This is a genomic window from Variovorax sp. GW460-12-1-14-LB1 (genome assembly GCF_059423605.1).
Map to the genome: position 1 here is coordinate 1 of NZ_JBWKYF010000049.1, position 49527 is coordinate 49527.

51 protein-coding genes and 2 pseudogenes are annotated in these 49527 nt (G+C 69.8%); 23 read left to right on the top strand and 30 right to left on the bottom strand.

Features of this window, described 5'->3' with window-relative positions; all coding sequences use genetic code 11:
- From AC07Y4_RS22280 to AC07Y4_RS22295, 4 genes are all read left to right on the top strand, one after another.
- Nucleotides 1-1266: Na/Pi cotransporter family protein (locus AC07Y4_RS22280; protein WP_495275127.1), on the top strand; the 1266-nt coding region annotated here is incomplete at its 5' end.
- Nucleotides 1267-1612: 346 nt separating this feature from the next.
- Nucleotides 1613-2269: a nuclease-related domain-containing protein gene (locus AC07Y4_RS22285; RefSeq protein ID WP_495275128.1), complete on the top strand. Its 657-nt coding sequence runs from the start codon at nt 1613-1615 to the stop codon at nt 2267-2269.
- A 126-nt stretch (nt 2270-2395) separates the two neighbouring features.
- The gene (gene bamA / locus AC07Y4_RS22290) at nt 2396-4750 is read left to right on the top strand and encodes an outer membrane protein assembly factor BamA (protein WP_495275145.1); all 2355 of its coding nucleotides are present in this window, start codon (nt 2396-2398) and stop codon (nt 4748-4750) included.
- Nucleotides 4751-4767: 17 nt separating this feature from the next.
- Nucleotides 4768-5451 (top strand): response regulator, encoded by a 684-nt coding sequence (locus AC07Y4_RS22295; RefSeq protein WP_159273096.1) that lies wholly within the window; start codon nt 4768-4770, stop codon nt 5449-5451.
- On the opposite strand, the gene AC07Y4_RS22300 is transcribed toward AC07Y4_RS22295, so the two are convergent.
- The 3 genes from AC07Y4_RS22300 to AC07Y4_RS22310 are packed head-to-tail and all read right to left on the bottom strand — an operon-like array spanning nt 5426 to nt 6776.
- On the bottom strand, nt 5426-5677 hold the full coding sequence (locus AC07Y4_RS22300; protein WP_495275129.1) for a hypothetical protein: 252 nt from the start codon (nt 5675-5677) through the stop codon (nt 5426-5428). The genes AC07Y4_RS22295 and AC07Y4_RS22300 overlap by 26 nt on opposite strands.
- A gap of 48 nt (nt 5678-5725) precedes the next feature.
- Entirely contained in the window at nt 5726-6526 is an 801-nt protein-coding gene (locus AC07Y4_RS22305) for a dioxygenase family protein (RefSeq protein WP_495275130.1), read from the bottom strand.
- Nucleotides 6516-6776: a hypothetical protein gene (locus AC07Y4_RS22310; protein WP_495275131.1), complete on the bottom strand. Its 261-nt coding sequence runs from the start codon at nt 6774-6776 to the stop codon at nt 6516-6518. The genes AC07Y4_RS22305 and AC07Y4_RS22310 overlap by 11 nt, the downstream gene beginning before the upstream one ends.
- A gap of 166 nt (nt 6777-6942) precedes the next feature.
- On the opposite strand from AC07Y4_RS22310, the gene AC07Y4_RS22315 reads away from it, so the two are divergent.
- The gene (locus AC07Y4_RS22315) at nt 6943-8526 is read left to right on the top strand and encodes an ATP-binding protein (protein WP_495275132.1); all 1584 of its coding nucleotides are present in this window, start codon (nt 6943-6945) and stop codon (nt 8524-8526) included.
- Complete coding sequence (locus AC07Y4_RS22320) at nt 8523-9215, top strand: response regulator (RefSeq protein WP_495275133.1); 693 nt, start codon at nt 8523-8525, stop codon at nt 9213-9215. Before AC07Y4_RS22315 ends, AC07Y4_RS22320 begins: the two co-directional genes overlap by 4 nt.
- 9 nt (nt 9216-9224) lie before the next feature.
- On the opposite strand, the gene AC07Y4_RS22325 is transcribed toward AC07Y4_RS22320, so the two are convergent.
- Nucleotides 9225-10055, bottom strand: coding sequence for a helix-turn-helix domain-containing protein (locus AC07Y4_RS22325; RefSeq protein ID WP_495275134.1), 831 nt, complete (start codon nt 10053-10055; stop codon nt 9225-9227).
- Between the two features lie 102 nt (nt 10056-10157).
- Between AC07Y4_RS22325 and AC07Y4_RS22330 the strand changes: the two genes are divergently transcribed.
- A complete protein-coding gene (locus AC07Y4_RS22330; protein WP_159273090.1) occupies nt 10158-11144 on the top strand; it encodes a Bug family tripartite tricarboxylate transporter substrate binding protein in 987 nt (328 codons plus the stop codon).
- A gap of 2 nt (nt 11145-11146) precedes the next feature.
- Nucleotides 11147-12472: a PhzF family phenazine biosynthesis isomerase gene (locus AC07Y4_RS22335; protein WP_495275135.1), complete on the top strand. Its 1326-nt coding sequence runs from the start codon at nt 11147-11149 to the stop codon at nt 12470-12472.
- Here AC07Y4_RS22335 and AC07Y4_RS22340 read toward each other — a convergent pair.
- Entirely contained in the window at nt 12469-13206 is a 738-nt protein-coding gene (locus AC07Y4_RS22340; RefSeq protein ID WP_139702566.1) for a TetR family transcriptional regulator C-terminal domain-containing protein, read from the bottom strand. The genes AC07Y4_RS22335 and AC07Y4_RS22340 overlap by 4 nt on opposite strands.
- On the bottom strand, nt 13203-14654 hold the full coding sequence (locus tag AC07Y4_RS22345; RefSeq protein WP_495275136.1) for an aminotransferase-like domain-containing protein: 1452 nt from the start codon (nt 14652-14654) through the stop codon (nt 13203-13205). Before AC07Y4_RS22345 ends, AC07Y4_RS22340 begins: the two co-directional genes overlap by 4 nt.
- A gap of 253 nt (nt 14655-14907) precedes the next feature.
- Here AC07Y4_RS22345 and AC07Y4_RS22350 point away from each other — a divergent pair, with 253 nt between their 5' ends.
- The 5 genes from AC07Y4_RS22350 (at nt 14908) to AC07Y4_RS22370 (ending at nt 22033) form a co-directional block, all read left to right on the top strand.
- A complete protein-coding gene (locus AC07Y4_RS22350; RefSeq protein ID WP_495275137.1) occupies nt 14908-16278 on the top strand; it encodes an NAD(P)-dependent oxidoreductase in 1371 nt (456 codons plus the stop codon).
- A gap of 69 nt (nt 16279-16347) precedes the next feature.
- Complete coding sequence (gene preA / locus AC07Y4_RS22355) at nt 16348-17658, top strand: NAD-dependent dihydropyrimidine dehydrogenase subunit PreA (protein WP_495275138.1); 1311 nt, start codon at nt 16348-16350, stop codon at nt 17656-17658.
- Nucleotides 17659-17786: 128 nt separating this feature from the next.
- Entirely contained in the window at nt 17787-19292 is a 1506-nt protein-coding gene (locus AC07Y4_RS22360; protein WP_070062110.1) for an NCS1 family nucleobase:cation symporter-1, read from the top strand.
- A gap of 26 nt (nt 19293-19318) precedes the next feature.
- Nucleotides 19319-20758 carry a dihydropyrimidinase gene (hydA, locus tag AC07Y4_RS22365; protein ID WP_495275139.1) on the top strand — a complete coding sequence of 480 codons (1440 nt, stop codon included), beginning with the start codon at nt 19319-19321 and terminating at the stop codon, nt 20756-20758.
- A gap of 18 nt (nt 20759-20776) precedes the next feature.
- Nucleotides 20777-22033, top strand: coding sequence for a Zn-dependent hydrolase (locus AC07Y4_RS22370; protein WP_495275140.1), 1257 nt, complete (start codon nt 20777-20779; stop codon nt 22031-22033).
- A 28-nt stretch (nt 22034-22061) separates the two neighbouring features.
- Here the strand turns inward: AC07Y4_RS22370 and AC07Y4_RS22375 are convergent, their stop codons facing one another.
- The 4 genes from AC07Y4_RS22375 to ycaC form a co-directional block, all read right to left on the bottom strand.
- On the bottom strand, nt 22062-23279 hold the full coding sequence (locus AC07Y4_RS22375; protein ID WP_495275141.1) for an acyl-CoA dehydrogenase family protein: 1218 nt from the start codon (nt 23277-23279) through the stop codon (nt 22062-22064).
- Between the two features lie 98 nt (nt 23280-23377).
- Complete coding sequence (locus tag AC07Y4_RS22380; RefSeq protein ID WP_095746578.1) at nt 23378-23974, bottom strand: NADPH-dependent FMN reductase; 597 nt, start codon at nt 23972-23974, stop codon at nt 23378-23380.
- A gap of 93 nt (nt 23975-24067) precedes the next feature.
- Nucleotides 24068-24757 (bottom strand): isochorismatase family protein, encoded by a 690-nt coding sequence (locus AC07Y4_RS22385; RefSeq protein ID WP_062479955.1) that lies wholly within the window; start codon nt 24755-24757, stop codon nt 24068-24070.
- Nucleotides 24758-24764: 7 nt separating this feature from the next.
- Complete coding sequence (gene ycaC, locus AC07Y4_RS22390) at nt 24765-25391, bottom strand: isochorismate family cysteine hydrolase YcaC (protein WP_062479957.1); 627 nt, start codon at nt 25389-25391, stop codon at nt 24765-24767.
- A 244-nt stretch (nt 25392-25635) separates the two neighbouring features.
- Between ycaC and AC07Y4_RS22395 the strand changes: the two genes are divergently transcribed.
- From AC07Y4_RS22395 to AC07Y4_RS22410, 4 genes are all read left to right on the top strand, one after another.
- Nucleotides 25636-25971 (top strand): hypothetical protein, encoded by a 336-nt coding sequence (locus AC07Y4_RS22395; protein ID WP_062479977.1) that lies wholly within the window; start codon nt 25636-25638, stop codon nt 25969-25971.
- Between the two features lie 179 nt (nt 25972-26150).
- Nucleotides 26151-26849 carry a Bax inhibitor-1/YccA family protein gene (locus tag AC07Y4_RS22400; protein WP_341890989.1) on the top strand — a complete coding sequence of 233 codons (699 nt, stop codon included), beginning with the start codon at nt 26151-26153 and terminating at the stop codon, nt 26847-26849.
- Nucleotides 26850-26884: 35 nt separating this feature from the next.
- Nucleotides 26885-27430: an Rrf2 family transcriptional regulator gene (locus AC07Y4_RS22405; RefSeq protein WP_062479961.1), complete on the top strand. Its 546-nt coding sequence runs from the start codon at nt 26885-26887 to the stop codon at nt 27428-27430.
- A 103-nt stretch (nt 27431-27533) separates the two neighbouring features.
- Nucleotides 27534-27980, top strand: coding sequence for a universal stress protein (locus AC07Y4_RS22410; RefSeq protein ID WP_062479963.1), 447 nt, complete (start codon nt 27534-27536; stop codon nt 27978-27980).
- A 39-nt stretch (nt 27981-28019) separates the two neighbouring features.
- On the opposite strand, the gene AC07Y4_RS22415 is transcribed toward AC07Y4_RS22410, so the two are convergent.
- The 4 genes and pseudogenes from AC07Y4_RS22415 to AC07Y4_RS22430 all read right to left on the bottom strand — a co-directional run bounded on the left by AC07Y4_RS22415 (nt 28020) and on the right by AC07Y4_RS22430 (nt 30228).
- Nucleotides 28020-28448 (bottom strand): hypothetical protein, encoded by a 429-nt coding sequence (locus AC07Y4_RS22415; RefSeq protein ID WP_062479965.1) that lies wholly within the window; start codon nt 28446-28448, stop codon nt 28020-28022.
- A 42-nt stretch (nt 28449-28490) separates the two neighbouring features.
- Nucleotides 28491-28988 (bottom strand): GNAT family N-acetyltransferase, encoded by a 498-nt coding sequence (locus tag AC07Y4_RS22420; protein WP_487849146.1) that lies wholly within the window; start codon nt 28986-28988, stop codon nt 28491-28493.
- 24 nt (nt 28989-29012) lie between these two features.
- Nucleotides 29013-29576, bottom strand: a pseudogene (locus tag AC07Y4_RS22425) (HD domain-containing protein); the annotation flags it as partial.
- Nucleotides 29577-29640: 64 nt separating this feature from the next.
- The gene (locus AC07Y4_RS22430) at nt 29641-30228 is read right to left on the bottom strand and encodes a hemerythrin domain-containing protein (RefSeq protein WP_487849093.1); all 588 of its coding nucleotides are present in this window, start codon (nt 30226-30228) and stop codon (nt 29641-29643) included.
- Nucleotides 30229-30378: 150 nt separating this feature from the next.
- Here AC07Y4_RS22430 and AC07Y4_RS22435 point away from each other — a divergent pair, with 150 nt between their 5' ends.
- Nucleotides 30379-30891, top strand: a complete 513-nt coding sequence (locus AC07Y4_RS22435; RefSeq protein ID WP_487849094.1) for a universal stress protein — start codon at nt 30379-30381, stop codon at nt 30889-30891.
- Nucleotides 30892-31010: 119 nt separating this feature from the next.
- Nucleotides 31011-31535 (top strand): OsmC family protein, encoded by a 525-nt coding sequence (locus AC07Y4_RS22440; RefSeq protein ID WP_157755171.1) that lies wholly within the window; start codon nt 31011-31013, stop codon nt 31533-31535.
- Nucleotides 31536-31556: 21 nt separating this feature from the next.
- Here AC07Y4_RS22440 and AC07Y4_RS22445 read toward each other — a convergent pair whose 3' ends face one another.
- Nucleotides 31557-32741 carry a DesA family fatty acid desaturase gene (locus AC07Y4_RS22445; protein ID WP_487849095.1) on the bottom strand — a complete coding sequence of 395 codons (1185 nt, stop codon included), beginning with the start codon at nt 32739-32741 and terminating at the stop codon, nt 31557-31559.
- Nucleotides 32742-32922: 181 nt separating this feature from the next.
- Between AC07Y4_RS22445 and AC07Y4_RS22450 the strand changes: the two genes are divergently transcribed.
- Complete coding sequence (locus AC07Y4_RS22450; protein WP_487849096.1) at nt 32923-33648, top strand: winged helix-turn-helix domain-containing protein; 726 nt, start codon at nt 32923-32925, stop codon at nt 33646-33648.
- The gene (locus AC07Y4_RS22455; protein ID WP_487849097.1) at nt 33641-35752 is read left to right on the top strand and encodes a PAS domain S-box protein; all 2112 of its coding nucleotides are present in this window, start codon (nt 33641-33643) and stop codon (nt 35750-35752) included. The genes AC07Y4_RS22450 and AC07Y4_RS22455 overlap by 8 nt, the downstream gene beginning before the upstream one ends.
- A gap of 13 nt (nt 35753-35765) precedes the next feature.
- Here AC07Y4_RS22455 and AC07Y4_RS22460 read toward each other — a convergent pair whose 3' ends face one another.
- Complete coding sequence (locus AC07Y4_RS22460) at nt 35766-36527, bottom strand: Crp/Fnr family transcriptional regulator (RefSeq protein WP_369645975.1); 762 nt, start codon at nt 36525-36527, stop codon at nt 35766-35768.
- Between the two features lie 226 nt (nt 36528-36753).
- Here AC07Y4_RS22460 and AC07Y4_RS22465 point away from each other — a divergent pair, with 226 nt between their 5' ends.
- Entirely contained in the window at nt 36754-37236 is a 483-nt protein-coding gene (locus AC07Y4_RS22465; protein ID WP_495270032.1) for a Rossmann-fold NAD(P)-binding domain-containing protein, read from the top strand.
- A gap of 12 nt (nt 37237-37248) precedes the next feature.
- Here AC07Y4_RS22465 and AC07Y4_RS22470 read toward each other — a convergent pair whose 3' ends face one another.
- From AC07Y4_RS22470 to AC07Y4_RS22530, 13 genes are all read right to left on the bottom strand, one after another.
- Nucleotides 37249-37950 carry a sulfite exporter TauE/SafE family protein gene (locus AC07Y4_RS22470; protein ID WP_487849099.1) on the bottom strand — a complete coding sequence of 234 codons (702 nt, stop codon included), beginning with the start codon at nt 37948-37950 and terminating at the stop codon, nt 37249-37251.
- A gap of 4 nt (nt 37951-37954) precedes the next feature.
- Nucleotides 37955-39361 carry an oxygen-independent coproporphyrinogen III oxidase gene (hemN, locus tag AC07Y4_RS22475; RefSeq protein ID WP_487849100.1) on the bottom strand — a complete coding sequence of 469 codons (1407 nt, stop codon included), beginning with the start codon at nt 39359-39361 and terminating at the stop codon, nt 37955-37957.
- Complete coding sequence (locus AC07Y4_RS22480; RefSeq protein WP_062481687.1) at nt 39358-39600, bottom strand: hypothetical protein; 243 nt, start codon at nt 39598-39600, stop codon at nt 39358-39360. The genes hemN and AC07Y4_RS22480 overlap by 4 nt, the downstream gene beginning before the upstream one ends.
- Nucleotides 39597-39887, bottom strand: coding sequence for a FixH family protein (locus AC07Y4_RS22485; protein WP_159273073.1), 291 nt, complete (start codon nt 39885-39887; stop codon nt 39597-39599). Before AC07Y4_RS22485 ends, AC07Y4_RS22480 begins: the two co-directional genes overlap by 4 nt.
- 11 nt (nt 39888-39898) lie before the next feature.
- Complete coding sequence (gene ccoG / locus AC07Y4_RS22490) at nt 39899-41326, bottom strand: cytochrome c oxidase accessory protein CcoG (protein ID WP_487849101.1); 1428 nt, start codon at nt 41324-41326, stop codon at nt 39899-39901.
- Nucleotides 41323-42237, bottom strand: coding sequence for a cytochrome-c oxidase, cbb3-type subunit III (gene ccoP, locus AC07Y4_RS22495; RefSeq protein WP_487849102.1), 915 nt, complete (start codon nt 42235-42237; stop codon nt 41323-41325). The genes ccoG and ccoP overlap by 4 nt, the downstream gene beginning before the upstream one ends.
- A 13-nt stretch (nt 42238-42250) precedes the next feature.
- Nucleotides 42251-42391: a cbb3-type cytochrome oxidase subunit 3 gene (locus tag AC07Y4_RS22500; protein ID WP_062481697.1), complete on the bottom strand. Its 141-nt coding sequence runs from the start codon at nt 42389-42391 to the stop codon at nt 42251-42253.
- 23 nt (nt 42392-42414) lie between these two features.
- Complete coding sequence (ccoO, locus tag AC07Y4_RS22505) at nt 42415-43059, bottom strand: cytochrome-c oxidase, cbb3-type subunit II (RefSeq protein ID WP_159275499.1); 645 nt, start codon at nt 43057-43059, stop codon at nt 42415-42417.
- Nucleotides 43060-43085: 26 nt separating this feature from the next.
- Nucleotides 43086-44528: a cytochrome-c oxidase, cbb3-type subunit I gene (ccoN, locus tag AC07Y4_RS22510; RefSeq protein ID WP_095746592.1), complete on the bottom strand. Its 1443-nt coding sequence runs from the start codon at nt 44526-44528 to the stop codon at nt 43086-43088.
- Nucleotides 44529-44615: 87 nt separating this feature from the next.
- Nucleotides 44616-44753, bottom strand: coding sequence for a cbb3-type cytochrome oxidase assembly protein CcoS (gene ccoS, locus AC07Y4_RS22515; protein ID WP_062481719.1), 138 nt, complete (start codon nt 44751-44753; stop codon nt 44616-44618).
- 1 nt (nt 44754) lies between these two features.
- Nucleotides 44755-47085: a heavy metal translocating P-type ATPase gene (locus AC07Y4_RS22520; protein WP_495275142.1), complete on the bottom strand. Its 2331-nt coding sequence runs from the start codon at nt 47083-47085 to the stop codon at nt 44755-44757.
- 82 nt (nt 47086-47167) lie between these two features.
- Entirely contained in the window at nt 47168-47389 is a 222-nt protein-coding gene (locus tag AC07Y4_RS22525) for a DUF1059 domain-containing protein (protein WP_495275143.1), read from the bottom strand.
- A gap of 16 nt (nt 47390-47405) precedes the next feature.
- The gene (locus tag AC07Y4_RS22530) at nt 47406-48467 is read right to left on the bottom strand and encodes a class I SAM-dependent methyltransferase (RefSeq protein WP_095746594.1); all 1062 of its coding nucleotides are present in this window, start codon (nt 48465-48467) and stop codon (nt 47406-47408) included.
- A 144-nt stretch (nt 48468-48611) separates the two neighbouring features.
- Between AC07Y4_RS22530 and AC07Y4_RS22535 the strand changes: the two genes are divergently transcribed.
- Entirely contained in the window at nt 48612-49079 is a 468-nt protein-coding gene (locus AC07Y4_RS22535) for a helix-turn-helix transcriptional regulator (protein ID WP_495275144.1), read from the top strand.
- Nucleotides 49080-49103: 24 nt separating this feature from the next.
- Here AC07Y4_RS22535 and AC07Y4_RS22540 read toward each other — a convergent pair.
- Nucleotides 49104-49527 (bottom strand): annotated as a pseudogene (locus AC07Y4_RS22540) (energy transducer TonB); the annotation flags it as partial.

Genomic DNA, 49527 nt, shown 5'->3' on the forward strand with positions numbered 1-49527 from the left:
GTGCTGATCGGGCTGGGGCTGATGCTGCTGGCGCTGCAGCTGGTGGTGGCGGCCACCGAGCCGCTGTTCTCGTCGCCGGCCGTGCGGGCGCTGCTGGCGTCCATCACCAGCGACGTGCTGCTGGAGATCACGCTGGGCGCCGCGCTCGCCATCGTGGCCTATTCAAGCCTGGCGGTGGTGCTGCTGGTGGCGGCCATGGCGAGCTCGAACGTGGTGCCACTCGACGTGGCGCTGGGCCTGGTGCTCGGTGCCAACCTCGGCAGCGGCCTGCTGGCGGTGCTGACCACGGCGCGCTCGGCCGTGTCGGTGCGGCAGGTGACGGTGGGCAACCTGCTGTTCAAGGCGCTGGGCGTGGCGCTGGTCACGCCGTTCGTGGGGCTGTGGGTGCGCTACGTGCAGCCCCAGCTGCCGAACCAGACGCATGGCGTGGTGCTGTTCCACCTGGCGTTCAACATCGTGATCAGCGTCGGCTTCATCGGCCTCACGCAGTGGGTCGCCAAGCTGGTGACGCGCATGCTGCCCGTGCCGCCGCAGCCGGTGGGCACGAGCCGGCCGCACCACCTCGATCCCTCGGCGCTGTCGACGCCTTCGCTCGCCATTTCGAACGCGGCGCGCGAGGCGCTGCACCAGGCGGACATCGTGGAGACCATGCTCATCGGCACGCTCGACGTGATCCGCAACAACGACCTGCGGCTGGCGCAGGAGCTGCGGCAACTCGACGACACGGTGGACGAGCTGTACTCGGCGATCAAGTACTACATGACGCGCATCTCGCGCGAGGCGCTGGGCGAGGAGGAAAGCCGGCGGTGGACGGACATCATCAGCTTCACGATCAACATGGAGCAGATCGGGGACATCATCGAGCGGGTGATCATCGATATCGAGGACAAGAAGATCAAGCCGCAGCGCAACTTCTCGGAAGCGGGGATGGCGGAGATCGTCGAGTTGCACCAGCGGCTGGTTGCCAATCTTCGGTTGAGCATGAGTGTGTTCTTGAACGGCAACGTGCGCGACGCACAGAAGCTGCTGGAAGAGAAGGCACGGTTCCGCGATCTGGAGCGGGCCTATGCAACAACCCATCTGGATCGGTTGTCGGATCGGACTACTTTGAGCATCGAGACGAGTTCTCTGCACATCGATCTGATCAGCGATTTGAAGCGGATCAATTCGCATATCTGTTCGATTGCTTATCCGATTCTTGAATCGGCTGGGGCTTTGGCGCCTAGCCGGCTGCGGGAGTCTCGGTTGGGGAAGATCGAGGGTTAGTCGTTTGGGGGGCTGAGGCCGGGTCTCGCCCCGGCGGGCGACTCACTTTCTTTGCTTCGCCAAAGAAAGTAAGCAAAGAAAGGCGACCCTGCTGTCTGCGTCCCTCCGCTTCGCTGCGGGCAACCTGCGGTGCTCACGTTTCGCGGGGTCTCGCCCAAACTCGCTTCGCTCAAACAAGGGCGAGCCCTGATCCGCGAAACGCTGCGCTCCTCGGCGCATACAGAAGGGCTTTGGATACCGGGCGGGCCATCGCTTCGCTCGGCCCGTGAAGGCAGACGGGCTCTGCCTCGTTTACCAGAAGTCTCCTAAAAGCCCGGCAATGCTCGGGGCTCCGAAGGAGTTCGACATGACCATTGTTCTGCAGCAAAGCGCGGTCGCCGCGTCGCTCGGGGTGCAGCAGCTCGCCACGGCGTTCAGTCCGGCGTTTTCGCATCTGCGCATTCTTCGCAACCTCATCATCCCGATGCCCTCCGGTTGCGCGGTGCCCACGGCGCGCATCGATGCGGTGATCGTGTGCGAGACGGGGGTGTACCTGTTCGAGATCAAGGCCTGGCGCAACGCGTTCGTCTATCGCAAGAAGTCCGACGAGGCGCCGCCGCGCTGGTTCCTGCGGCTGCATGGCTGCACGCGGGCGCGCGAGGTGAAAGACCCGGCCTGGCAGGGCGGGCGCAAGACGACGCAGTTGCGCAGCCTGCTGCCCGACGACCTGCGGCTGCAGTACTTCGTGCTGCTGCCGTGCGAAGGCGTGGAGCTCGAAGGCGTGATGCCGGCTGCAGTGATCACGCAGCAGGACCTGCCGTACATCGCGCGCCTGGTGCGCAACAACGGGCGCACGGCGCGCACGTACCCGCTGCTCGACGCGCAGGCGGTCGATCGCACGGTGCAGCGGCTGCTGGAGATCCAGGGCGACCTGTCGCTGGAGACGCATGCGCAGAACTGCCGCGAACGGATGGAACGGTCTGCGGTGGCGTGGCCGGCGGTGAACGCGATGGGGTTGCAGTAACGACTGCTCACCAACCGGCCCTGCGCGCGGGAGGGCGTCCCACATTCCTCCGACATTGGTGAAGACCATGCGGTGATGATGATTCCTCCCAAGTCCCTCGCGGCCCTTGCCGCGCTGTGCCTCGCGATGGTGGCCTGCCCGGCACAGGCCGCCGACCCGTTCACCGTGCAGGACATCCGCCTCGAAGGCCTGCAGCGCGTCGAAGCGGGCACGGTGTTCGCGACCCTCGGCCTGAAGGCCGGCGACACGTACAGCGACGACCGCGGCAGCGCAGCCATTCGCGCGCTGTTCGACCTGGGGCTCTTCAAGGACGTGCGCATCGACGTGAACGGCCAGGTGCTCGTGGTCATCGTCGAAGAACGCCCCACCGTGGCCGATGTCGACTTCGCGGACACCAAGGAGTTCGACAAGGCGGCGCTGCAGAAGGCGCTGCGCGACATCGGGCTGGCCGAAGGCCGGCCGTACGACAAGGCGCTGGCCGACCGCGCGGAGCAGGAGCTCAAGCGCCAGTACATCGGCCGCAGCCTCTACAACGCGCAGGTGGTCACCACGGTCACGCCGCTGGAGCGCAACCGCGTCAACCTCACGTTCAGCGTGACCGAGGGCGAGCCGGCGCGCATCACGCGGGTGCGCGTGGTGGGCCAGCAGGCTTTCGACGAACGCACGCTGCTCGACCTGTTCGACCAGGACAGCGGTGGCTGGCTGGCCTGGTACACGAAGTCGAACCAGTACGCGCGCAGCAAGTTCGACGCCGACCTGGAAACGCTGCGCTCGTTCTACCTGACGCGCGGGTACCTCGAGTTCCGCATCGAGTCGACGCAGGTCGCGATCTCGGCGGACCGGCAGACGCTGGAGCTCACGGTGAACATCAGCGAGGGCGAGAAGTTCGCGGTGGCCGGCGTGAAGCTGGCGGGCAACTACCTGGGGCGCGAGGACGAGTTCAAGTCGCTCGTCACCGTGCGCCCCGGCGCGCCCTACAACGGCGAGGACGTGGCGGCCACCACCAAAGCCTTTGCCGACCACTTCGGCACCTTCGGCTACGCCTTCGCGCGCGTGAAGGCCGAGCCCGAGATCGACCGCACCCGGCGCCGCGTCGTGATGGTGCTGAACGCCGAGCCCGGGCGGCGTGCCTATGTGCGGCGGCTGAACATCGGCGGCAATGCGCGCACGCGCGACGAGGTGATCCGGCGCGAGTTCCGCCAGTACGGAGGCGCCTGGTACGACGGCACGAAGATCAGGCTGTCGCGCGACCGCGTCGACCGGCTGGGCTTCTTCACCGAGGTGAACGTCGAGACCGCCGAAGTGCCGGGCAGCAACGACCAGGTCGACCTGAACGTCACCGTGGCCGAGAAGCCCACGGGCTCGCTGCAGCTGGGCGCGGGCTACTCGTCGACCGACAAGATCTCGCTGAGCTTCGGCATCACGCAGGAGAACGTGTTCGGCTCGGGCAACTACCTGGGGCTGCAGGTCAACACCAGCTCGTACAACCGCTCGGTGTCGCTCACGGCCACCGACCCGTACTTCACGAAGGACGGCATCTCGCGCACCTTCAACCTGTTCCACACCACCACGCGGCCCTACTACGAGGCCGACGGCAACTACAAGCTCGCGAGCGACGGCGGCTCGGTGCGCTTCGGGCTGCCGGTGAACGAGCTGGACACGGTGTACCTGGGCATCGGCGTCGAACGTTATGCGTTCACGCCGGGCACCAACGGTTCGTACACGCTGGTCAACGGCTCGTATGTCTACACGGCCACGCCGCAGGCCTACCTCGACTACTTCCAGTGCACCGGCACCGCGCCGAGCGTGGTGTGCGCGGGCAGGAACGTGGTGGGCATCCCGGCCACCGTGGGCTGGTCGCGCGACGACCGCGACAGCGCCCTGGTGCCCACGCGCGGGCGCCTGCAGAGCGCCAACCTCGAGCTGGGCGTGGGCAGCGAACTGCGCTACCTGAAGACGAACTACCAGTACCAGCAGTACGTGCCACTGTCCAAGCAGTACACGCTGGCCTTCAACGGCCAGCTCGGCTATGCGAAGGCGCAGGGCGGCAGCAGCTTCCCGATCTTCAAGAACTTCTACGCGGGCGGGCTGGGCTCGATCCGCGGCTTCGAGCAGAACTCGCTGGGCCCGACCGACGCGGTCACCGGCGGTTCGCTGGGCGGCACGCGCAAGGCGATCTTCAACATGGAGCTGACCACGCCCTTCCCCGGCGCGGGCAATGACAAGTCGCTGCGGCTTTACACCTTCTTCGACGCGGGCAACGTGTTCGCCGAGCGCACGGCCAGCATGACCGACGCGCAGTGGAAGGCGCAGAACCGCCTGCGCGCGTCGGCCGGGCTTGGCATCAGCTGGATCTCGCCGCTGGGTCCGCTGCGCCTGGCGTATGCGGTGCCGATCGTCTACCAGAAGGAGGACACGGCCAACGGCATCGCGGCCGACCGCACGCAGCGCTTCCAGTTCCAGATCGGCACGTCCTTCTGAACCGGCCCGCACGCGCCATGAGCCGCATCCTGCTGGTGGAAGACGGACGCGACATTGCGTCGTTGCTGCTGGGCCCGCTGCAGCGCGCGGGCCACGAGGTGGAGCAACTGGGCGACGGCGCCGCCGCGCTCGAGCGCATCCTGCACGCGCCGCCGGCGCTCACGCTGCTCGACGTGGTGCTGCCGCGCATCGACGGGCTGCAGGTGATCGCGCAGGTGCGCGCACGCAGCGACCACCCGATCATCGTGCTGACGGCGCGCGCGCACGAGGCCGACCGGCTGCGCGGCTTCGACCTGGGCGCCGACGACTATGTCTGCAAGCCCTTCTCGCCGCGCGAGGTGGTGGCGCGCGTGCACACGGTGCTGCGCCGGCGCGCGCCGCCCGACCTGAGCGTGGGCATGGCCTCGCCGGCGGTGGCCTTCGACAGCGCGATGGGCCATGCCTGGCTGGAGGGCCGGGCCCTGGCGCTCACGCGCCGCGAGCTGCTGTTGCTGCGTGCGCTGTCGCGCGAACCGGGGCGTGTGTTCACGCGCGCCAGACTGCTCGAAGCGGCCTTCCCCGAGGCGCTGGACGTGAACGAGCGCGCGGTCGACGGGCACATCAAGAACCTGCGGCGCAAGCTCGCGGCCGTGTCGCCCTCGCACGGCTGGATCCGCTCGGTCTACGGCGTGGGGTTCAGCTTCGCGCAGCGACCGGGCTGAGGGCGGGCCTGGCCTTGCATGCGCCGTGGCCGCGCGGCGTGCGGCCTTCGCTGCCCCTTTGCATGATCGGCGCGAGCGTCGCCAGGCGGGAGTTGCGCGCCTCGGCCTGCCGTGCCTCCGCGCAGGCGCCGCGTGCGGCGACGCTGATGCCCAACGCCAGGCTGCAGAACGCAAGACAGCCCGCGCAGGTGTGCGCCAGCGCGCGCATCGCGGCGCGCGGCGTCATCCGCCAATCGGCAGATGCAGCAGACGGGAGCGGCATGCGCAACACCGCTCAGCCTTCCGTGCGCGGCGGCACCAGCGCGCGGATGCGGGCGAGGCCCTCGGGCGTGCGCGGCCGCAACGGCCGCACGCCGCCCGCCGGCATGGGGCCGCTGCCGGGCGGCGGCGGGCGCTCGGTCACCGGGCGCGCGGCGGGGTCGACCACCAGCGTGAGCAGCGCGACGTAGCGCCGGCCCTCCTCGCGCACCGCGCCCAGCACCGTGTCACCGGCCCGCAATGCGATGCCGTCGGCGCTGTTGAGCGTGTCGCGCAGCCGCGCGCGCTGGTAGCTGGAGACCTGCGTGTAGAGGAACTCGCTGAGCGCATCGGGCAAGAAGAACTGCGTCGTGAGCACGGCGCGCTCGCGGTGGTGCACCTTGACGTGGATGTGCGTGGTGCGCCCCGCGTACCAGCCCGGGTAGAGCGTGGCGAACGTGGCCTGGCCGTCGCGGTCGGTGCGCTGGCTGCCGCGCAGGAAGGCCTGGCCCTCGAAGCCGCGCGTGCGGTCGTCGCCCTGCCCGCCGAAGCCCGAGTAGTTGCCCTGCGCGTCGCAGTGCCACAGGTCGGTGCGCAGGCCGCGCAGCGGCCGCCCGGCGGCATCGAGCACGCGCAGGCGCACATCGAGCGGCACGCCCTCGCGGCCGTCGGTCAGGTCGGTGCGAAAGTTCGCGAGGTCCAGGTAGTACGGGCCCTCGGTGGTCTGGGCGGTCAGCGGGAGCTTCTGCGCTGCGGCGGCCTCGGGGGCGGACGCGGCCAGCCCGGCCGCGCCGATCGCAGCCAGCAGGCCCCGGCGCCCGATCGCTTCACCGGCCATGGGCGGCCTCCTTCCTGGCAGGCGCGCGCACGCCCGAAGCCCGGGCCTCGGCCCAGACCACGAGCAGCGTCCACACATGCGCGACGCCCCAGAACAGCGCCGCCAGCAGGAACAGCAGCAGGTCGATGTCGGTGTCGCCCGGGGGCGTGGACGGCGGCGCGGCGTGCCCCGGCGGGGCCCAGGCGAGCGCGGCGGCGGCCAGTGCGCGGAAGGCGGAGGTGGAAGGGGCGCGATGCGTGTCCGGTGTCATGCCGGGCATCGTGCGATCCGAATCGGGAGAAATGTGGGAGAGGCACGCAAGGACGCGTCTCCCAGATTCCTCCCCAATCGGCCGCCATGATCGGCGGCTTGCCCATGCCATCCCCGTCCCCGAAACGCATGCCGCAGAATGCGGCCATGCCTCCGCCGCCGAGCCCATGCCGCGCCTGACCCTCTCCCGCAAGATCTTCCTGGCCCTGGCCGCCCTGCTGATCGTGCTGCTGCTGAGCTTCGTGGGCTTCTCGATCGTCGCGCTGCAGCGGGGCCTGGGCGCCTATGTGGCCGAGATCGAGATCCGCCGCATGGACTGGCTCTCGCAGCTCCTGCTGAAGCACTACACCGCCAATGGCGACTGGAAGAAACTGCGCGACAACGACGACGCCTGGCACCGCCTGCAGCTGGGCCAGTCGGCCATGGTGATCGACGGCGCCGCCACGCCCGACGACCGGCGGCTGCCGCCCTGGTACGAGCGCCGTGCGCCCGGCACACAGGGCGACGGCGCGCCGCCGGCAGAACCGTCCAGCGGGCTCTCGTCCACCGCCTCGCCCCCGCCGCCGCAGCTCGACCTGCTGCCCCGCCGCTTCCTGATGCCGCCGCCGGGCTTCTTCCCCGGCCTGGCCGGCCCGCCCGACTCGATCTTTCGCCGCCTCGCCGTGCTCGACGCGCACGGCGCGCTCGTGGTCGGCGCGACCATCGACCCGGAGAACGCCGCGCGCCGGCCGATCCGCCACGGGCGCACCGTCGTCGGCTACCTCGCGCTCGCGCCGATGCAGGGCCTGGAGAGCGAGGCCGACCGCGCCTTCCTCGCCCGGCAGTCCGGCGTGATCGCGCTCACCGGGCTGTGCGGCCTGGCCTTTGCGCTGGTGCTGTCGTGGCTGCTGGCGCGCCGCTGGTTCCAGCCGATCGACGCGCTCACGCAGGCCGCACAGGACGTGGCGCGCGGACGGCTCTCGACGCGCGTCGCGGTCCACGGCTCGGACGAGCTCGCGCTGCTGGGCAAGACCTTCAACGACATGGCGCAGCGCCTGGACACGGCCGAGGCCTCGCGCCGCGCCTGGCTGGCCGACGCAGCGCACGAGCTGCGCACGCCGCTGGCCGCCATGCGCGCGGAGATCGAGGCGCTGCAGGACGGCGTGCGCACCTTCGACGAACGCACCGCGCTGCGCATGCACCGCCAGGTGATCCGCCTCGGCCAGCTGGTCGACGACCTGCGCAGCAGCATGCGCGAGCCCCAGAGCGACCTGCTGAAGGCGCCGGTGTACCCGCTGTCGCTGCTGAAGGAGGCGCTCGACCACACGCGCGACCGCTTCGCGCAGCGCGGCATCGCGCTCGACCGCGACGCCCTCGACCGCATCGCCGCCTCGGCCCAGCCGGTGATCGACGGCGACGCGCACCGGCTGCACCAGGTCTTCATGAACCTGCTGGAGAACACGCTGGCCTACACCGATGCCGGCGGCCAGCTGCGCATCGGCGTGAGCGTCGAAGGCGCATGGACCGGCCATTGCCTCACGCTGGTGTTCGACGACAGCGCGCCGGGCGTGCCCGAGGAAGAGATTCCGCGCCTCTTCGACCGCCTGTTCCGCGGCGAGACCTCGCGCAGCCGCGCGCTGGGCGGCTCGGGCCTGGGCCTGTCGATCTGCCGCGCGACCATCGAGGCGCACGGCGGCAGCATCGAGGCGGCGCCCTCGCCGCTGGGCGGCCTGCGCATGACGATCACCCTTCCCCTGGCGGCCTCCGCATGACACGCATCGTGATCGTCGAGGACGAGCTCGACATCGCCTCCGTGGTGCAGGACTACCTGCGCCACGCCGGCTACGACACCGAACATTTCGCCGACGGGCAGAGCGCGCTCGAGCGCATCGTCGCCGCGCCGCCCGACCTGACGCTGCTCGACATCATGCTGCCGCGCCTCGACGGCATCGAGGTGCTGCGCCGCGCGCGCGAGCACACGGCCCATCCGATCATCATGCTCACCGCGCGCATCGAAGAGGTCGACCGCCTGCTCGGCCTGGAGCTGGGCGCCGACGACTACGTGTGCAAGCCCTTCTCGCCGCGCGAGTTGGTGGCGCGCGTGCGCGCCGTGCTGCGCCGCACCGCGCCGGCCGTGGCGGTGCAGGTCGCGCCGGGCGACACGCCGGGCCTCGTACTCGACGACGTGCACTGGCGCGCCTCGCTCGACGGCACGCCACTGAACCTCACGCGCCGCGAGTTCGGGCTGCTGCAGGTGCTGTCGCGGCACCCGGGCCGCATCTTCTCGCGCGCCCGTCTGCTGGAGCTGGCCTACGACGACACGGTGGACGTGACCGAGCGCGCCATCGACAGCCACGTGAAGAACCTGCGCCGCAAGCTCGGCGCGGTGACGCCCGCGCACGACTGGATTCGGTCGGTGTACGGCGTGGGCTTCGCGTGGGAAGCGCCGCCGCCGGCCTGAGCGGCCAGGCTAGTTTTTTCGAGGGGCTGCCGCGCGAATTTGCGTCGCCGTCTTCGCCCAGGTCTTCTCCAGCATCCGCGAAAGATAGGAGGCCGACTCCCAGCCGACCTGCAGCGCGATGGACAGCACCGAGTCCCGCGTGGTCTGCAACAGGTACACGGCCCGTTCGATGCGCTGGCGCTGCAGGAACTCCAGCGGCGAGATGCCGTGCTTCGCGCGAAAGATCCGCTCCACCTGCCGGCGCGACAGCCGGTGCTGTTGCGCGAAGGCGTCGAGCGACAGGGGCTGCGCCAGATCGCGCAGCATCGTTTCGGCCAGCAGCTCGGCCACCCACAGCGCCGGCGAGGCGTCGCCCTCCGACAACGGGTTGGCGCTCAGGCGCGCGGCCTCCATCACGAGCGCGCCGCACAGCACGTAGTTCTCGCTGTCGCCCGCGCGGGTCGATTCGAACATCCGCTGCGACAAGGCGCCCAGCGCGGTGCTGCCCGCGCGCATGCCTTGCGGGGGCCGCACGACGCCCTGCGCCTGCAAGGCCGTGGCCCACAGCGCCGGATCGACGTAGACCGCGACATGGCTCTGGCCGGCGGTGAGCGTGGTCGTCGAATGCGCGCTGCCCGCCGCGAACCAGACGAAGTGGCCGGGCCCGAGGCGCTGCGCCTCGCCCTGCGCATCGCCCACGCTGAAGCGGCCTGCGATGGGCACGAACAGCATGTCGCAATCGTGCACGTGCGCGTCGGTGGCGTAGTAGTCGCGGGTGTTGGCGACCATCGTCGCCTGGTGAGACAGCCGTTCGACGAACAGCGATTGGCGGGGCGGCGGGTGGCTGGAAGTCAGTGGCATGGCCATTCCTTGTCGCATTCGAAGCCGCGCATGTCGCAATCGGGCGCACGCGTTGGCGCGCGCTCCACAGAATCGGAAGGACCACTCCTGCAAGAAGACCCCATGACTACTCAACCTCTGCGCCGCGCGCTCCTGGGCCTGGCCGCCGCCGGTGCCCTGTACGGGCCGACCGCCTCGTGGTCGGCCTCCGATCCGGCCTACCCGGTGAAGCCGATCACCATCATCGTACCCTTCCCCGCCGGCGGCGGAACGGACGTGATCTTCCGTTCGGTGCAGCTGCGGCTGCAGGCTGCGCTCGGTGTGTCGGTCATCATCGACAACCGCTCGGGCGCGGGCGGCACCGTGGGCACGGGCTTCGGCGCGAAGGCGAACCCCGACGGCTACACGCTGGTGGCCAGCACCACGACCACCATCGCCTCGGCCGATGCGGTGTACCCCAAGCTCCCGTACGACCCCCTCAAGGACCTGGTGCCGATCGGCACCATCGGCACCACGCCTTTCGTGCTGGTGGTCACGCCCGCGCTGGCGGCGCGCACGGTGAAGGACTTCGTCGGCTACGCCAAGGCCAACCCGCAGGCGCTCAACTACGGCAGCATCGGCAACGGCAGCCTGAGCCACCTGGCGGGCGAACTCTTCAAGCAGCGCACCGGCATCGAGATGACGCACGTGCCCTACCGCGGTGCCGCGCCCGCGCAGGCCGACCTGATGGCAGGCCAGATCCAGGCACTGTTCGACAACCCGCCCGCTCTGCTGGCGCAGGTGCGCGGCGGACGCATGCGGGCGCTGGCCATCAGTGAACCGTCGGCGGGTTTCGCCGACCTGCCGACTTTCGAGGCAGCCGGCATCAAGGACTTCAAGCCGCAGCTCTGGTATGGCCTGATGGCACCGGCCGCCACGCCGCAGCCGGTGGTGCAGCGCCTGCGCGCCGCGCTCGACACCGCGATGAAAGACCCGGCCCTGCGCACCGACATGCTGGCCAAGGGCGTGACGCCGTGGAGCGTGCGACCCGAGGTGTTCGAGGAACAGATCCGCGGCGACATCAAGCTCTGGGGCGGCATCGCGCGCTCGGTCAACGCGAGGGCTGATTGACGATGGCTGCGATTTTTTCTGCGCCCGGTTGCCGGAACATCCGCGTGTTCGTCGGCCCCGATCCATCCGTCGGCGGCAACCCCGCGCCCGTCTGGCTCGATGCCGACGCGCTCTCCACCGCACAGATGCAGGAGCACACCCGGCTCAGCGGCCATGAGTCCGTCTTCGTGCTGAAGTCGACCACACCGGCGCACCGGCTGCGCATGCGCTACTTCGTGCCCAAGCACGAGATGGAAATGTGCGGCCACGCCACGGTCGGCGCGCTGTGGCTGCTGCACCGGCGCGGCGAATGGGATGGTGCGCCCGTCGCGATCGAAACGCTCAGCGGCACCGTCACGGGCCGGCGCGTCGATGGCACGGTGCAGGTCAGCCAGCCGCGCGCCACGGTGGAAGAGGTGACGCAACAGCGGCTGGTCGAAGACCTCGCGCAGTGCCTGGGCATCGAGGTCGGGCAGATCGTGGGGCCGGTGCTCAACGCCGCCACCAGCCGGGTCAAGACGCTGGTTCGCCTGGCCGACACCGCGCAGCTGCACGCCTTGCGCGTCGACTTCGCACGCGTCGAATCGCTGTGCGAACGTCTCGGGTCCACCGGGCTGTATCCCTATGCCATGTCACGGGACGAGACCGACACGGTCAGCGCGCGGCAATTTCCCAAATCTTCCGGCTACCCGGAAGACGCCGCCACGGGCATCGCCGCCGCGGCGCTGGCCTGGGGCCTGCGCCACCTTGGGCTGGTCGGCCACGACGCGCTGTCGGTGACCGTGCGGCAAGGAGAAGCAATGGGTTCGCCCTCCGCGATCCACGTGGGATTGCCATGGGATGCGAACACGCAGGAAGGCTGCTGGGTCGGCGGCGAGGCCTGCGATGCGCAGCCCGAAGATTTCTTGCTCGACCAGCTGTGCCCACCTGAAGTGGCGCGGGCCAAGCCATCGGGTACTTACGCCACATTCGCGAGGGCCGGCAGTCTGCTGCACACGAGCGGCGTGGTGGCGCGCGAGAACGGCCAGGTGATCACAGGCCGGCTCGAAGGCCCCGACGATGTGCCGCGCGGTCAGCGGGCCGCAGTGGCGGCTGTCGGCGCCCTGCTGCGCGCGGCACAGGACGAACTCGGCAGCCTCTCGCGCGTCGTTCGCGTCGTGGCACTGAACGGCTATCTCCAGGCTTGCGGCGGCTTCAGGGACCACGCCCAGGTGATGGACGCGGCCTCGGCGGCCCTTCAACGGATCTTCCCCGATGCCCCACTGCCGGTTCGCACCACCGTGGGCGTCGCGTCACTGCCTCGCGGTGGCGTGGTCGAGGTGTCGATGGTGCTCGAGACGCGCGACTAGGCCCGCTCCTTCCCGGCTTTTTCCACGGGAGGCAGCGCAGCGTGCCCGCTCGTCACCACCGCCGAGGTGGCGGGCCGCTTCAGCCCCAGCGCGCCTTCGAGCATCCGCAGGATGGTCTCGCGGGCCAGGTCGAAGTCGGCCGGCTCCAGCGCCTGCTTGCCGAGCAGCATGCGCATCTGCCAGGCGAAGTCGGCGTAGGTCTGCGTCATGGCCCACAGCGTGAACAGCAGGTGCGGCACGGGCAGCGGCGCCACGTCGCCGTTCGCCATCCAGCGGTTCAGCACGGCCGCTTCGGCGCGGAAGGCCGGTACCAGCTTGGCCTCGATGTCGTCGGCGCATTGCGGCGCCTGCGAAATGATTTCCTGCGCGAACAGCCGCGAGCCCGAAGGGTGGTCGTACGAGAACTGCAGCTTCTGCGTGACGTAGCGCTCCAGCGCGGCATGCGGGTCGAGGTCGGCGTCGGCCAGGCTGTTGAGATTCGACAGCCACGAGTCGAGCACGTCGTTGAACACGCGGCTGTACAGCGCCTTCTTCGAGGGGAAGTAGTACAGCAGGCTCTGCTTGGAGATGCCCGCGTCGGCCGCGATGTCGTCGACCGACACGCCGCCATAGCCGTGCAGGGCAAAGCGCTCCTGCGCCACCGCGAGGATGGCGCTCTCGAGGTTCTGGCGGCGGGCCTGGCGCTTCACGGCGGGAGGACGCGCCGCAGTTCGCAGGGGGGGCGCAGCACTCATGGGTTCTTCATCCGCGCCAGGAAGCGCACCAGTCGCTCGTCGCCGCAGTGCGCGACGTTGAAGCGATACCAGGCAAAGGGCTGCGGCATGTCGCCGAAATCGGTCGCGGCCGCGAGCGGCAGGCCCTGCTTGCGCGCCTCCTGCAGCACCGCATCGCTCGATGGACGAGGCTCACAGCCGGGCGGCCAGCCTGCGCAGAGAAAGGGACCGCCATCGGGCACGCACAGCGCCTGCAGGCCCGCGCCGGTCAACCGCGACAGCGTGCGCTCACCGGCGATCTTCAGCGCGGTGTTGAGCTTCTGCAGGAAGCGCGGATAACCGGCATCGGCCAGCACCTCGCAGGCCACGCGCTCCTCGAACTCGCTCGGCCCGAGCGTGGTGTGCAGGCAGCGCAAGGCCGCATCCTCGACCCAATGCTGCGGCAGCAGCACATGTGCAAGCCGCAGCTTGGCCGAGAGCGTGGTCGACACGCCACCGACCTGCGCCACGCGCTGCAGCCCGTCCATCGCGGCAAGGCTGGGCGCCTGCAACGGCGAGAGCCCGCGCCAGGTGTCGAGCTCGATCACGCGCAGGTCGTGCCGCTCGGCCGCCTGCAGCGCCTGGTGCGCGCCCTGCGGGCTCATGCACACGCCCAGCGGATTGGAAACTGCCGTCGACAGGAACAGCAGGCGCTGCCGGCTCTCGGTGGGCAGCAGCGCGGCATGGTTGTCGAGCGCGGCGATGTCGAGGCAACCGCCGCGCCGTGGCACTTCGAGCATGCGACGGCCCAGCGTGCGGATCAGGCTGCGCAGCTGGCGCGGTGCGGGCGACTCGACCAGCACCGCGTCGCCGGGCTCGGTCCAGGCCTGCAGCAAACACATCGTGGCGCCCAGGCTGCCCGCTGCCGTCATGACCTGCTGCGGGCCCAGCGCAGGCAGCTCGGCGCGATGGCGCGCGGCGATCAGCTCGCGCAGGCGCGGCAGGCCGAAACCCTGGCGCGTGCCGCTGTCCCATTCGGGGGCCGAGCGGGCCACGCGGCGCATGGCTTCGCGCACCAGGTCGTCGCCCCGGTATTCGGCGGGTGGCGGGCGGTCGTGGGCCGTGGCGGTGTCGGTCATGCGCGGCACCGCATCGGCGTCGTCGGGTGCCAAGCGCGAAGGCCGATGCAGCACGTAGTAGCCGCTGCCCGGCCGCGAGGCCAGCACCGAGCGCGCGCGCAAGGCGCTGTACGACTCGGTGACGGTGAAGGTGCTGATGCCCAGCTTGCCGGCCAGCGCGCGCACCGAAGGCATCTTGGTGCCGGGTGCGAGGCGCCCGTCGATGACGCGCAACTCGACGCCCACCACGAGGCGCTGCGCCAGCCCGAGGCCGGGCGCGGCCTCGTCCATGTCGCCCATCAGGCCCTGCATCCAACCGGCACCGGCGGGCGCCGGTTGGCGCAGCGCCGACGCGTTGCTTGAACTCTGCATCACCGGGTCTCCTTGAGAAACGCATGCGGCCTGTCTGGACAGGGTTTGCCCTGGGCAACTGTGCTGGGGAGTGCACCAAACAGCATGGTCGACAGCGGCAAACACTTTCTCGTTCGCCGCGCCAACTGTGTATGGGCGGCACCCCTCGTTTGCTGAATCATCGCGACATTCGACCACTTGGTCAAACTTCATGAGGGCTCGCTCTCTCATGTCGCACACGGTTACCCCACCACGACCTGGAGCTTGAAAGCCCATGAGCAGCACGATGAATCCCGTCGCGCCCAGCGCGCACATTGCCTCCGATGTGCGCGCCGGCCGTCTCGACCCCGCGCAGTACGCCAAGAACTTCTGCGACGCCCACCCGCCGCTGAACGTGGTGCAGGCCAACATCGAGGCCGAGCGCTGCTACTACTGTTTCGACGCGCCCTGCCAGACGGCCTGCCCCACCGGCATCGACATCCCGACCTTCATCCGCCGCATCGCCGACGGCAACCTGCGCGGCGCGGCGCGCACCATCCTCGAAGAGAACCCGCTGGGCGGCATGTGCGCCCGCGTCTGCCCGACCGAGGTGCTGTGCGAGCAGGCCTGCGTGCGCAACAGCAACGAGAGCAAGCCGGTCGAGATCGGCCTGCTGCAGCGCCACGCGACCGATGCCTTCTTCGACGCGCCCGGCGCCCCGCTGTTCGTGCGCGCGGCCGACACGGGCAAGCGCATTGCCGTCGTCGGCGCGGGCCCGGCCGGCCTGGCCTGCGCGCACCGCCTCGCGGTGCTGGGCCACCAGGTGACGCTGTTCGACGCGCGCCCCAAGCTCGGCGGCCTGAACGAATACGGCCTCGCCAGCTACAAGACGGTGAACGACTTCGCGCAACGCGAGATCGAGTGGCTGCTGTCGGTCGGCGGCATCGAGGTGCACAACAACCAGGCACTGGGCCGCGAGTTGCACCTCGATGCGCTCGCCGCCGACTACGACGCGGTGTTCCTGGGCCTGGGCCTGGCCGGCGTGAACACGCTGGGCCTGGGCGAGCAGACCGGCGTGCGCGATGCGGTGGACTTCATCGCCGAACTGCGCCAGGCCGCCTCGCCGGCCGACGTGGCCATCGGCCGCCACGTGGTGGTGATCGGCGGCGGCATGACCGCGGTAGATGCGGCCGTGCAGTCGCGCAAGCTCGGCGCGGAAGACGTGAGCATCGTCTACCGCCGTGGCGCCGAGGCCATGGGCGCCTCGGTCGACGAGCAGAGCTGGGCCAAGGAGAACGGCGTGCGCATCATCCACTGGGCCGCGCCCAAGGCCCTGCGCGCCAAGGGCGGCGTGCTGCGCGGCATCGACTTCGCACGCACCGCGCTGGTCGACGGCAAGCTGGTTGAGACGGGTGAAGCCCTCGCGCTGCAGGCCGACATGGTGCTGTGCGCCATCGGCCAGAGCTTTGTCGCGACGGCGCTGGAAGACAGCGGCGTGCAGCTGCAGGGCGGGCGCATCAGCACCGATGCGGAATGCCGCAGCTCGCTCCCGAAGGTCTGGGCCGGCGGCGACGCGCGCTTCGGCGGGCGCGACCTCACGGTCGAGGCGGTGGAAGACGGCAAGCAGGCCGCGCTGTCCATCGACCGCCACCTGCGCGCCGCCTGACGCGACGGCGCCCTCTCTTCCTTTTTACCTCTCATCCGAGCACGCCGTGGCGCGACAGGAGCAATTCACATGGCAGACCTGAGCATCGACTTCGTGGGCATCCGCAGCCCCAACCCCTTCTGGCTGGCCTCGGCGCCGCCGACCGACAAGGAGATCAACGTGGTCCGCGCCTTCGAGGCCGGCTGGGGCGGCGTGGTCTGGAAGACCGTGGGCGAAGACCCGAACGTGGTCAACGTGCACGGCCCGCGCTATGCCGTGTCGTATGCGGCCGACCGCCGCGTGACGGGCTTCAACAACATCGAGCTGATCTCCGACCGGCCGCTGCGCACCAACCTGGAAGAGATGACGCGCGTCAAGCGCAACTGGCCCGACCGCGCGCTGGTGGCGTCGATCATGGTGCCGTGCACCGAAGAGGCCTGGAAGAACATCCTGCCGAGGGTCGAAGACACGGGCTGCGACGGCATCGAGCTGAACTTCGGCTGCCCGCACGGCATGAGCGAACGCGGCATGGGCGCGGCCGTGGGCCAGGTGCCCGAGTACATCCAGATGGTGGCCGAATGGTGCAAGCACTACTCGAAGCTGCCGGTGATCGTGAAGCTCACGCCCAACGTGGCGGACATCCGGCCCGCCGCGCGCGCCGCGAAGAAGGGCGGCGCCGACGCGGTGAGCCTCATCAACACCATCAACTCGATCATGGGCGTCGACCTGGACGCGATGGCGATGTTTCCGCACACCGACGGCAAGGGCTCGCACGGCGGCTACTGCGGCCCGGGCGCCAAGCCGATCGCGCTGCACATGGTGGCCGAGATCGCACGCGATCCGCAGACGGCGGGCCTGCCCATCTCGGGCATCGGCGGCGTCTCGACCTGGCGCGACGCGGCCGAGTTCATCGCGCTGGGCAGCGGCTCGGTGCAGGTGTGCACCGCCGCCATGGTCTACGGCTTCAAGATCGTGCAGGACCTGTGCGACGGCCTGTCGAACTTCATGGACCAGAAGGGCTACGCCAACCTGGAGCAGATGCGCGGCCGCGCGATCGGCAGCATCACCGACTGGCAGCAGCTCAACCTGAACCACGTCGACAAGGCCGTGATCCACCAGGACCTGTGCATCCAGTGCGGCCGCTGCCACGTGGTGTGCGAAGACACCTCGCACCAGGCCATCAGCGCCACGAAAGACGGCATGCGCTTCTTCGAAGTGAAGGAAGAAGAGTGCGTCGGCTGCAACCTGTGCGTGTCGATCTGCCCGGTGCCCGGCGCGCTGTCGATGCGCACGCTGAAGGCCGGCGAGACGGACGCGCGCACCGGCCACCCGGTGGTCGGCCACTACGCCAACTGGACCACGCACCCCAACAACCCGATGCGCACCGGCAGCCCCGCCTGAACGGGATATCGAACAAGCGAGTGAGTGAGTGAGCAAGTGAATGACCAAGCCCGGCGCAGACCGGGCGGCGGCGGGAGGGGAACGACCACACGGCCAGACGCACGACACACGTGCAGGAGAAAACCCACATGACGACCCCACAGCACGGCGGCGCACCCGCCGCAAACCTCTGGAACGAGGACCTGGCGCCCACCACGCTGGCGCAGCGAACGTGGCGCTGGTACCACTTCGCCGCGCTCTGGGTGGGCATGGTGATGTGCATCCCCGCCTACATGCTGGCGGCCAGCCTGATCGAAGGCGGCATGTCGTGGGGGCAGGCGGTGCTGACCGTGTTCCTCGGCAACGCCATCGTGCTGGTGCCGATGCTGCTCATCGGCCACGCCGGCGCGAAGTACGGCATTCCCTACGCGGTGATGGCGCGCGCCTCGTTCGGCACGCGCGGGGCGCGGTTGCCGGCGCTGCTGCGCGCCATCGTGGCCTGCGGCTGGTACGGCATCCAGACCTGGTTCGGCGGCCAGATGATCTACACGCTCGTCGGCGTACTCATGGGCCAGCCGCTGGGCGGCGACAAGCTGCCGATGCTCGGCATCAACGGCGCGCAGCTGGTGTGCTTCCTGATCTTCTGGGCCATCCAGCTGTACTTCGTGGTGCACGGCATCGAGTCGATCCGCCGGCTCGAAACCTACACCGCGCCGCTGAAGATCATCGTGTGCGTCGCCCTGCTCTACTGGGCCGTGCAGCGCGCGGGCGGCCTGGGCCCGATCTTCGACCAGCCTTCGCAGTTCGAGGCCGGCGGCAAGAAGGCCGGCATGTTCTGGGCCGTGTTCTGGCCATCGCTCACGGCCATGGTGGGCTTCTGGGCCACGCTGGCGCTGAACATCCCCGACTTCACGCGCTTCTCGCGCTCGCAGCGCGACCAGGTGGTGGGCCAGGTGATCGGCCTGCCCGCACCCATGGGCCTGCTCGCGATGATGGCCGTGATGGTCACCTCGGCCACGGTGGTCATCTACGGCAAGGCGCTGTGGGACCCGGTGGACCTGGCCAGCCGCATGACCGGCGCCGCGGTGCTGCTCGCGCTCATCATCCTGCTGATCGACACCGTGAGCGTGAACCTGGCGGCCAACCTCGTGGGCCCGGCCTACGATTTCTCGGCGCTGAACCCGAAGAAGATCTCGTACCGCACGGGCGGCTACATCACGGCCGGCATCGCCATCGTGATGATGCCGTGGAAGGTGCTGGAGACCACGCAGGGCTACATCTTCACCTGGCTCATCGGCTACTCGGCGCTGCTCGGGCCGGTGGCGGGCATCCTGATTGCCGACTACTACCTGATTCGCCGCAAGGAGCTGGACGTCGAGGCGCTCTACCGCGAGACCGGCGCCTACAGCTACGGCAACGGTTGGAACATGGCGGCCATCGTCGCCTTCGTGGTCGGCGTGCTGCCGAACATCCCCGGCTTCCTGAACGCCGCCTTTCCGTCGGCCGTGCCGTCGATGCCCGAGTTCTTCAAGACGATCTACACCTACGCCTGGTTCGTCGGCGTGGTGCTGTCGGCCGTGGTCTACATGGGGCTGATGAAGGCGCGCGCGCCGCAGCTTCAGGGCCTGGTCCCGCCCCTCAAGAACCCCAGTTGAAGCAAGAAAGAAAAGGAACCCACGCCATGACCGTACTCATTCGCGGCGGCACGGTGGTCAACGCCGATGCCGAGCACCGTGCCGACGTGCTCTGCCAGGGGGACAAGATCCTCCAGGTCGGCACCGACCTGCAGGTGCCGGCCGGCACCGAGGTGATCGATGCCGGCGGCGCCTACGTCATGCCCGGCGGCATCGACCCGCACACCCACATGCAGCTGCCCTTCATGGGCACGGTGGCGGCCGACGACTTCTTCAGCGGCACGGCGGCGGGCCTGGCCGGCGGCACCACCAGCATCATCGACTTCGTGATTCCAGACCCGCAGCAGTCGCTGATGGACGCCTTTCGCATGTGGCGCGGCTGGGCCGAGAAATCCGCCGGCGACTACAGCTTTCACGTGGCCGTGACCTGGTGGAACGACAGCGTGCACAAGGACATGGGCACGCTGGTGCACGAGCACGGCGTGAACAGCTTCAAGCACTTCATGGCCTACAAGAACGCGATCATGGCCGACGACGAGATCCTGGTGAAGAGCTTCCAGCGTTCGCTGGAGCTCGGCGCCATGCCGACGGTGCACGCGGAGAACGGCGAGCTGGTCGCGATGCTTCAACAGCAGTTGCTGGCGCAGGGCATTCGCGGGCCTGAAGGCCATCCGCTGTCGCGCCCGCCGATGGTCGAGGCCGAGGCCGCCAACCGCGCCATTGCCATCGCCGACGTGCTGGGCGTGCCGATCTACGTGGTGCACGTGTCGTGCGGCGAAGCACTCGACGCCATCGCCCGCGCCCGCGCGCGCGGCCAGCGCGTGTACGGCGAGGTGCTGGCCGGTCACCTCGTGGTCGACGAGAGCGCCTACCGCGACCCCGACTTCGCGCGCGCCGCCGCCCACGTGATGAGCCCGCCCTTCCGCTCGCGCGAGAACCAAGCCATGCTGTGGCGCGGCCTGCAGGGCGGCAACCTGCACACCACGGCCACCGACCATTGCACCTTCTGCGCCGAGCAGAAGGCGGCAGGCCGCGACGACTTCACGAAGATTCCCAACGGCTGCGGCGGCGTCGAAGAGCGCATGGCCGTGCTGTGGGACGCGGGCGTCAACGCCGGCCGGCTCACGCCGTCGGAGTTCGTGCGCGTCACCTCCACCAACGCGGCGCAGCTGTTCAACCTGTACCCGCGCAAGGGCGTGATCCAGCCCGGTGCCGACGCCGACATCGTGGTCTGGGACCCGAAGGCCACCAAGACCCTGTCGGTGAAGACGCAGCACTCGAAGAGCGACTTCAACATCTTCGAAGGCCGCCAAGTCACGGGCGTGCCCAGGCACACGGTCAGTGCCGGCCGCTGGGTCTGGCGCGACGGCGACCTGCGCGCCGAACCGGGCACCGGCCGCTACCTCAAGCGCCCGCCCTTCGCACCGATGTTCACCGCACTCGAACGCTTCAAGCAACAGCACGCGCCCACGGCCGTGGCGCGCTGAACCCCCAAGGAGTCACACATGAATGCAGCAGTGGACACGCAGGTGCTGACGATCAACGGCGGGCGCCTGTGGAACTCGCTGATGGAACTGGCACGCATCGGCGCCACCCCCAAGGGCGGCGTCAAGCGGCTGGCGCTGACCGACCTCGACAAGCAGGGCCGCGACCTCGTGGTGTCGTGGGGCAAGGAAGCGGGGCTGAGCATCACCGTCGACAAGATCGGCAACGTCTTCATGCGCCGCGAAGGCACCAACCCCGCGCTACCGCCCATCGTGTCGGGCAGCCACATCGACACGCAGCCCACCGGCGGCAAATTCGACGGCAACTACGGCGTGCTGTCGGCGCTGGAGGTGGTGCGCACGCTGAACGACCAGGGCATTCGCACCGAGGCGCCCATCGAGGTCGCGTTCTGGACGAATGAGGAAGGCTCGCGCTTCGTGCCGGTGATGATGGGCTCGGGCGTGTTCTGCGGCGCCTTCAGCCTGGAACACGCCTATGCGGCCAAGGACACCGAAGGCAAGACGGTGCAAGAGGAGCTGGCGCGCATCGGCTACATCGGCGACCAGACGCCGGGCGACCACCCCATCGGCGCCTACTTCGAGGCGCACATCGAGCAAGGGCCGGTGCTGGAAGATGCGGACAAGGTCATCGGCGTGGTGCCGGCGGTGCTCGGCCTCTCGTGGTACGACTGCGTCGTCACCGGCATGGAGGCGCATGCGGGCCCCACGCCGATGCACCTGCGCCGCGACGCGCTGCAGGTGGCGACGCGGATCATGCAGGAGGTGGTGGCCATCGGGCTGCGCTACCCGCCCTACGGGCGCGGCACGGTCGGCATGGTGCAGGTGCACCCGAACAGCCGCAACGTGATTCCGGGCGAGGTGAAGTTCTCGATCGACCTGCGCAACGTGAGCGGGGAACTGCTCGACCGCATGCACGGCGAGATCCTCGCCTTTGTCGAGCGCACGGGGCGCGAGACCGGGTTGGGCGTGACGATCGAGCGCGTGTCGTACTTTCCGCCCTGCCCGTTTCACCCCGATTGCGTGGATGCGGTGCGCCGCGCGACCGAACGGCTCGGCTACTCGACCATGGATGTGGTCTCGGGCGCGGGCCACGACGCGATCTATGCCGCGCGGCTGGCACCGGCCGGCATGATCTTCGTGCCCTGCAAGGACGGCATCAGCCACAACGAGATCGAGGACGCGCAGCCCGACCACCTGACGGCCGGCTGCAACGTCCTGCTGCACGCCATGCTCGAACGCGCGAAGCGCGTGGACTGACGCCCATACGCTCGCGGCGGCGCTGCCGTTACTGGTACGCCGCCAGCTCCTGCTTTGCGATCGCGTTGCGATGCACCTCGTCGGGGCCGTCGGCCACGCGCAGGTGGCGTTCGTAGGCGTAGAAGTGCGTGAGCAGCGTGTCCTGGCTCAGGCCCATCGCGCCGAAGGCCTGCATGGCCCAGTCGATCACCTTCACGCAGTTGTTCGGCGTGAGCACCTTGATCATGGCGATCTCTTTCGCCGCGACCTTGTTGCCCACGGTGTCCATGCGGTAGGCCGCATTCAGCACCATCCAGCGCGACTGCTCGATGAGCATGCGCGACTCGGCAATGCGCTCGCGCCACACGCCCTGCTCCGACAGCGGCTTGTGGAAGGCGGTGCGCGAGACGAGGCGCTGGCACATCATCTCGAGCGCAGCTTCGGCCATGCCGATGGCGCGCATGCAGTGGTGGATGCGGCCGGGGCCGAGGCGGCCCTGCGCGATCTCGAAGCCGCGGCCCTCGCCCAGCAGGATGTTCTCGACCGGCACGCGCACGTTGTCGAACACGATCTCGGGATGGCCGAAGGGCGGGTCGTACATGCCGAGCAGCTGCATGTCGCGCACGATGGTGATGCCGGGCGTGTTCTTGGGCACGAGCACCATCGACTGCTGCTTGTGGCGGTCGGCGTTGTCGGGGTCGGTCTTGCCCATCAGCACGAAGATCTCGCAGCGCTCGTTCATGGCGCCGGTGATGTACCACTTGCGCCCGTTGATGACGTACTCGTCGCCCTCGCGGCGGATGCTGCAGCGGATGTTGGTGGCGTCGCTGGAGGCCACTTCGGGCTCGGTCATGGCGAACGACGAGCGGATCTCGCCGGCCAGCAGCGGCGTGAGCCAGCGTTCCTGCTGCGCCTTCGTGCCGTAGCGCGCCAGCACTTCCATGTTGCCGGTGTCGGGTGCGGAGCAGTTGAAGATTTCGGCGCACCAGTAGCGCCGGCCCATGATCTCGCACAGCGGCGCGTACTCGACGTTGGTCAGGCCCGGGCCGTGTTCCGACTCGGGCAGGAACAGGTTCCACAGGCCGCGCTCGCGCGCCTTGGCCTTGAGGCCGGCCATCATCGGCAGCTCGGCATACGGGCGGCCGGCGCGGGCGTTGGCGGCCAGCTCTTCCTCGCGGCGCTTCTCGTTCGGGTAGACGTGCTCGTCCATGAACTTGAGCAGCTCGGCGCGCAGCGCGAGCACCCGGGGCGTGAATTCGAATTGCATGTCGTCTCGTCCTTCTTCCAATGTGCGGTCGAAGATACGTCGCGATGCGGATCGGGACGGTCGTTCGCGCGACAGCACGAACACCGCCCCTGCGCGAATCAACGTGGGGTTGGCAGTGCCGTCGCGAGCGCGGCCAGCGCCGCCACCACCTTCTGCACCGACTGCGCGGCGCGCGCGTCCTTCAGCGTGCCGTCGGCCTCGAAGGCCTCGTTCGCGCGACCGAGCGCGAACTGCTGCGGCGCCACCAGCATCGCGAAGGCCATCTGCAGGTACTGGCGCAGGAAGTTCATCGAGCGCAGCGCGCCCAGCGGCCCGGGCGAGGCCGACAGCAGCGCGGCCGGCTTGTTGGCCGTGGCGGCCAGCCCGCCCGCGTGGCCCTCGCCCGGCGGAATGCGCGAGAGCCAGCTGAAGGCGTTGATGACCAGCGGCGTCGGAAAACCGTTGTACTCGGGCGTGACGATCAGCACGCCGTCGCTCGCCGCGATGGCGCTGCGCAGTTCGTGCGCGCCGGCCGGCACGCCCGAGGCGGCCTCGAGGTCGCCGTCGTACACGGGCAGCGCCAGCGCGCGCAGGTCCATCTCCGTCACCTGCAGGCCCGCCGCGCGCGCGGTGGCCGCGGCCACGGCCGCCAGCCGGCGGTTGAGCGAGCCGTCGCGGGCGCTACCGGGAATGATCAGGATGCGGGGACTGTCCATGCGAGGCTCCTTGCCATGCGTTGAAAGAAGAAGGAAAGCCGCGCCGCACGTTTCGCGTGCGGCGCGGCGTTCGTCAGTGTCGCATCGGGATGATCAGGCGCGCTGCGAATCCAGCTGCTCGCTGTTCGTCACGACCTCCTGCGCCTTCATGTAGCTCTCGATCAGCAGCTGGTAGGGCGGGAACACGGCGCTGTAGGCCTCGGCCCATTGCGCGGCGTCGTCGCGGTGCCAGGTCTTCTGCACTTCGGAGCACACGCCCGCGGTGTCGATCGGCACCACGCCGGCCTGCACCACGCGCGCCAGCGTGATCTCCTGCGCCATCTTCGAGTAGGTGCCCGAGGCGTCGATCACCGCGAACACGCGGTAGCCCTCGTGCACCGCCGCGATGCTCGGGAAGGCCATGCACACGCTGGTGATGGTGCCCGCGATGATCAGCGTGCCGCGCCCGGTCGCCTTCACGGCGGCCACGAACTCGGGGTTGTCCCAGGCGTTGATCTCGCCCTTGCGCGCCACGTACTGCGCATGCGGCGCGTACTTGTGCACTTCGGGAATCAGCGGCCCGTTGGGCCCCTGCGGCACCGAGGCGGTGGTGATGACCGGGATCTTCGCCAGCGTCGCGACCTTGGCCAGCGTGGTGACGTTGGAACGCAGCTCGGTCATCGGCATGTCCTTCACGGTCTGGAACAGCCCGCTCTGGTGGTCGATGAGCAGCATCACGGCGTCGTCGGGGTCGATGACGGGCTTGGCGCCGTTGAAGTTGGCGACGGTGTTCGGTGTGGTCATGGGGTGCTCACTTTCCCTGGGTCAGCTGCGTGTAGCTGGTGATGAGGTTGCGGTAGTCGGGGATGTGGTTGGAGAACAGCGTCCCCAGGCCCTCGATGTCGTTGCGCCAGTCGCGGTGCAGCTCGCAGGCCACGCCGAACCACGACATCAGCTGCGCGCCGGCGGCCGACATGCGGTCCCATGCGGCCTGGCGCGTCACGTCGTTGAAGGTGCCCGACGCATCGGTGACGACGAACACGTCGAAGCCCTCGGCCAGCGCCGACAGCGCCGGGAAGGCCACGCAGACCTCGGTGACCACGCCGGCGATCAGCAGCTGCTTCTTGCCCGTGGCCTTCACGGCCTTGACGAAGTCCTCGTTGTCCCAGGCGTTGATCTGGCCGGGGCGCGGGATGTAGGGCGCGTCGGGGAACTGGGCCTTCAGCTCGGGCACCAGCGGGCCGTTGGGGCCGTTCTCGAAGCTGGTGGTCAGCACCGTGGGCAGCTTGAAGTAGCTGGCGATGTCGGCCAGGGCCAGCACGTTGTTCTTGAACTTGTCGGGGTCGATGTCGCGCACCAGCGAGAGCAGGCCGGTCTGGTGGTCGACCAGCAGCACGGCGACATCGTTCTTGTCGAGACGGGTGTAAGGCTTGGACATGAGAGGCTTCCTTTGCGAGGTTGAATGCCGGGGAAAAATGGCCCCCGATGCATGTCCGTCAGCGTAAAAGCGCACCCGAAAGTCCGGTAGTCGGCGAAATTTGCCTGCAGCGTTCCACCCGATGGACGATGGCAACACCCGTGCGCCGTGGTCGGATGAATTCGCGCCCGCCGGAGCCGATCCGTGGCGGCGGGTAAAATACCCCTACATGTCCCGCTGGTTTGCCGCTACCGTCCTCGCTTTCATGCTGTCCTGCTACGGCTTCGCCGTGCTTGCGCACGGGCTGGTCGGCGGCCACCATGTGACGTCGTCGTCCGGCGAACGCCAGACCGTCGCGACGCTCGCCGCCTCGCTGGCCGATGGCGGCGACAAGGACATCGGCAAGACATCGTCCGAAGACCCGTCCGCCATGGACGAAGCGGGCTCCGAGCACGCCGAACTGGTCGATGCGCGTCCCCACGCACGTAACCTGCTGGTGCTGTCCGCGCAACCGCCGCGGCTGGGCTCCACCTCGGTGCTCTCGCCGCTGCTCGACCGGCCCAAGCGGCCACCCCGGCCCCACGCCCTCCTCGCCGCCTGAGGCCGCGCGGCGGCGAGCGAACGCCTGAGGACTGAAACAGTCCGGGCGTTTGCGCTCATCCGATCCGGCCCGTCGCCTGTTTGCGCGACGCCCCTGCCCCTTCTTTTCAGCCGTTCGACGGCCCCGCCGCACGTGTCATGCGACCCGTCCGGCCCTCTCTCTTTTTTCAGGATTTTTCGATGAACTCCAGCCAATCGGCCTACCCCTCCAGCTTCGGCGCACCGTTGGCCTCGGTCCAGGAACGCAACCGCGTTCTGCGCAACACCTACTGGCTGCTCGCGCTGTCGATGGTGCCCACCGTGCTGGGCGCCTGGCTCGGCGTGGCCACCGGCCTCACGCGCGCCCTGTCGCCGGGCATCGGCATCATGGTGTTCCTCGGCGGCGCCTTCGGCTTCATGTACGCCATCGAGAAGACCAAGAACTCCGCTGCCGGCGTGCCCGTGCTGCTGGCCTTCACCTTCTTCATGGGCCTGATGCTGTCGCGCCTGGTCGGCAGCGTGCTCGGCCTGTCCAACGGCGCCAGCCTGGTCATGACCGCCTTCGCCGGCACCGGCGGCATCTTCCTGGGCATGGCCATGCTCTCGACGGTCATCAAGCGCGACATCTCGGCCATGGGCAAATGGCTCTTCGTGGGCGCCATCGGCCTGCTGGTGGTGGGCATCGCCAACGTCTTCATCCAGTCGAGCGCGCTGATGATGACGCTGTCGGTCGCTGCCATCGGCATCTTCTCGGCCTTCATCCTGCATGACCTGAAGCGCGTGAAGGACGGCCTCGAGACCAACTACATCTCGGCCACGCTGGGCGTGTACCTGAGCCTCTACAACGTGTTCCAGTCGCTGCTGGCCCTGCTGGGCATCGCCGGCGGCCGCGACGAGTAAGCGCACACAGAACGACAAGCAAGGAAGGAAACACCATGCGCCTCACCACCAAGGGCCGCTTCGCGGTCACCGCGATGATCGACATCGCCCTGCACGGCCGCTCGGGCCCCGTCACGCTGGCCTCGATCAGCCTGCGCCAGCAGGTCTCGCTCTCGTACCTGGAACTGCTGTTCGCCAAGCTGCGCCGCAACGGGCTGGTCGAATCCACCCGCGGCCCCGGCGGCGGCTACTCGCTCAGCCGCAAGGCCGCGGAAATCACGGTGGCCGACATCGTGCTCACCATCGAGGACCTGGGCGCCAGCAAGATCCGCCCGCGTGCCGCCGGCTCGGCCGACGAACCCGGCCGCTGCGAGATCGACGACCTCTGGGCCTCCGTGAACCTGCGCGCCGTGGAGTTCCTGCGCTCGATCTCGCTGCAGAGCCTGGTCGACGAACAGAAGGCCAAGGGCGTGCAGCCCGCCACCAGCGCGGCCGCGCGCCGCACGACGGCCGTCGTCGGCTCGCCGGTGCGCAAGCCCTTCGTGGTCGACGCGCCGAACTCGGTGTTCGCACTGGGCCGGCGCCACAGCACGAGCAGCTGACGGCGATCGGCGCGGCCGCTGCGCCGCGCCTTGAAAGACCGGGCCGCGCGACCTAGACTGGGCAGTGAGGGCACCCGCGGTGCCGGGGGCCAAGGAGCCTGCCATGTACAAGCGTGTTCTCGTCGCAACCGACGGCTCTTCGCTGTCGGACAAGGCGGTGGCCGCGGCCATCGATCTCGCGTTGCTGACCGGCGCCGAGCTGGTGAGCGTCAACGTCGCGCACATCCAGCCCTATGGCTACTTCGAAGGCTCGATGCTGCTGAACCAGACGGATTTCGAGGCCAACCAGAAACACGTCGAGCAGGCGGCCCAGCGCGTGGCCGATGCGGTGCGCGACACCGCCCTGGCCAAGGGCGTGCGCCGCGCCGACGCGGTGGTCATGAAGTCGAACCAGGTGGCCGAAGCCATCATCCACGCCGCCAAGAACCAGGACTGCGACCTGATCGTGATGGCCTCGCACGGGCGCCGCAGCCTCGCACGGCTGCTGCTCGGCAGCGAGACGCTGCACGTGCTGACGCATTCGCACATTCCGGTGCTGGTGCTGCGCTGAACTGAACGAATGAGGCACCGCGCACGCGGTGCGCAGAGGTTATCTGGTCGCTGCGGACTCGACGGTCTCGACGACCGTGCGACCGGCCGGCGGGCACGACGGCCCGGCATCGCGGCCGAAGCAGCGCGCGGCCTGCGTGCGCGCCTGGGCTTCCTGCGCGTGGCGCGCTTGCGCGGCATCGACCTGGTAGTCGAGCAGCCACTTCATGAGCAACAACATCGCGATCACCAGCCCGAGCGCCACACCCAGCAGGGTCGTGCGCCAGTTGCGCGGTCGCGCCGCAGAAGGCGCGCGGGCCGGTGCGCTGCTCTCCATCGCGGTGAAGCCCGCAAGGCTGCGGGACGCACCACCGTCGTGGATGCGGCGGCGGGGTGGTTCGGGGGTCGCGGAACGCGCGGACACCGAGGTCTGCGCGCGCTTCACGCGCGGCGCATGGGCAGTGTCCGAAGGCAGGTGGCGGGCAGGCATGACGGGGGCGATTATGAACGCCTTGCGCCCCCGGTCCGTGCGTCAGGCACCGACGCCGAACGCCGCGTGGTACCGCACCTCGCCGACCGGCCACGCGCCGTGGAACGACACGGCCTGGAAGTATTCCGGCGGCACGCCCGGCAACACCAGCCCGGGCCGCACGACGAAGCCGAAGCGGCCATAGAAAGCCGGGTCGCCCAGCAGCACGCAGCCTTGCGCGCCGGCGTCGCGCAGGCCCGCCAGCGCGGCGTCCATCAGCCGCCGGCCGATGCCCTGCCCCTGGCGCGCGGGCGCCACCGAGATCGGGCCCAGGCCATGCCAGCCAGTCGTACCGTCCGAGATCGCCACGGGCGACAGCGCCACATGGCCAACGATCTCGCCGCCGTCTTCGACCACGAGCGACAGCGTGAACTGCCCGGCCGCGCGCAAGGCGTCGACGATGAGGTGTTCGGTGCCGTCGGCATGCGGTGCCTCGGCAAACGCCGCCACCGTCAGTTGCCGGATGGCGGCCTCGTCGCCCGCTTGCTCGGGGCGCACCACCGGCCCCGCCTGCGCCCGCCGCGCAGCCTCCACCTTCTTCTGCGTGTCGGCATCCACCAGCGCCCGCATGGCGCGAAACAGCGGCCGGCTGCCGGTGTGCTTCTGGCCGTAGCCGAGGTTGAATTCGTAGTCGAAGTCCGGCGGGTTCGCGCCCTGGTTGTGCTGCAGAAGGGTCTCGAGCTTGTCGAGCGCCTTGACCGCCTGCGCTTCGGGCGTCTCGGCTTTCTCGTACTCGTCCCACAGTGCGAGGATGCCCGCGCGCAGCGGCGCATCGAGCGTGCGCGTGAGCAGCTGCAGGTCCTCGCGCTCCTGCGCGCTCTTGTCGGGATGCGCGCCTTGCACGATGGCGGGAATGTCGCCGTGGATCGCCTCGCCCAGGTCGTGCACCACGCACATCTTCAGCACCTTGAGCAGGTCCAGGTCGGCCAGTTCGTCCTCGAAGGCCATGGCCATGAGGCACAGGCGCCAGCTGTGCTCGGCCGTGCTCTCGGTGCGGCCCGAGGCCGTGTGCGCGCTGCGCAGCACGCTCTTGAGGCGCTCGGCCTCGCGAAGGAAGTCCAGCCTTCCCCTGATCTGATCGATGTCCATCTCGCGGTCTCGTTCGTCCTGAATGTGTCAGGCCGAGCCTAAGCGATCCGCAGGTACGCCGTTGTTACAGCGCCGGCCCCAGTCCGATCGGCGCGGGCACCAGGTTGACGATGCGCGTGAAGAGCGACGCATACACCTCGTCGGGCGCGGGGTGGTTGGAGAACAGGTCGCGGTTCTCGCCGAAGGCCGCGTCGAGTTCGCGCCAGTCGTCGGCGCTGAGCACGCGCTCGGCCAGCGGCAGGATCTCGCGCTCCTCGTGCGCCATGTGCTCCAGGTAGAAGCTCACGTACTCGTTCATCGCCTGCTCGAAGGCCAGGCGGCGCGGCTCGCCGAGCATCTCGAAGGCGAGCAGCGCGTGCTCGACGTGGCGGATCTTGCGCTCGCCCCAGGCATGGTCGTTGTCGAGCTTGTCCATCAGGTCGCGCGAGATCGGCGTGCAGGCGCGCAGCCGGGGAAAGAGCAGCTCGGTCTCCTTCGGGTGGTGACGCTTCTCGGGAAACTCGTCCACGTAGAACAGCATCGCGCGCAGCGTCGCGAAGTCGGGCATCGTGCCCTTGCGGCGGTGCTGGTCGAGCAGCATCACGATGGAACGCAGCATGGCCGCCAACGCGGCGTGCTCCTGGCGAATGATCCGGACGGCGGCATGGGTCATGGCGGGGTCTCCTTCTTTCGAAGGCCCCAAGGGTCGCAAGCCCGAGGCGGCCCGGGCTTGTTCCAGATCAAGGCCCGTGCATGCAGCCGGGCACAGACTGGCACGGCATCTCCTGTCTTTTTCCTCAACGCACCCTGGAGGTTCCACACCATGTACCAACGCATCCTGGTTCCCGTCGACGGCAGCTCCACCTCCGCCGAAGGCCTGGCCGAAGCCATCCGCCTGGCCCGGCTCACCGGTGGCCGCCTGCGCATCGTCCACATCCTCGACGAGCTCTCGTTCGCGCTCGGCATGGACGTCTACGTCGGCCATTCGGGCGACTGGCTCGGGGCGCTGCGCGCCAACGCCGTGACGCTGCTCGAGAAGGCCCGCGCCCAGGCGCAGGACGCGGGCGTCGAGGCCGAGGTCGTGCTGCGCGACGGCTTCAAGGCCGGCGCGGTCCACGACCAGGTGGTGACCGAGGCCGTCGATTCGAAGGCCGACCTGATCGTGCTCGGAACGCACGGGCGACGCGGCCTGAGCCGCTGGGCCATGGGCAGCAGCGCGGAGCACATCCTGCGGGTGGCGCCCGTGCCGGTGCTGCTGATCCGCGCGCCCGAAGTCGCGGCGAAGGTGGAGTCCGAGCGCTTCAGCCTGCCGGACGGGCAGGTCGCGAACCAGTAGGCCGGCCACCCGCCGCCGGTTTGACGGGGCCCGGCACCGCGCCCAGAATGGCCTGCTCCGCTCGCGGCTTCTTTCGCGCAAGAACCGCCCGCCCGTTCCCCGTTTCAAGGAGCAGCGCCATGAGCTCACCCCAGCACATCCGGCAGTCCATGGACACCCTCGCGAGCCACTTCGCGACGCATCCCCAGGACGCCCTGACCCAGGACAAGCCGGCCACGGCCACGCTGGTGTCGGGCCTGCACTTTCGCGTGACCGGGCCCACCGGGGAATCCATCGCGACCGACATGCCGAAGGCCATCGGAGGCAAGGCTGAAGCGCCATCGCCCGGCTGGTTCATGCGCGCCGCCCTGGCCAGTTGCGAAACAACCGTGATCGCCATGCGGGCCGCGCAGCTCGGCATCGCATTGACGACCCTCGAAGTGGTCGTCGGCAGCCAGTCGGACAGCCGCGGCCTGCTCGGCGAGCCGGCCTCCGTGCCCGCCGGCCCCAGCCGCATGCACGTCGCGGTGCGGATCGCCGCGGACGGCGTGCCGGAGCAGGCGTTGCGCGACCTGGTGCACTGGGCCGAGGCCCACTCCCCGGTGGGCAGTGCGCTGCGCCGGGCCGTGCCGCTCGAGGTGGCGGTGCAGGTCGGGCCGGCCTGACGGCACCCGCGAAGGCCGTCTTCAGGCGTAGGAACGCAGCCGCACCGCAAAGGCCGCCAGCGGCGCGATGCCGCTGGCTTCGGCGCGCTCGCACCAGTCCTGCAGCCGCTTCACGAGCTGCTCGCCGGTGGCGCCCGAGCGGCTCCACAGCGCCGTCAGCTCGCGCCGCATGGCGTACATCGTCTCCAATGCTTGCGAGGCCACCAGCGCTTGCGTGAGCTGCGCATGGCGCGTGGCGTCGAGCGCTTTTTCTTCCTTGCCGAGCCAGGGCCGCGCGGCGCGCAAGGCACGTGCCTTGTTCGGCGCGAGCGCATGCACGCGCGCCAACTCCTCGGTGCAGGCCTGCTTCAGCGAGCGCGAGTAGTTCGACAGCACGTCGTAGTGGTGCCGGATCACCGCTTGCACCGTGAGCAGGTCGACGGTGGCGCGCGGCGTGGTGAGGCGCGGCTTCGGCGCCAGGTGCTTCACCTTCGCCAGCCCCACCGCCTGCAGCGCGCGGATGTAGACCCAGCCGATGTCGAACTCGAACCACTTGTTCGACAGCTTCGCCGAGGTCGGGAACGCGTGGTGGTTGTTGTGCAGCTCCTCGCCGCCGATCAGGAGGCCGATGGGAAAGATGTTCGTGCTCGCGTCCGCCGCGGGCCAGTTGCGGTAGCCCCAGAAGTGGCCGATGCCGTTGACCACGCCGGCAGCCCAGAACGGAATCCACGCGATCTGCACGAGCAGCACCAGCGCGCCCGGCAGCACGCCGAACAGCGCCATGTCGATCAGGCCCATGCAGGTGATGCCCAGCGTCTGGTAGCGCGTGTACAGCCGGCGCTCGAGCCAGTCGTCGGGCGTGCCGTGGCCGTAGCGGCTCAGCGTCTCGGGGTTGCGCGCCTCGGCCACGTACAGCAGCACGCCGCCCCACAGCACGCGCTTCAGGCCCACCACCTGCGGGCTGTGCGGGTCGTCGGGCGTGTCGCACTTGGCGTGGTGCTTGCGGTGCACCGCGGCCCATTGCTTGGTGACCATGCCCGTCGTCATCCAGAGCCAGAAGCGGAAGAAGTGGCTGGCGATGGGATGCAGGTCGAGCGCGCGGTGCGCCTGGTGGCGGTGCAGGAAGATGGTGACCGAGGCGATGGTGACGTGCGTCAGCGCCAGCGCAGCCAGCAGCACGCCCCACCACGGGAGATCGAGCGCGCCCGAGAAAAGAAAAGATGCCATTCGTTCGTACCTTCTGGACCCTGTGGACAACGGGCGCGATTCTCGGAAGCGCCCCGCCCGCGGGCCTTGCGCCAGATCAACGCCGGTCGCTGCGGCTGCCACAGCCGCGCCTTGCGTGCTACGCTTCCCGGCTCCCTGCGCCCTTCCCCGTGGCGCCGGCGTTTTTTCTCCCAGCCCCCGCATGACTTCTGCCCCCCACATCGCGGTGCTCGACGACGAGGTCGACATCACGCTGCTGCTGGCCAACTACCTCCAGGGCCACGGCTATCGCGTCACCCAACTCCACGACGGCGCGGCGCTGCGCTCGCTCATGGCCGCCGACCCGGCCGACCTCGTGCTGCTGGACCTCGGCCTGCCGGGCGAAGACGGCTTTTCCATCGCCCGCCACATGCGCGAGAACTGGCGCTGCGGCCTCGTGATCGTCACCGGCCGCGGCGACCCGGTGGACAAGGTGGTGGGCCTCGAAGTGGGCGCCGACGACTACGTGACCAAGCCCTTCGACCTGCGCGAGCTGGCGGCGCGCGTCAAGGCCGTGCTGCGGCGCCTCACGCCCGACGCGTCGGCGGCGGCCGCTGCCCCCACACCGCCCGAGCGCCTGCGCTTCGCCGGCTGGCGCCTGGACACCGCCGCGCGCAGCCTCAGCAACGCGCAGGGCGAGGCCGTGGCGCTGACCACCGGCGAGTTCGACCTGCTGTGCGCCTTCGCGCGGCACCCGGGCCGCGTGCTGTCGCGCGACTTCCTGCTCGAGCAGACGCGCGGTCGCGAGGCCGCCCCCTTCGACCGCACGATCGACGTGCAGGTCGGCCGGCTGCGCAAGAAGATCGAGGCCAACGCCGACGATCCGCAGCTCATCAAGTCGGTGCGCGGCGCGGGCTACATCCTGGTGCCGCCGGTCACCCATGGCTGACGGCAACGCCCCCTCGATTCCCGGCCTGCCCTCGGGCGTCGAGGAAGGCAGCGTGTTCCGCTCGCTGTTCGCCGCGTATCCCGATTCGCTGCTGGTGGTGGACCAGTCGGGCCGCATCGTGCTGGCCAACCCCTCGGCCGCCGCCATGCTCGGCTACGCGGCCGACGAGCTCGTGGGCCTGAGCGTGGAAGCGCTGGTGCCCGACAGCATCCGCCCGCGCCACGCCGCATTCCGCGAAGCCTACGGCCGCGCGCCGCGCCCGCGCCCGATGGGCACCGACATGGAGCTGGTCGCCAAGCGCAAGGACGGCAGCGAGGTGATGGTCGAGATCGCGCTGAGCCCGCTGCAGAACCAGGGCCTGCCCTTCGTGGTGGCCGCGATCCGCGACATCGGCGCCTACCCGCGCGTGAAGCAGGCGCTGCAGCGTGCGCGCTACAGCGAACACCTGGCGCAGCTGGGCCGGCTGGCGGTCGACACGCGCGACCTGCAGGTGGTGCTGGCGCAGGTGCCCGACATCGTCGCGACCGCATTGCAGGTCGAGGTGGCCATGGTGTGGCTGCTCGACGGCAGCCAGCGCGAGTTCCGCCTGGCCAGCGGCGTGGGCCTGCTCGCCGACGAGAGCGTGGGCCTGCGCATCGCCAACCGGCCCGACACGCAGCCCGGCTACGTGCTCTCGCAAGGCTGCCCCGTCGTCGTGACCGACTACCGCGAGGAGCGCCGCTTCACCGTGCCGCCCGCCTACCTCGAGGCCGGGCTGGTCAGCGCGCTGGCCGTGCCGCTGTCCGACCGGGGCCGCGTGACCGGCATGCTGTCGGTGCGCGCCACCGCCGCGCGGCGCTTCGGCGACGAGGAGATCCGCTTTCTCGAATCGGTGGCGAGCCTGCTGGCCACCAGCCTGCAGCGCGTGCAGACCGAGGAGGCACTGAACCACGCGCAGCGCCTGGAGAGCGTGGGCCAGCTCACCGGCGGCATCGCGCACGACTTCAACAACCTGCTCACCATCATCCAGGGCAACCTGCAGGTGCTCGAAGAGCTGCCGCAGCTCGCGGCCGACGGTTATGCGCAGCAGCTCGTGGCCGCCGCCGCGCGCGCCAGCCGGCGCGGCGCCGAACTCACGGGCAAGCTGCTGGCCTTCTCGCGGCGCCAGATGCTGCAGCCCGATGCGGTCGACGTGCGGCAGATGCTGCACTCGCTCACCGACATGCTGCGCCGCACGCTCGACCAGCGCATCCAGATCGAGATCGACGCCGACGACCCCTGCCCCGCCGTGCGCGCCGACCCGGGCCAGCTCGAATCGGCGCTGCTGAACATCGCCATCAACGCGCGCGACGCCATGCCCGAGGGCGGGCGCCTGCACTTTCGCGCCGAGGCCTGCGACGCCCTGCCCGCCACCGTGCGCCAGGAACTGAGCGACGCCGATGCCGGTCGCCGCTTCGTCGCGCTCTCCATCGCCGACAGCGGCACCGGCATGACCGACGCGGTCATGGAGCACCTCTTCGAGCCCTTCTTCACCACCAAGGAGGCCGGGCGCGGCACCGGCCTGGGCCTGAGCACGGTGTACGGTTTCGTGAAGCAGTCGCGCGGCGCCATCGCCATCGACAGCAAGCTCAACGCCGGCACCACCGTCACGCTCTACCTGCCGCAGGTCGAGGCCGACGCGGCGAGCGCTGCGACACCTGTCGATGAAGATGCCATGGAGGTCGAAGCCGAAGCCACGCTGGCCCCGGGCCTGCGCGTGATGCTGGTCGAAGACGACGCCGAGGTGCGCCAGGTGGTCCACACCTTCCTGACCACGCTGGGCTGCGAAGTCATGACCGCCGCCAACGCCGAGCAAGCCCTGCCCGCCATGGCCGCCGAGGCCACGCCCTTCGACCTGCTGCTGAGCGACATCGCGCTCGGCCCCGGCATGCGCGGCACGCGGCTGGCCGCCGAGGCGGTGCAACGCCAACCGCGGCTGGCGGTGCTGCTGATGTCGGGGTTCTCGGCCGAGCTGCTCGACGCCGACCGCGAAGCGCCGCCGGGCTGGGAGCTGTTGCGCAAGCCGTATTCACGCAGCGAACTCGCGCGGGCGATGGCGCGGGCGCTGTTGGCTGCGCGCGAGTGAACGACGTCTCTTCCTACTGAAGCATCGCGGGCGCCGGCGCCAGGCAGCGCTGCACGAAGGCCGAGAGCGCGCCCACGTCGGGAATCTGCACCTCGCGCCGGCCCTTGGTGGCAAAGCCGATGACCTTGTCGCGCGCCAGCCGCGAGAGTGCGCGGCTCACGCTTTCGAGCGTCATGCCCAGGTAGTTGCCGATTTCGGCGCGCGTCATGCGCAGCGTGATCTCGTCGGTGCGCATGCCGCGGTCGGCCAGCGACTCGGCCCAGTAGCGCAGGAAGTCGGCCACGCGCGCGTCGGCCGGCAAGGTGCACACCGACATCAGCGAATCGCGGTCGTGCGCGATCTCGCGGCTCATCGCGGCGTGCAGCATCTGCAGCAGCGCGGGGTGCGTGGTGCAGGCGGCCAGCAGCGATTCGTAGGGCACGACCCAGACCTCGCCGGTGTCCATCGCCACGGCGTCGCACACGTAGCGCTGGCCCGCGATGCCGTCGAAACCCAGCCAGTCGCCGCGGAATTTCAGGCCCACCACCTGCTCGCGGCCGTCGGCCGAGAGGTTCACGATCTTGAAGAAGCCCGAATTCAGGATGTAGAGGTTGCCGAAGCGTTCGCCGGCCTGGTAGATCACGTCGCCCGTGTGCACCATGCGGCGCTGCGGTTGCAGCTGCTCGGCCAGCAGGCGCAGGCGCTCGGCCGTGCGGCGGCCCGCGTCTTCCTTGTGCACCGCTGCCGGCAGCGGCCGAAGCGGGAGGATGGGGTTGGGGCGGGCACTCGTGAGCATGGGGATTCCTCGGCGTTCAGTCTGTCTTGTGTGGCGTTGCCTGCGATCAGGCGATGTCTCGATGCTAGGAAGCGCGAGGCCCCGCAGTGACAACGGCCCGCATCGGTGCGTAACGTCGGGTGAACGCTCTGTGTCCGGCGTGTAACAGCGGCGCGCTCCTTGATGTGCGTCAAGGCCGGTGCGGCGTGGGTGGCTAGCCTCCGCGAGACACATGTCGAACCTTGCCATGCACCCTTCCACCGCCGCGCTGTCGCCCCAGAGAGAGGCCAGCCTGCTGGGCCGCGCCCGGCTGCTCCAGCGCGCCGCGCTCGACGGCGCCGCGCCGCCGCGGCTGCTGCGCGGCAAGAACCTCGGCCTGCTCAGCGAGACCGGCGACAGCGCCGCCCTCGCCCTGCTGCGCCAGGCCGCCGAGGAACTGGGCGCGCAGGTCGCGACCATGCGTTCCAGCCTGTCGACCGACACGCCGGTGCAGGAGCTGCAGCACACGGCGCGGATGCTCGGGCGGCTCTACGACGCCGTCGCCTGCGAGGGCATCGACGCCGCGCTGGTGCGCCAGATCGGCCAGCATGCGGGCATTCCGGTGCACGACGGCGCGGCGGCCGACAGCCACCCCACGGCCGCGCTCGCGGACCTGCTCGGCGAGCGCACGGCGGCGGCGGACAACCGGCGGTTCGTGCTGCAGGCGTTGCTGATCGAGAGCATCGCCTGAGGAGTTAGCGCTTCAGCCGCACCAGTCGGCGATGCGGTGGCTCAGGTCCATCCACAGCGCCTGCAGCGCCACCGCCGCCAGCAACACACCCGCCAGCCGCGCGCCCCAGGCCTGGCGCGTGCCGCTGTCGCCCCACCCGCGCAAGCGCTGCCACAGCCACGGCGCAGCAAGCAGCGACACGCTGCTGCCGAGCGCGAACAGCGCCATCGTCGATGCACCTTGGAGCGGCCCGTTGCCCAGCGCGGCCAGCATGAGCGCCGAATAGAGCAGGCCGCAGGGCATCGCGACCCACAGCGTGCCCGTGGCCAGCACGCCCAGCAGCGAGCCGCCGGCCATGGGCCGCAGGCGTGCCTCGAGGGCACGCCCGGCGCGCTGCGCCCACAGCGGCTGGCGGCCCGCAACGGCGAGCACCACGCCCCAGGCGAGCACGAACACATGCAGCATCACCCACAGCGGACGCCAGGCCGCGACCTGCGCGCTCGCTGCGCCCAGGCCGTGCAGGCTCGCGGCGGCGATGGCGCCGGCGGCGGCGTAGCTCGCCATGCGGCCGAGATGGAAGGCGACCGGTGCGACGGGATGCACCGCCTGCGCGGGCCCGCCCACCGGCACGATGCGGATCACCGCGGACGACACCGCACCGCACATCGCCACGCAGTGCGGCCCGCCCGCGAGCCCCATCAACAGTGCGGCGCCGGCGAGTGCGGGGGAATCCATCGAATCAAACGACGCGCGAAAAGCGCGTGCGCGTCGCGGCGCAATAACGGTCAAACACCATCGCCACGGCGCGCACGAGGAACCAGCCGGCCTCCGTGACCTCGATGGCGCGCGGCGACAGGCGCACCAGCCCCTGCTCGGCCATCGGCGCCAGCGCGGCGCGTTCGGGAGCGAAGTAGTCCGCGAAGGCGATGCCGTGCGCGGCTTCGACCGCGTCGAAGTCCACGCGCCCCCGGCACATCAGCGCCATGATCACGTCGCGACGCAGCACGTCGTCGTCCGACAGCGCGAGCCCCTTGACCACGGGCAGGCGGCCCTGGTCGAGCAGCGCGTAATAGTCTTCCAGCGTCTTCGCGTTCTGGCTGTAGGTCGCACCCACGCGGCCGATGGCCGACACGCCGAGCGCGACGAGGTCGCCGTCGGGCTGCGTGCTGTAGCCCTGGAAATCGCGGTGCAGCCGGCCCTCGCGCTTGGCCACGGCCAGCGGATCGTCGGGCAGCGCGAAGTGGTCCATGCCGATGTACACGTAGCCGGCCTCGGTGAGCGCCGCAATCGCGCGCCCGAGCATGCGCACACGCGTGGGCGCGTCGGGCAGCTCGTCGGCCGCGATGCGCCGCTGCGGCTTGAAGCGCTCCGGCAGGTGGGCATAGGCATACAGCGCGATGCGGTCGGGCCGCAGTTCGCGGATCTGCGCGAGCGTGCGCTCGAACGAAGCGTCGTTCTGGCGCGGCAGGCCGTAGATCAGGTCGACGTTGATCGAGCGGAAACCCAGCGCGCGCGCCGCGTCCATCAGCGCGAAGACCTGCGCCGCCGGCTGGATGCGGTGCACGGCCTGCTGCACGGCGGGGTCGAAGTCCTGCACGCCGAAGCTCAGGCGGTTGAAGCCGAGCGCGGCCAGCGCCGCGAGTCGCTTGGCATCGACGGTGCGCGGATCGATCTCGATCGACTGCTCGCCGCCCGGCACGAAGGCGAACGCGCGGCGCAGCAGGGCCACCAGTTCGCCCAGTTCTTCGTCGTCCAGGAAGGTCGGCGTGCCGCCGCCCAGGTGCAGCTGGCCGACGGGCGCACCGGGCCCGAGCTGCGCGACCTGCAGCGCCACTTCGCGCGCCAGGTAGTCGAGGTACTGCCGCCCGCGCTCGCGGTGCTTGGTGACGACCTTGTTGCAGGCGCAGTAGTAGCACAGCGATTCGCAGAACGGGATATGCACGTACAGCGACAGCGGCTCGCCGGCCGTGTCCGCGTCGCGCCGCAAGTGCAGCGCCTGCGCGTAGTCGTCGGCACCGAAGGTCTCGACGAAGCGGTCGGCCGTCGGGTACGAGGTGTAGCGCGGCCCGGGCACGTCGAAGCGACGAAGAAGCTCGACGGGCAGCACGGACGGGGTCTCGGGAACGCAGGCCAGGGGCAGGCTCATGACGCAGTCTCTTTCTCGGACGGCAGCGCCAGCAGCGTGGTGCACGCGCTCGAGGCCGCTGCCATCAGCCAGAACACGAAGAAGGACACGGTGTAGATGCCCTGGCGCGACATGCGCAGCGCATCCGCGCCGCAGTACGAGTGGATCGGATCGATCATGGCGAACACCAGCACTTCCATGCCGCAGGCCACGAGGAACGACGGCCACAGGATGCCGGCGATGCGGCGCATGGCACTCATGGGGCCGCCCTCTTGGGCACCGGCACATCGTCCTCGGGCGTCGCCGCATGGTTGCGCCCGGCCTGCGCCGGCATGCGCTTCTTGTCGGCCAGCGTGCGGTTGATCTCGATGCCTTCGCGGTAGTAGTCCTCCGACACCAGCACCTCGGGCGTGCGCAGCGCCAGCCACACGGTCGCGATGCTCGCGAGCACCACGGCCGCGGGCCCCGCGATCACCAGCCAGACCAGCGGGTAGCGCCACCAGGGGCCGGAGGTCGCGGGCGCGTTCATCGGCAGGGCATCGTTCATGGGAAGACCTTTCAGCGCGGCACCAGGAAGACCGCTTTTTCGGAAACCTGCGCCGCGCCATCCGCCTGCCGGATGTCGAAGTGCACCGTGTGCGAACCGGCCGGCGCGGCGCCATAAGGCACCTGCAGCCGCACCGCCACCCAGCGCGCCTGCGCGGGCTCGACCTCGATGGCCTCGTCGGGCGAGGCCACGCTCAACCCGTCGATGCCGCGCGCGGCGATGCGGTAGTGCTGCGTGCGCTCGGTCGCATTCATGATCTGCAGCCGGTAGACGTTCTCCAGCCGCCCGCCCTCGACGATGCGGGCCAGCGAGGCGCGGTCGCGCACCACGTCGACCTTCAGCGGCGTGCGCGCGACCAGGCTGGCGAGCAGGCCCGCCACCAGCAGCGCGAGCAATGCGGTGTAGACCAGCACGCGCGGACGCAGCACGCGGCGCCACAGCTGGCGGCGCGACCAGCCGGCCTCCATGCCGTTCTGCGTGTCGTAGCGGATGAGGCGCGGCGCGTAGCCCATCTTGTCCATCACGCTGTCGCAGGCGTCCACGCACAGGCCGCAGCCGATGCACTCGTACTGCAGGCCCTGGCGGATGTCGATGCCGGTGGGGCACACCTGCACGCACAGGCTGCAGTCGATGCAGTCGCCCAGGGCGGCGCTGCGCGGGTCGACGTTCTTGCGGCGCGGCGCGCGCGGCTCGCCGCGCCCCGGGTCGTAGCTGACGATGAGCGTGTCGCGGTCGAACATCGCGCTCTGGAAGCGCGCGTAGGGGCACATGTACTTGCACACCTGCTCGCGCATGAAGCCGGCGTTGCCGTAGGTGGCAAAGCCGTAGAAGAACACCCAGAACACCTCCCACGAACCCATCTGCGTCTGCAGGAAGGCCATGCCCAGCTCGCGGATGGGCGTGAAGTAGCCCACGAAGGTGAAGCCGGTCCACAGCGCGATGCCGATCCAGACGAGGTGCTTGAAGGCCTTCTTCACCAGCTTCTCGAGCGAGAACGCGCCGGCATCGAGCCGGATGCGCGCGCTGCGGTTGCCTTCGATGCGCTGCTCCACCCACAGGAACATCTCGGTGTAGACGGTCTGCGGGCAGGCATAACCACACCACAGGCGCCCGGCCACGGCCGTGAAGAGAAAGAGGGAGAGCGCGCTGATCACCAGCAGCCCCGACAGGTAGATCAGGTCCTGCGGGTACAGCACCAGCCCGAAGATGTAGAAGCGCCGCGCGGCCAGGTCGAACAGCACCATCTGCCGCTCGCCCCATTCCACCCAGGGCATGCCGTAGAACATCAGCTGCGTGAGAAAGACCATGGCCCAGCGCCAGCGCGCGAACAGGCCCTGCACGCTGCGCGGGTAGATCTTCTTCGTCGCCTCGTACAGGCCGACCTCCGGTGCGGCGGCGGGCGGCGCACTGACGATCGGGATGACCGTCTTTCGCGTCATGGCGTCCCGGTCGCAGGGTTGGACATGCCCCACACGTACGAGGCCAGCAGCTTGATCTGGGCCTCGGTCAGGCGGCCTTCCTGCGCGGGCATGGCGCTGTGCTTGCCCTCGTTGATGATCTGCACGATGGCGGCCTCGCCGTAGCCGTGCAGCCAGATGCGGTCGTTCAGGCGCGGGGCGCCCAGCGCCGGGTTGCCCACGCCGCCGATGCCGTGGCAGGCCGCGCAGGCGGCGAACTTGGGCTTGCCCAGGCCCGCGCGCAGCGAGTCGTGCGGCTCGCCCGACAGGCTCAGCACGTAGTTGGCGACGTTCTTCACGTCATCGGGCGTGCCGACCATCGCGGCGGCCGGCGGCATGGTGCCGATGCGGCCCTTGGTGATCGACTCGACGATCTTGTCGGGCGTGCCGCCGTGCAGCCAGTCGGCGTCGGTGAGGTTGGGAAAGCCCTTGCTGCCGCGCGCGTCGGAGCCGTGGCACTGCGCGCAGTTGTTCATGAACAGGCGCTCGCCGATGGCGCGGGCCTGCGGGTCGCGCGCGACCTCCTCCAGGGGCATGGGCGCGTAGCGCGCGTACACCGGCGCCAGCGCCTGCATGGCCTTGGCCACGTCCTGCTGGTACTCGGCGCGGGAGCTCCAGTCGTTCGTGCCGCGGAAGCTGCCCAGGCCCGGGAACACGGCCAGGTAGCCGAGCGAGAAAACGATGGTCAGCACGAACAGGCCCACCCACCACAGCGGCAGCGGGTTGTTGGCTTCGCGCAGGTCTTCGTCCCACACGTGGCCGGTGGTGTTGTCAGCGTCGGAGGGCACGCGCTTGCGCGCCGTGAGCCACAAGAGCAGCACGCAGCCCAGGATGCTCAGCAGCGAGGCCACGGCCACGTAGCTGGACCAGAAGTTACTAATGAAGTCGCTCATCGTGTGTGTCCCTTCAGTCCTGCTCGAACGGCAACCGGGCCGCTTCGGCGAAGCGCTGCGTGTTGCGGCGCGAGCAGGCCCAGGCCACGATGCCGATGAAGACGACGAAGCAGGCGATGGTGGCGGCGATGCGCAGGGTGGTGATGTCGGTCATGGGGCGTTGCCTGTTCTTTCTTCTTACTTGAGCGCCAGGCCCAGCGACTGCAGGTAGGCCACGGTGGCGTCCATGTCGGTCTTGCCGGCGACCTCGTCGGCGGCCTTGGCAATCTCTTCGTCGGTGTAGGGCACGCCCACCGTGCGCAGCGCGCGCATGCGGGTGGCGATGCTGCCGGCGTCGACCAGCCCCTTCTCCAGCCACGGGTAGGCCGGCATGTTCGACTCGGGCACGAGGTCGCGCGGGTTGTTCAGGTGGATGCGGTGCCACTCGTCGCTGTACTTGCCGCCCACGCGGTGCAGGTCGGGGCCGGTGCGCTTGCTGCCCCACTGGAAGGGGTGGTCGTACACGAACTCGCCGGCCACCGAGTAGTGGCCGTAGCGCAGCGTCTCCGAACGGAAGGGGCGGATCATCTGCGAGTGGCAGTTGTAGCAACCTTCGCGCAGGTACACGTCGCGGCCGGCCAGCTGCAGCGGCGTGAGCGGCTTCACGCCCTCCACGGCCTCGGTGGTCGACTTCTGGAAGAACAGCGGCACGATCTCCACGAGGCCGCCGATGGCCACCACCAGCAGGATCAGCACGATCATCAGCAGGTTGTTGGTCTCGACCTTCTCGTGCGTGAAGCCGGTGGCGGCGGGCGCGGGGGTCTTGTTGTCAGGTGCGTTCATCGTGCGTCTTCAAAGGCTTCGGGGCTTCAGGCGTGGGCGGCGGCAACGGCCGGGATCTCGGCGCGCACCGAGCGCCCGGTGATCACGGTCATCCAGACGTTCCAGGCCATGACCAGCATGCCGCCCAGGTAGAGCACGCCGCCGATCACGCGCACCAGGTAGTAGGGGAAGGTGGCCTTCACGCTTTCGACGAAGGTGTAGGTCAGCGTGCCGTCGGCATTGATCTCGCGCCACATGAGGCCCTGCATCACGCCGGCGATCCACATCGCGGCGATGTACAGCACGATGCCGATGGTGGCCATCCAGAAGTGCACGTCGATGGCGCGCACGCTGTACATGGCGAGGCGGCCGTACATGCGCGGGATCAGGTAGTACAGCGAGCCCATGGTGATGAAGCCCACCCAGCCCAGCGCGCCGGAGTGCACGTGGCCGACGGTCCAGTCGGTGTAGTGGCTCAGGGCGTTGACGGTCTTGATGGACATCATCGGGCCCTCGAAGGTCGACATGCCGTAGAACGACAGCGCGACGATCAAGAAGCGCAGGATCGGGTCGGTGCGCAGCTTGTGCCAGGCGCCCGAGAGCGTCATCACGCCGTTGATCATGCCGCCCCAGCTGGGCGCCAGCAGGATCAGCGAGAACACCATGCCCAGCGACTGCGTCCAGTCGGGCAGCGCGGTGTAGTGCAGGTGGTGCGGGCCGGCCCACATGTAGGTGAAGATCAGCGCCCAGAAGTGCACGATCGACAGCCGGTACGAGTACACCGGGCGCCCCGCCTGCTTGGGGATGTAGTAGTACATCATTCCCAGGAAGCCGGCGGTGAGGAAGAAGCCCACGGCGTTGTGGCCGTACCACCACTGCACCATCGCGTCCTGCACGCCGGCGTAGGCCGAGTAGCTCTTCATCCAGCCCGCCGGAATGGCCGCGCTGTTGACGATGTGCAGCAGCGCCACCGCGATGATGAAGGCGCCGTAGAACCAGTTGGCCACGTAGATGTGGCGCACCTTGCGCAGGCCGATGGTGCCGAAGAACACGATGGCGTAGGCCACCCAGACCACGGCGATCAGGATGTCGATGGGCCATTCGAGCTCGGCGTATTCCTTGCCGCTGGTGTAGCCCAGCGGCAGGCTGATGGCAGCGGCGACGATCACCAGCTGCCAGCCCCAGAACACGAACGAGGCCAGCGCCGGCGCGAACAGCCGCACCTGGCAGGTGCGCTGCACGACGTGGAAGCTCGTGGCCATGAGCGCGCAGCCGCCGAAGGCGAAGATCACCGCGTTGGTGTGCAGCGGACGCAGGCGGCCGTAGCTGAGCCAGGGAATGCCGAGGTTGAGTTCGGGCCAGGTCAGCTGCGAGGCGATGATCACGCCGACCAGCATGCCGACCACCCCCCAGACCACCGACATGAGTGCGAACTGCCGCACGACGGTGTCGTCGTAGATGGCCGCGGGAGGGTGCGTGGTCTGCTGCATCGTGGTGCCCGTGAATGTGATTTGCGGGCAGTGTCTGCCCGCGTCGCCCGGGCAGGCTTGATGCAGATCAAGCCATCAATCGCTGTGTCAGTCGTTGTTCAGGATGCGGTCGCCCTCGACCTCGATGTCTTCGAACTGGCCGCGTTCGATGGCCCACCAGAGCCCGCCCAGGATCGCCAGAACGAGCACCACCGACAGCGGCACGAGCAGGAACAGGACGTCCATCTCAGGCCACCGCCGCCTTGCCGGGCGCAGCGAGACGCGCCGCGTTGAGCACCACGAGCAGCGAGCTCGCCGCCATGCCCAGCCCCGCGAGCCACGGCGGCAGCCAGCCGGCCACGGCCAGCGGCACGCACACGGCGTTGTAGGCCGCGGCCCAGAACAGGTTCTGGCGCACCACGCGCAGCGTGCGGCGCGCCTGCGCCACGGCCGCGGGAATGGCCTGCAGCGCACCGCCGAGCACCACGAAGTCGGCCCGCGCGCGCGACAGCGGCACGGCCCGGCCGAAAGCGAAGGAGGCGTTGGCGCGCGCCAGGCTCGGGCCGTCGTTCAGGCCGTCGCCGACCATCGCCACCTCGCGCCCGGCCGCCTGCAATTGCCACAGCACCTCGAGCTTGTCTTCGGGTGCGCAGTCGCCCTGCACCGCCGCGATGCCGGCCTGCGCGCCGATGGCACGCGCCGCGTTCTCGCGGTCGCCCGAGAGCAGGCGCACCGACAGGCCCTGCGCCTGCAACGCCGCCACGGCCTGCGTGGCGTCGGGGCGCAGCTCTTCGGCGAGCACGAAGCTGGCGAGCCAACCCTCGTCGTCGCTCAGGTGGATCTGCGCCGCATCGACCTGCAGCGGCGGCACCTCGCAGAAGGCCGCCGAGCCCAGGCGCACGGGGCGCGCGCCGTGGTCGTCCACCGCATCGCGCCGGTGCAGCGAGGCCGCCACGCCCTGCCCCACCGTCTCGCGCAGCTGCGTCGCCGACCAGGCCGGCGGCGCACGGAACTGCGCCTGCCAGGCGTTCACGAGCGCGCGCGCGGCCGGGTGCAGCGACAGCGCCGCGAGCGCCGCGCCGATCTCCAGCGCGTCGCCCGGGCGCAGGCCCTGGCGGCAGTACACGCGCTCCAGGCGCGGCGTGTCGCCCGTGAGTGTGCCGGTCTTGTCGAACACCACGGTGTCGACGCCGGCCAGTGCTTCGAGCGCCTGCAGGTTCGAGGTGAGCACGCCGCCGCGCGCCAGGGCGCCCGCGCTCGCGAGCATCGCGGCCGGCGTGGCCAGCGACAACGCGCACGGGCAGGTGACGATCAGCACCGCCACCGCGACCATCAGCGCCTTGCCGGGATCGACCGCCCACCACAGCGCGCCCGCGCCGAACGCGCAGGCCAGCACGGCGATGAGAAAGGGCCGCGCCACGCGGTCGGCCAGCCGGGCCAGGCGCGGCTTGTCGAGCGCGGCGTTTTCCATGAGCCGCACGATCTGCGCGAAGCGCGTGCCCTCGCCCACCGAGGCGATGCGCACCTGCACCACGGCCGAGAGGTTGTGGCTGCCCGCGAGCACGCGGTCGCCGCAGGGGCGCGGCACGGGGCGCGACTCGCCGGTGAGCAGCGCCTCGTCGGCGGTGGTGTCGCCGTCGATCACCGTGCCGTCGGCCGGAAAGGCCTCACCGGGGCGCACGCGCACCACGTCGCCCGCCGCGAGCCGGCGCACCGCCACGCGCGTCCATTCGCCGTCGGGCCCGAGGCGCTCCACGCTGTCGGGCAGCCGGTGCATCAGCGCCTCGAGCGCGCCGGCCGTGCGGTCGCGCAGCCGCGCCTCGAGCCAGCGGCCGGTGAGCAGGAAGAAGACGAACATCGTCAGCGAGTCGAAGTAGACCTCGTGCCCCAGCGGCCCCGTGGGGTCGAAGGTGGCGGCGGTGCTCACCACGAAGGTGATGAGCACGCCGAAGGTCACGGGCAGGTCCATGCCCACGCGGCCGATGCGCAGGTCGCGCCAGGCGCTGCGAAAGAAGGGCCCGCACGAGAACAGCACCACGGGCAGGCTGAGCACCCACGAGGCCCAGCGCAGCAGCTGCGCCGCATCGGCCGTCATGTCGCCGGGGCGCGCGACGTAGGCCGGGTAGGCGTACATCATCACCTGCATCATGCAAAAGCCCGCGACCAGCCAGCGCCACAGCGCCATGCGCAACTCGCGCGTGCGCGTCTCGCGCGCGCTGCGGCTGCCGGCCGGCAACAAGGGGTAGCCCGCGCGCGCGCTGGCCTCGAACCAGCGCGAAGGCCGCGTTGCCGTGGCCGACCACACGACGCGCGCGCGCCGGCTCGCGGCATTCACCTGCACCTCGGCCACGCCGGGCACCTGCGCCAGCGCGGCCTCGACGGTGAAGGCGCAGCCCGCGCAGTGCATGCCCTCGACCGCCACCTGCGATTCCCAGCGGCCCGTTCCGGCCTCCAGCGGGCGGCCGAACGCGGCCCACTCGGCGGGGTCGTCGAGCAGCTGCCAGGCGTCGGCGCGGGCGTCGGCCCCCGCAGACGATGGAACGGACGGAAACGGCGCGAGCGCGGCGGAAGCTTGCATCGGGGCAGGCTAAATGCCGGGCCGATGCAAGCGTTTGATCTGCATCAAGGTTCGTTGCGGCGGCCGGGGCCGCGCAGGACCTTCAGGCGGGTGTCTTCGCAGCCTCCAGCTGCACCGGCGGCGTGCCGGCCTTGAACATGCTCGCCAGCTGCTTGCGCAGTTCGGGCGTGTCGGTGTGGCCGTGAACGGCCACGGCGTGCTGGACGGCGGCATCGAGCAGTTCGCTCTCGCTGTCGGCGCAGAGCGCGACACTGCAGTTCATCGTGCTCGGGTACTCGCGGCAGTCGATGTATTGGCGGGACATGGCGCCTCCTTTGTCCTTACGGACGTGCTTCGAAGATCAGGTTGAAAGGCGTCTCGCTGGCGCGGCGGAAGTGCGAGAAGCCGCCCTGCGAGACGACGTCGCGCAGGCGCGCTTCGCCGGCCTGCGCCCCCAGGCACAGGCCCACTTCCTGCGAACGCGAGGCCGGCGTGCAGATGAAGCTGGAGGCCGAATAGAACACGCGCCCCACCGGGTTGATGTTGTCTTCCAGCCGGTCATTGGCAAAGGGCTCGACGATCATCCACGTGCCTTGCGGCTTGAGGGTGCGCCGCACGTGCGCGGCCGCGCCGACGGGATCGCCCATGTCGTGCAGGCAGTCGAAGACCGCGACCAGGTCGTAGTCTTCGCCGGGGAAATCCTTGGCGCTCGCGACCTCGAAGCGCAGGCGCTTCTCATCGTCGACGCCGGCCTTGCGCGCGGTTTCGCGTGCGCGCTCGATCGAAGGCGCGTGGTAGTCGAAGCCGACGAAGCTGGATTGGGGATAGGCCTGCGCCATCAGCAGCGTCGAGGCGCCGTGCCCGCAGCCCACGTCGGCCACGCGCGCGCCGCGTTTCAGCAGCGGCTCGATGCCTTCGAGCGCCGGAATCCACTGGCTCACCAGGTTGGCCGCGTAGCCGGGCCGGAAGAAGCGCTCGGTGCCATGGAACAGGGCCACGTCGTGCTCGTGCCACCCGATGCCCAGGCCCGTGCGCATGGCCTGGACCATCTTGGGAATGATCTTGAACTGCGCCACGGCGATCTGGAACGCGCCGGGCACGAAGGCCGGGCTGCCTTCCTCGGCCAGCGCGAAGGCCTGTTCCTCGGTCAGCGAGAACAGCTCGCCTTTGGGGTCGTACTCGACGTAGCCGCTGGCGGCCTGGGCCGAGAGCCATTCGCGCAGGTAGCGCGGGTCGGTCTCGGTTCGGCGGGCCAGCTGCTCCGCGGTGGCGGGGCCTTCGGCCAGCGCCTTGTACAGGCCGAGCTGGTCGCCGACGACGATGGTGGCCGCGTGCATCACGGCCCCGATGTCGTGGACGAAGTTACCCATGAACGCGTTAAGCCGTGTTTCGTCGATGGCCATGTGTATCCCCTTCGTCGACAAGCGACTGGCGCGCCCGCTGCCTGCCTATACTGAATTCGAGGCAAAGGGCCTGCGAGCATCCTGTCTCTCGATGCGTGCGGGCGCCATACGCAGCAATGCGTATGCACCGTGAAAGGGCATGCCATGACGCACCTGTCGCGCAACGATTGGGCGAGCGCACTTCGCCTGCTGGACAAGATGGAGTCCGGCCATGTGCCCGTGCGGCATCGCGGCGCCGACGCGCATCCCACGCGCACCACCCGCCGCATCGCCAAGGCGCCGGGCCGGCGCGAATTGCGCCGCGCCGCCCAGCAGGCCGACTACTGCCGGCGCGTGGGGCTGGAGCATGCGATGGCGGTGGCCTTCCTGTACCGGCTGGCCTGCCGCACGCCGGCGCCTTTGCCCGATGCACAGCCTGCCGGCCTCACGCCGCGCGAGGGCGATGTCATGCACTGGCTCTCGCAGGGCAAGACCGATGCCGAGATCGCCGCCCTGCTGACGATCAGCCCCCGCACCGTGCACAAGCACCTGGAGCATGTCTACGTGAAGCTGGGCGTGGAGACGCGCACCGCCGCCGTGATGCGCGCGCTCGCCATGGGCCGATCTGTCTGAAGAAGAGAGATCGGCTCCTTCCCTCTACTCGATGCGGAAGACGAACTCCTGCGTCGCCAGCACCTCCGCGTCGCCCGTGGTCTGGCATTCGTAGCGCATCACCGCGGCGCGCACGGCCGAGTGGTACACGCGCGGCCCCGACAGGAAGCGCACCTCCTGCACATGGCCGCCCTTGATGCGCACCTCGGCCTTGACCACGCCGCCGATGCCTTCGTCCATCGCCTTGCGCGGCATCTCGGGCTTGACCTGCCGCGGGCAAGCCACCACGATGTCGGTAGTGGTCGCCTTCGGCGGGGCCGGCGGCGCGGGGGGCGCCGGCGGTGCGGCCGGCGGCGGCGGCACGGGCTCGGTGTTCTGCACGGCGGTGATCGCGGGCGCCGACGTGGCCGGCGGTGTCACGGCCGGCGGCGGCACATAGGCCGGGCGCGGCGGCGGCGGGGCCTTGGGC

What these genes read in the sequence shown, in the direction of transcription:
- AC07Y4_RS22285 (WP_495275128.1), top strand. Translation starts at nt 1,613, where the DNA reads ATGACCATTGTTCTGCAGCAAAGCGCGGTCGCCGCGTCGCTCGGGGTG.
- bamA (WP_495275145.1), top strand. Translation starts at nt 2,396, where the DNA reads ATGGTGGCCTGCCCGGCACAGGCCGCCGACCCGTTCACCGTGCAGGAC.
- AC07Y4_RS22295 (WP_159273096.1), top strand. Translation starts at nt 4,768, where the DNA reads ATGAGCCGCATCCTGCTGGTGGAAGACGGACGCGACATTGCGTCGTTG.
- AC07Y4_RS22300 (WP_495275129.1), bottom strand. Translation starts at nt 5,677, where the DNA reads ATGACGCCGCGCGCCGCGATGCGCGCGCTGGCGCACACCTGCGCGGGC.
- AC07Y4_RS22305 (WP_495275130.1), bottom strand. Translation starts at nt 6,526, where the DNA reads ATGGCCGGTGAAGCGATCGGGCGCCGGGGCCTGCTGGCTGCGATCGGC.
- AC07Y4_RS22310 (WP_495275131.1), bottom strand. Translation starts at nt 6,776, where the DNA reads ATGACACCGGACACGCATCGCGCCCCTTCCACCTCCGCCTTCCGCGCA.
- AC07Y4_RS22315 (WP_495275132.1), top strand. Translation starts at nt 6,943, where the DNA reads ATGCCGCGCCTGACCCTCTCCCGCAAGATCTTCCTGGCCCTGGCCGCC.
- AC07Y4_RS22320 (WP_495275133.1), top strand. Translation starts at nt 8,523, where the DNA reads ATGACACGCATCGTGATCGTCGAGGACGAGCTCGACATCGCCTCCGTG.
- AC07Y4_RS22325 (WP_495275134.1), bottom strand. Translation starts at nt 10,055, where the DNA reads ATGCCACTGACTTCCAGCCACCCGCCGCCCCGCCAATCGCTGTTCGTC.
- AC07Y4_RS22330 (WP_159273090.1), top strand. Translation starts at nt 10,158, where the DNA reads ATGACTACTCAACCTCTGCGCCGCGCGCTCCTGGGCCTGGCCGCCGCC.
- AC07Y4_RS22335 (WP_495275135.1), top strand. Translation starts at nt 11,147, where the DNA reads ATGGCTGCGATTTTTTCTGCGCCCGGTTGCCGGAACATCCGCGTGTTC.
- AC07Y4_RS22340 (WP_139702566.1), bottom strand. Translation starts at nt 13,206, where the DNA reads ATGAGTGCTGCGCCCCCCCTGCGAACTGCGGCGCGTCCTCCCGCCGTG.
- AC07Y4_RS22345 (WP_495275136.1), bottom strand. Translation starts at nt 14,654, where the DNA reads ATGCAGAGTTCAAGCAACGCGTCGGCGCTGCGCCAACCGGCGCCCGCC.
- AC07Y4_RS22350 (WP_495275137.1), top strand. Translation starts at nt 14,908, where the DNA reads ATGAGCAGCACGATGAATCCCGTCGCGCCCAGCGCGCACATTGCCTCC.
- preA (WP_495275138.1), top strand. Translation starts at nt 16,348, where the DNA reads ATGGCAGACCTGAGCATCGACTTCGTGGGCATCCGCAGCCCCAACCCC.
- AC07Y4_RS22360 (WP_070062110.1), top strand. Translation starts at nt 17,787, where the DNA reads ATGACGACCCCACAGCACGGCGGCGCACCCGCCGCAAACCTCTGGAAC.
- hydA (WP_495275139.1), top strand. Translation starts at nt 19,319, where the DNA reads ATGACCGTACTCATTCGCGGCGGCACGGTGGTCAACGCCGATGCCGAG.
- AC07Y4_RS22370 (WP_495275140.1), top strand. Translation starts at nt 20,777, where the DNA reads ATGAATGCAGCAGTGGACACGCAGGTGCTGACGATCAACGGCGGGCGC.
- AC07Y4_RS22375 (WP_495275141.1), bottom strand. Translation starts at nt 23,279, where the DNA reads ATGCAATTCGAATTCACGCCCCGGGTGCTCGCGCTGCGCGCCGAGCTG.
- AC07Y4_RS22380 (WP_095746578.1), bottom strand. Translation starts at nt 23,974, where the DNA reads ATGGACAGTCCCCGCATCCTGATCATTCCCGGTAGCGCCCGCGACGGC.
- AC07Y4_RS22385 (WP_062479955.1), bottom strand. Translation starts at nt 24,757, where the DNA reads ATGACCACACCGAACACCGTCGCCAACTTCAACGGCGCCAAGCCCGTC.
- ycaC (WP_062479957.1), bottom strand. Translation starts at nt 25,391, where the DNA reads ATGTCCAAGCCTTACACCCGTCTCGACAAGAACGATGTCGCCGTGCTG.
- AC07Y4_RS22395 (WP_062479977.1), top strand. Translation starts at nt 25,636, where the DNA reads ATGCTGTCCTGCTACGGCTTCGCCGTGCTTGCGCACGGGCTGGTCGGC.
- AC07Y4_RS22400 (WP_341890989.1), top strand. Translation starts at nt 26,151, where the DNA reads ATGAACTCCAGCCAATCGGCCTACCCCTCCAGCTTCGGCGCACCGTTG.
- AC07Y4_RS22405 (WP_062479961.1), top strand. Translation starts at nt 26,885, where the DNA reads ATGCGCCTCACCACCAAGGGCCGCTTCGCGGTCACCGCGATGATCGAC.
- AC07Y4_RS22410 (WP_062479963.1), top strand. Translation starts at nt 27,534, where the DNA reads ATGTACAAGCGTGTTCTCGTCGCAACCGACGGCTCTTCGCTGTCGGAC.
- AC07Y4_RS22415 (WP_062479965.1), bottom strand. Translation starts at nt 28,448, where the DNA reads ATGCCTGCCCGCCACCTGCCTTCGGACACTGCCCATGCGCCGCGCGTG.
- AC07Y4_RS22430 (WP_487849093.1), bottom strand. Translation starts at nt 30,228, where the DNA reads ATGACCCATGCCGCCGTCCGGATCATTCGCCAGGAGCACGCCGCGTTG.
- AC07Y4_RS22435 (WP_487849094.1), top strand. Translation starts at nt 30,379, where the DNA reads ATGTACCAACGCATCCTGGTTCCCGTCGACGGCAGCTCCACCTCCGCC.
- AC07Y4_RS22440 (WP_157755171.1), top strand. Translation starts at nt 31,011, where the DNA reads ATGAGCTCACCCCAGCACATCCGGCAGTCCATGGACACCCTCGCGAGC.
- AC07Y4_RS22445 (WP_487849095.1), bottom strand. Translation starts at nt 32,741, where the DNA reads ATGGCATCTTTTCTTTTCTCGGGCGCGCTCGATCTCCCGTGGTGGGGC.
- AC07Y4_RS22450 (WP_487849096.1), top strand. Translation starts at nt 32,923, where the DNA reads ATGACTTCTGCCCCCCACATCGCGGTGCTCGACGACGAGGTCGACATC.
- AC07Y4_RS22455 (WP_487849097.1), top strand. Translation starts at nt 33,641, where the DNA reads ATGGCTGACGGCAACGCCCCCTCGATTCCCGGCCTGCCCTCGGGCGTC.
- AC07Y4_RS22460 (WP_369645975.1), bottom strand. Translation starts at nt 36,527, where the DNA reads ATGCTCACGAGTGCCCGCCCCAACCCCATCCTCCCGCTTCGGCCGCTG.
- AC07Y4_RS22465 (WP_495270032.1), top strand. Translation starts at nt 36,754, where the DNA reads ATGCACCCTTCCACCGCCGCGCTGTCGCCCCAGAGAGAGGCCAGCCTG.
- AC07Y4_RS22470 (WP_487849099.1), bottom strand. Translation starts at nt 37,950, where the DNA reads ATGGATTCCCCCGCACTCGCCGGCGCCGCACTGTTGATGGGGCTCGCG.
- hemN (WP_487849100.1), bottom strand. Translation starts at nt 39,361, where the DNA reads ATGAGCCTGCCCCTGGCCTGCGTTCCCGAGACCCCGTCCGTGCTGCCC.
- AC07Y4_RS22480 (WP_062481687.1), bottom strand. Translation starts at nt 39,600, where the DNA reads ATGAGTGCCATGCGCCGCATCGCCGGCATCCTGTGGCCGTCGTTCCTC.
- AC07Y4_RS22485 (WP_159273073.1), bottom strand. Translation starts at nt 39,887, where the DNA reads ATGAACGATGCCCTGCCGATGAACGCGCCCGCGACCTCCGGCCCCTGG.
- ccoG (WP_487849101.1), bottom strand. Translation starts at nt 41,326, where the DNA reads ATGACGCGAAAGACGGTCATCCCGATCGTCAGTGCGCCGCCCGCCGCC.
- ccoP (WP_487849102.1), bottom strand. Translation starts at nt 42,237, where the DNA reads ATGAGCGACTTCATTAGTAACTTCTGGTCCAGCTACGTGGCCGTGGCC.
- AC07Y4_RS22500 (WP_062481697.1), bottom strand. Translation starts at nt 42,391, where the DNA reads ATGACCGACATCACCACCCTGCGCATCGCCGCCACCATCGCCTGCTTC.
- ccoO (WP_159275499.1), bottom strand. Translation starts at nt 43,059, where the DNA reads ATGAACGCACCTGACAACAAGACCCCCGCGCCCGCCGCCACCGGCTTC.
- ccoN (WP_095746592.1), bottom strand. Translation starts at nt 44,528, where the DNA reads ATGCAGCAGACCACGCACCCTCCCGCGGCCATCTACGACGACACCGTC.
- ccoS (WP_062481719.1), bottom strand. Translation starts at nt 44,753, where the DNA reads ATGGACGTCCTGTTCCTGCTCGTGCCGCTGTCGGTGGTGCTCGTTCTG.
- AC07Y4_RS22520 (WP_495275142.1), bottom strand. Translation starts at nt 47,085, where the DNA reads ATGCAAGCTTCCGCCGCGCTCGCGCCGTTTCCGTCCGTTCCATCGTCT.
- AC07Y4_RS22525 (WP_495275143.1), bottom strand. Translation starts at nt 47,389, where the DNA reads ATGTCCCGCCAATACATCGACTGCCGCGAGTACCCGAGCACGATGAAC.
- AC07Y4_RS22530 (WP_095746594.1), bottom strand. Translation starts at nt 48,467, where the DNA reads ATGGCCATCGACGAAACACGGCTTAACGCGTTCATGGGTAACTTCGTC.
- AC07Y4_RS22535 (WP_495275144.1), top strand. Translation starts at nt 48,612, where the DNA reads ATGACGCACCTGTCGCGCAACGATTGGGCGAGCGCACTTCGCCTGCTG.